The organism is Phaeobacter sp. JH204B (assembly GCF_048055755.1).
Taxonomy (GTDB): domain Bacteria; phylum Pseudomonadota; class Alphaproteobacteria; order Rhodobacterales; family Rhodobacteraceae; genus Phaeobacter; species Phaeobacter bryozoorum.
Map to the genome: position 1 here is coordinate 111,471 of NZ_JAYMXF010000026.1, position 54,989 is coordinate 166,459.

The window sequence follows — 54,989 nt, forward strand, 5'->3', positions numbered from 1 at the left end:
CCTCCTAAACGCATCCAACCAGTTTTCGGGCGCAGCCAATGGCCGCGCCCCTTGTAATTTGGTGCTCGATTCGAACAATGATCGACGGGCGCCCCAGATACGAAGGATGAACCTATGTCGCGCCGTTGCGAACTGACCGGAAAAGGCCCGATGACTGGCAACAATGTCAGCCACGCCAACAACAAAACCAAACGTCGCTTTCTGCCGAACCTGAACGACGTGACCCTCCAGTCCGAGACTCTGGGTCGTGGTATCAAGCTGCGCATCTCCGCGGCTGCTCTGCGCACCGTTGATCACCGTGGTGGTCTGGACGCATTCCTGGCCAAAGCCAAGGACGAAGAGCTGTCCACCGCAGCGCTGAAGGTCAAGAAAGAGATCGCCAAGGCACAAGCCGCCGAGGCCTGATCGCCAGACCCGGCCCGCAGCGGGCAGGGACAAGATTTCGAAACGCCGTGCATGACCCCCATGCGCGGCGTTTTCATGTGTGCCACTGGCGTGCCTGCTGGCCTGTCTCGCCGGTCTCGCCTGCTTTGCCTGCGTCCCTTTTTCGCCTTGCAGCGGCGCGGTCGCGGGCGCATATCTCGCGGCACAATGACCTTGCTGCGTTCATATCTGGCTCTGGCCCTGATCGCTTTGATGGCCGTCACCGGCGTCAGCGCGCAGGCGGGTATGCGCGATGCTACGGGGCAGATGGTGATCTGTACCGGCACCGGGCCGGTGATGGTCTATATCGACAGCGACGGCCAGCCGGTCTCGCCACCGATGGACTGCCCCGAATGCCTGACCTTCACCGCCGATCTTGCGCTGTCGCTGCCGCTTCCGGCGCGGAGTACCCTGCCGCGACAGCTGACGCGCGATCTGGGCGAATCCGTCGCGATCCTGCCTATGGTGCGGCTGGCGGCCTGGGCCCGTGGGCCACCGGAACTGGTGCCTCTGCGCGTGGTCTGAGCGCGCTCCACCAGACCCGAATTCCAAAGCCTACGTATCAAGGATCACGACCAATGACCTTCAAGACCACTTTTGCCGCCAGCGTCGCTGCCATCTGTTTTGCCGGTGCCGCCTTTGCCGCCGACATCACCGTGACAGACAGCTACGCCCGCGTCTCCTCCAAAGCCGCCAAGAGCGGCGCTGCCTTTATGATGATCGAAAACGCCTCCGACAGCGACGACCGCCTGATCGCAGCCCATAGCGACGCCGCAAAGCTGGTGCAGCTGCACACCCATAAGGAAGGCGAAAACGGCGTCATGCAGATGCTGCACGTCGAGGAGGGCTTTGCCGTTGCTGCCGGTGCCACCCATATGCTGCAACGTGGCGGCGATCATGTGATGCTGATGGGGCTGACCAGACCGCTGGAGCATGGCGATACGGTCGATCTTACCCTCGTGTTCGAAAAGGCCGGTGAGGTCACCGTGACCGTGCCCGTCGATCTGGAGCGCAAGGCAGATCACGGTGCGATGAAACACTCGCATTGATCGCCCGTCTGATCTGAAACCACAGCCCTTTTTGGCCAGCCCGCGCAGACCGCCGCTTGGGCTGGCCATTTTCTTTTTCTGCGGGCGCGTTACCATGGGCCTCTCCCCTCGCGCCAAATCGCGGCGCATCCAGCAAAGGCCGCATCCGTGACGCAGAACATTCTCTTTGTCTGTCTTGGCAATATCTGCCGCTCCCCCGCCGCCGAAGGCGTGTTTCGACTGCTCTGCCCGCAGGTCGGGACCGACAGCGCCGGCACCGCAGGCTACCATGTGGGCGCGCCGCCCTATGGCGCCATGCAGGCCGCAGCCGGGGCGCGGGGGATTGATCTGTCGGATCTGCGCGCGCGTCAGTTCACACCACAGGATTTCGCCCGCTTTGATCTGATCATCGCAATGGATGGCGACAATCTCGCCGATATCGAAGCGCTGCGCCCCGAGGGAGCCACGACGCCGGTCAGGCTGTTCACCGATTACGCCCCGGATCATGGCGCCGATCACGTGCCGGATCCCTATTACACCCGCGACTTTGACGGATGCCTCGATCTGATCGAAGCCGCCGCAGCCGGGCTGGCCAGAACATTGCGCTAAGGCGGGTTCAGTCCTCCAGCACCTTCAGCTCACCGGCCAGCCAGGGCAGGCGGTGTACCGCAGGGTCAATCATATGGCCCTGCACCAGCCGCCGCATCGTCTGCGCCACGTCGCGCGGCACCCGGTCGGCCCAATCGGCACTGGAAAACAGCGAAATTCGCCGCGAAAACGCCCCAAAGGGCAGCGGAAAGGCCTCGATCTCATCATGGAACCGGCCAGCCCGCATATAGCCCAGCGGCGTGGTGATCGCCCAGCCGATCCGCCGCGCCACCAGCGCCATCAGCGACAGATGCGAGCCGATTTCGAACCGTTCCTCAAACAGCAGCTTCTGGCGCGCCAGATGGGCCTCGATCTGCTGCGAAATCAGCTGGCTGCTCTCATAGCGCAGAAACGGCAGGGCGCTGAGGATATCCATCTCCGCCTCCGGTTTGCGCAGCATCCCGCGCGGCGCCACCAGCATGAAGGGATCGCGCACCAGCGGGTATTCGGTGATCCCCTCGCGCAGCGCGCCTGAGGTAGCCGCCACGGCAATATGCAGCTCGCGCGCATCCAGTGCGTCCAGAATGTCGTGGCTGCCTGCGGTGATCATCTTGAAACGGCAGTTGACCAGGCTCTCGGCCAGCGTGGTGGCCAGACGCGGGGTCAGATCATTGTCGAAATCATCAATCAGACCGATGGACAGCGTCGACAGGTGGTTGAGGTCAACCACGCTCAATTCGCTCTGCGCCAGACGCAGCTCGGTCAGCACCGCCTCCGTCCGCGCCAGGAAATTGCGCCCCGCCGGGGTCAGCACCATCGGACGGCGGCCGTGATTGACCAGCTCCGCCCCAAGCGCGCTTTCCAGATTGCGCAGCTGCTGGCTGACCGCAGGCTGGCTCAGCCCGGTGAGCGCGGCCGTCTGTGCCACCGACCCGGTCTTGGCCAGCGCTTCGAACACCTCAAGCCCGCGCAGCGTCACCCCTTTCATCAACATATCTGCGGTCCTGCCTGATAGTGCGGGCGCCGTTCTGCGTCCCGTCGATGGGAAAGGGGAGGGGCGATGCGCATCGTCTGCTCAGCTGCGGTCCGTGATAGCCTCTGCCTGCGGGGCGTCTTATCCGATGTCACCCGGTGTCATCCGGGCGCAGGGTTGGACGTGATGAACTCACCCCGCCGCAGCGGATCAGCTACAGACCCGGGCTGCGTTTTCACCGAAGGATTTGTACCGTTTCCACAGCCGCTCGTCCGAGCTGCGGCTCGACTGGCGCACGACCTGGGCCTGATGCGGATCGCTGAACCATTTCGACACGGTCTTGCGTTCGCTGCGGTTGAGGCTGGCATTGGCCACCGACTGAATGCAGCGGCAGAGTGACGGCGAGGCTGCGGCGCGGTTGGACTGGCGGCAGGCCTTCTCGATGGCGCCGGCGTCGACGGGGGCAGGCATCGCACCGGTGATCATCACAGCGCATAGCGTGGCAGTCAGCAGTAGCTTCATCTTCATCGTCCCTAGAAATCTGCAAGTGCTCTGATCTGAACGGGTCTGATGCCCGCGTGTGCCGGGACTATGACGCAAGCGGCGGAGGCTTTCAATCTAGGTAAACAGCTGGTTAGCCCTCGGCGGAAACCCGCCAACGGGCAAGAGGGCCTCTGCGGCGGTCCGGGCACAGCCCAGCCGCCGCGCCCATCGGGCGTCGGCCCCTCTGGTGATCTGCTATGGCGACGCGGCCCTGTCCGACAGTCCGGCCCCCCGTTCGGGCAGCTGTTCGACCGAGCGGCCAGCGGGCGCAGGTCAGGACTGATTTGGTCCGCGCAGGGACAGGATCATCTGGCGGACCGACTTCCAGTCCTCGGCCTCGGCGGTTTTGCCAGCCTCCTGACAACGCCGCATTTTCTGCGCCACTTCGGCCTCGGCCTTGTCCCCATGCGCTGAATAGAGCGCTCGGGCATATTCGGCAGTTCTGATGGCATCCATTTCGGTGTCCTCCTGAGCAGTGGGATCCCCCGCAGCGGGGGCGCGCGTCCCGCGGAATGGCCACAGTATAGCGTATTTTCGACGCGCCCGCAGGAGGCCAGACGAATTTGCGGCGTTTTGGCGGTGTGGGGAGGGCAGGCGCGGTTTGGCCTTGGGACTGGGGTGGCCTGTTCAGAGAACACCGAGCAGGCGCAGGCCAATTTTTACGAGTTCAAGCAACTTGGGGCCAAAATTGACCCCTGCCGCAATTGCACCACCACCTACCAAGAAAGCGAGTTGCTCCGCTCATCAACGATGCGCTTGGTGCTCAAATTGGTAGATTTGGTAGTGTCTCTGACTTCTCTAGAAAAAATTTGGTCAGCCAAATGCAACAATTCTGACGTCTCGTTGGTAAACGTGCTGTGATGCCCTTCAGATTGCCGGAGGTGAAGTGACGATCCGCCTCCAAAGAAGCGGACCGAAGCCACTGTATGGGCCTTCCGTTTTGTTAGGGAAATTTCCTCTGGCCTATCATTGGGCGTATGCGGAGCAGAGAACAGTTCAGTTGTTTCCGAAGATGGGAGCTGGGACCCCTGAAGAACTCGCAGAATACGCAGCAGACCGGTGTCAAGTTCAGGAGAGCCCTCGGAGAATTCCGCCATCCATAAGCCCAGATTTCGCAGCACATGGCGGCCCAAAAGGATCTTTCTGCTTCTGGAAGAGACCTAGCCCAACTTGCGGATCACTTTAGGGAACTCTACGCGATAAAAATGATCGTCCAAATCTACCCTCCAATCCACCTTGACCAAACCCTAAAACCAAATCATATCCCCTTGCATGACAGACCTCGCTCACATCCGCAATTTCTCCATCGTCGCCCATATCGACCATGGCAAATCCACCCTCGCTGACCGGCTCATTCAGGAGACCGGAACGGTTGAGGACCGCGATATGAAGGAGCAGCTGCTCGACTCCATGGATATCGAGCGCGAGCGCGGCATCACCATCAAGGCCAACACCGTCCGCATCGACTACAAGGCCGATGACGGCGAGACCTATGTCCTGAACCTGATCGACACCCCCGGTCACGTCGATTTCGCCTATGAGGTCTCCCGCTCCATGCGCGCGGTCGAAGGCTCGCTTCTGGTGGTCGACAGCTCGCAAGGGGTCGAGGCGCAGACGCTGGCCAATGTCTATCACGCGCTGGACGCCGACCATGAAATCGTGCCGGTCCTGAACAAGATCGACCTGCCGGCCTCTGACTGTGACCGCGTCGCCGAACAGATCGAGGATGTGATCGGCATCGACGCCTCCGAGGCGATCCGGGTTTCGGCCAAAACCGGGCAGGGCATCCGCGAGACGCTCGAAGCCATCGTGAAGAAACTCCCCGCGCCAACCGGAACCCGCGACGCGCCGCTGAAGGCGATGCTGGTGGACAGCTGGTATGACGCCTATCTCGGTGTGATCGTTCTGGTCCGCATCATGGACGGCGTCCTGAAAAAGGGCATGCGGGTCAAATTCATGTCGAACGGCACTCTGCATCACGTCGACCGCATCGGCGTGTTCCGCCCGGCCATGCAGGTGGTGGACCAGCTGGAACCAGGCGAGATCGGCTTCCTCACCGCGTCCATCAAACAGGTGCGCGACACCCGCGTCGGGGACACCATCACCAATGACCGCAACGGCACCGAGGTCGCCCTGCCGGGCTTTAAACCGGCACAGCCCGTGGTGTTCTGCGGTCTCTTCCCGGTGGATTCCTCCGAGTTCGAAGACCTGCGCGACGCCATCGACAAGCTGGCGCTGAATGACGCGTCCTTCTCCTTTGAGATGGAAACCTCCGCGGCCCTCGGCTTTGGCTTCCGCTGCGGCTTCCTTGGTCTGTTGCACCTTGAGGTGATCCGCGACCGGATCGAACGCGAATATAATATCGAACTCATCACCACCGCGCCCTCCGTGGTCTACCATGTCTATATGAAGGGCAAGGAAGGCGTTGAGGGCGAGATGATCGAGCTGCACAACCCCGCCGACATGCCCGATATGTCCAAGGTCGACCACCTTGAGGAGCCGCGCATCAAGGCGACCATTCTGGTGCCCGATGAATACCTCGGCGATGTGCTGAAGCTCTGCCAGGACCGTCGCGGCATTCAGGAAGACCTGACCTACGCCGGCTCCCGCGCCATGGTGGTCTATGACCTGCCGCTCAACGAAGTGGTGTTCGACTTCTACGACCGGTTGAAATCGGTGACCAAGGGCTATGCCTCCTTCGACTACCAGATGACCGGCTACCGCGAGGACAATCTGGTCAAGATGTCGGTGCTGGTCAACGACGAGCCGGTGGATGCGCTGTCGATGATGGTGCACCGCGACCGCGCCGAATTGCGGGGCCGCGCCATGTGTGAAAAGCTCAAGGACCTGATCCCGCGCCACATGTTCAAGATCCCGATTCAGGCCGCCATCGGCGGCAAGGTGATCGCGCGCGAGACCCTCTCGGCGCTGCGCAAGGACGTGACCGCCAAATGCTACGGCGGCGACGCCACCCGGAAGCGCAAGCTCCTGGACAAGCAGAAAGCGGGCAAGAAGAAGATGCGCCAGTTCGGCAAGGTGGATATTCCCCAGGAAGCTTTCATCTCGGCGTTGAAGATGGATAGTTGACCTTTTGGCCGCCTCAAGGCGGCCTTATTTTTTGTTGATTTCAATATTGGAACTTTGTTTTGGGGAAGTATGTTATTTCGGTGCCGTATGGACGAATTGAGGCAAAGTCCTTTCGCTCTCTTATCGCTCGTTGTAGGGAGGAGCGCGACCATTGGGTAGCCTTTGATTTCGTCCAGCCAATCGACTTTTCCAGAGAGGCGGGAACGCAAACATTCGCAGGGGCGCAAGCAAACTTTTGCAAGAGGATGTCATCTGTCTGGGAGAATGTCTTCGAAAACCTAAGCCTATATGATGCTCAGTCATTTGCACAGAGCAGTGGTGAGATTATCAGTGAAATTGAGGCGATCCCAGAGCTGCCACCGTATTCACAGTCGCATTTAGGTCGAACGATCAAATCTTGGTTTGATGGGGGGAACAAAGAGGGGGCAATGGCTTTGCTCTACGCCTTTGCCACCAAAAGAAGTAACAACGCGAATTTTACCTCTGGTGGCCATCGAAACCACGAGTTCTACAACGCGTTTTCGCTTTCATTGTTTCACTCAATTATTGCCCAAGGTGATGTGCTTGTGGTGCCGACTGAGGCTGCACTTAGAGATGAAAAAATTGCTGAAGAAGTTTCGGAAGAGCTAGGGGTGCTCTCGGACAAAGTTAAATACGAGATTAGTAGACGCGAGCGTGAAACTGCTGCCTTCGAAAAGAAAGTTGCGGCAAAGGTTAAGCAGCTTCACTCAAAGTACCTGCAAGATTGCAAACGTGCCAAAGACTTAGAGAGAAGTGCATTCCATGCGCGTGAGAAAAAGGAAGAAAAGGCACTTGAAAGCCGAAAAGAAAGCTTTGAGAACTTGCGACAACTCTACGAAGCGCAACTTCGATTAAAGCACCCTGCCACAATGTGGGAGGAGCGGCGTAGAGAACATCAGAGAAATTCAGCTAACGCGTGGAAGTTGTTCATTGGGGGGGCTCTCACTTTCTTTGCGCTTGATGTATTGTTTGTCTACTATGCGGGTGATTGGGTTGCGGCGAGTTTTGTCAGGAGCGGATGTATTCTAGGTAGTGAAGCGGTGTGCAGTGGGATCTCGGCTAAAGGACCATTGGTCATAGCTGTCGTTCTAACTGTTCTGACACTAGCACTCTGGTTTCTTAGATTGCAGATGAAACTCTTTCTGAGCGAACGGCACTTAGCCCTGGATGCCCGCGAAAGAAGTGCATTTGCGGAAACGTATCTTTCGTTGGTCCAGCAAGAGGCAATTTCCGGAGAGCGAGAAGTCGTTGTCCTGCAGTCATTGTTTCGCCCTACGCAGGATGGCATCATACAAGATGATAATGGCCCTGATTTCGCTGTTGCCGGAATTTTGGCGAGGGCACTGGAGCGAGGCAAGTAGACTGGATTTCTTGGTATATGAGCGCTGTTAGCATGAATCGAGCTCAACAGAAGAAAATTATTGCTGATTTTGACTTCCAGGCGTGGCAAATGAAACGTGCCCATCCAATCTCCCGCCCGGTCGCCAGACCGGGCAGCGCCCGTCCCGCCCCCCGTCATGCCGGAGGCGTGCTTCCAGCACGACGCGGGCGCTTCGCTTCCCACCCCGCCGGGCCGGGCGCTGCCCTCCGCGTTTTGATCCGACGCCGTAGGGTGGACAATCCTGCCCACCACCGCCATCGCCCCATGCGCCACTCTCCGCCCATCCGCGGCGTCTGCGCACCAACCCGCTGAAACCGCACCCGTTCCGTGCTATCCTCACCCTCGTTCATCTGGGGAGGAGAACACCATGAAACAGCTGACTTTGGCCGCCGCGATCACCCTCTTGGCCGCGCCGCTTCTGGCCGGGCAGTGCCCTGCCGATATTGCCGCCATCGACGCCGCTCTGGCGGCTGGCACCGAACTGTCGGAGGCGGATCTGGCAACCGTTCAGGAGCTGCGCGACGAGGGGCAGAGCCTGCATGACGCGGGCGATCATGATGCCTCGGTTCAGACCCTGGCTGAGGCCAAGGCGATGCTCGGCATCTGAGGCCCCGCAGGCCAAACAAAAACGCCCGGCGGCAAACCGGGCGTTTCCACATCTTTTGAATCCCGTCGTCAGAAGCTGTTCTGCACGTCCTGTGCGGCGCCGCTAATCGCCTGGCCGGCTTTGGAAATGTCGCGGCCGGCGCCTTTGGTGGTTTCGCAGGCGGTCAGGCCAAACAGCGCGCCCGTCAGGGCGAGGGCGGTCAGGGCGGTTCGGATCATCGCATGTCTCCCGTGGTCGATCTTGCCCAACAGATAGCAAGCGCGCGGCGCGCGTTCCAGTGGTTTGCGGGGCGATATATCGGCGGCATTTTCACGACCGCCGCCGCCCCGGCTGCCCGTCGCCCGCGCCGACCCCATCCCCCATATCCGGTGAGTACCACTTTCGGTCAAAACCGCATAGGTTGAGTCGGGTCGATCAATTTTCGTCAGCACAACCTGTCACCGATCCGGGGAGGATTTCTCAATGAACCACGCCGCTCAGAAAGACATACTGACACATCTTCGCAATGGCCTGCCTGCCGTTGGCGCCGCTTTCGGGGATGCCGCGGGCAACGTCGTACCGATGACGCCGCGCCGCGCCAGCCCGGCAGTCGCGCAGCCGTCGGAGGCGCTGCTCAGCCGCAAATGGCTGGAACTGCGCCGGGATATCGACTGCGCTCTGGCCCGGCTTGACGAAGGCTCCTATGGCTACTGCCAGATCTGTGGTGATCGCATCACCGACAGCCACCTGCGCGAGCATCCGACCACGCCGTTCTGCGCCTCCTGCGCAGGCTAGCCGCCAGCGTCGGCGATACAGGCCGGCGATACAGGCCGGAGATGCAGGCCGGAAATGCAGGCCGGGTCCCTCCAACCGAGCCCGCATTCCCCCGCCTCCGCAAGTTTGCGTTTACGAGTACCCCCGTTCCCCTGTGGACCCGCAGCAGGTCTCCGTGCTGCATCCCAACTCGCCCGCGCCTCCACGCGGGCGCTTTTCTTTCGCGGTTTTCATTGTCGGTCCGCTCGCCTAAAGCAGGGGCAACCCTGTCCTGAAGGAGCTTTGCCGATGTCCTGCGCCCTATGTGCCGCCGAAACGCCGCTTGTCACCCATGAGGTCGCTGGCGCCCCCGAGGGCCAGCTGGACGAGGTTGCCATCTGCCAGACCTGCGCTGCGCAGGTGACGGGCGATCCGGATCCCGCACATATGCGCTGCCTGTCCTCGGCGATGTGGTCAGAAACGCCTGCGGTTCAGGTGCTGGCGGCCCGTCTGCTGGCGCGGTTGTCGGATCAGGACTGGGCGCGGGATCTCTCCGATCAGCTCTGGCTTGACGAGGATACGCGCGCCTGGGTCGATGCGGCACCTCAGCCCGGCGCCCACCGCGACAGCAATGGCGCGCCGCTGGCCCATGGCGACAGCGTGGTGCTGATCAAGGATCTGCCGGTGAAGGGCGCAGGCTTTACCGCCAAACGTGGCACCGCCGTACGCAATATCTCCCTTGTTGCCGACAACCCCGAACATATCGAAGGCCGGGTCGAGGGGCAGCGCATCGTCATCCTGACCAAATTCGTGAAAAAGAAATAGGCGTCTCACCCGCCACAACGCAGCAGAAATGCGCGCCCGCCCGTTGCCGCCCTGTCCCGGATGTGGCACAACCACAGCAACTGACTGAACAGATGAGTTTAGCATATGACTGACTTTGCCGAACGTCGCCGCATGATGGTCGACACGCAGATCCGCCCGTCGGATGTCACCAAGTTCCCGATCATCGAAGCCATGCTGGCCGTGCCGCGCGAAGCCTTTGTTGCCGATGCGCAGCGCGAGGCGGCTTATGCCGATGGCAATCTGGATATCGGACCCGGTCGGGTGCTGCTGGAGCCGCGCACCCTGGGTAAGATCCTGGATGCGGTTGACGTGCAGCCGGATGAGCTGGTGCTCGATGTGGCCTGCGGTCTGGGCTATTCCACCGCGGTGATCGCGCGGGTGGCGCAGATGGTGATCGGCGTCGAGGAAGACGAGACCCTGGCGAGCGAAGCGCAGGGCCAGCTGTCGGCCGTTGGCGCCGACAATGCGATCGTGCACACCGGTGCGCTGGTCGAGGGCGCCGCAGAACACGGCCCCTATGATGTCATGATCGTCGAGGGGGGGGTGGAAACCCTGCCGGAGGCGCTGCTGGATCAGCTGAAGGATGGCGGCCGGATGGCAGCAATCTTCATGTCCGGTCCGCTGGGAGAGGTCAAAGTCGGCTATAAGACCGGCGGCCAGATCTCCTGGCGTCTGGCCTTTAATGCGGGCGCCCCGGTGCTGCCCGGTTTTGCGGCTGTTGAAGAATTCGCTCTCTGATCCGTCAGAGAGTTCACAGGTGATCCGCGCTGACCTTGGTCCGGGCGGATCGTGATAGATCGGCGCCTGAGACCCCTGTGCGCCAGAGAGAGCAGAACGGCACTGCCGCGTCGGTAGGCCGGATCACAAGAGGCTTAAGATGCGCAATAAACTGACGGCAAACCTGGTCAAGGCCTTCGTCTTCGCAGGAAGCGCGGCACTGCTGCTGGGTGCTCCGAAACAGGCTGCTGCCGACAATCTCTCGGATGCGATGATCGGCGCCTACAAGACCAGCGGCCTGCTGGAACAGAACCGCGCTCTGCTGCGCGCGCAGGACGAAAACGTTGCCGCCGCTGTGGCGCGCCTGCGTCCGGTGGTCGACTGGGTTGCCCGGGCAGAGCGTCAGTATGTGCGCAATGGCAACGGCACCATTGCCAACTCCAACCATGATTCGACCCTGTCTACCGGCATCGATGTCAGCTGGCTGCTGTTTGACAACGGGGTCTCCCGGCTCAGCCAGCTCGCCGCGCAGGAGACTGTTCTGGCGACGCGGCAGGCCTTGCTCGACGTTGAACAGCAGGTGCTTTTTGCCGCCGTCCAGGCCTATGTGAACGTGCTGCTGCAACAGGAGACCGTGGCGCTGCGCAGCAACAACCTGCGGCTGCTGCGCGAGGAACTGCGCGCCGCCAATGACCGCTTTGAAGTGGGCGAAGTCACCCGGACCGATGTGGCTCTGGCCGAAAGCCGCGTGGCCGGCGCGCAGGCCAGCCTGATCGAAAGCCAGGGCGACCTGCGCAATGCCCGTGCGACCTATGTTCAGGCTGTTGGCAATGCGCCGGGGACGATTGCCGGCCAGCCGCCGCTGCCGCAGCGCGTGGCCTCGCTGCAATCGGCAGAAGCCATCGCGATGCGCAATCACCCCAGCCTGCTGTCGCAGCAACACGCGGTAAAGGCTGCGGATTACGCCTCGCAGAGCAACACCCGCAACCTCGGGCCATCGGTCACATTGCGAGCCAATGCCACCCATGCCTCTGATGCCAGCGGGCCGGGGACGCGCGACACCTCCGGCGCCAGCGTGACGCTGTCACAGCGGCTCTATTCCGGCGGCTCTCTGGCCTCGGCGCGCCGTGCCAGCATTGCCCGTCTTCAGGCCGAACGCGGTGCCCTGATCACCACCCAGCGCGGCGTGACACAGGATGTATCGGCGGCCTTTGTGGCGCTGGAAACCGCGCGCGCCAGCCTGGTGTCCTCGAATGAGCGCGTCCGCGCCGCGCGGGTCGCCTTTGACGGTGTCCGCGAGGAGGCAACGCTGGGCGCGCGAACCACGCTCGACGTGCTCGAAGCCGAGCAGGAGCTGCTGAACGCCCAGACCGACCGCGTGCAGTCCCGCGCCAATCAGGTGCTGGCGGCCTATGCGCTGTTGCAGGCGCAGGGGCTTCTGACCGCAGAACACCTTGGTCTGGCTGTCGAAATCTACGATCCGACGCTCTATTACAATCTGGTCAAGGATGCGCCGGCCCATGTCAGCCAGCGCAGCAAGGATCTGGACCGCGTGATGCGCGCTCTGGGCAAGAACTGAGACCTCGCTGAGCGCTCGACCGGGGGTCCGCAGCGGCGGGCCTCCTTAAAAACCGCTTAATTCACACGGTTGTCTGAACCGGGACAGATCGCTACACTCAGCCTCAAGAGGCGAGAGTGATAAGCAAAAATGTCCGAACCGGTTACCCAAGCTGAAATTGAAGACGTCCTGTCATCGATCCGCCGTCTGGTGAGCGAGGACAGTCGCACGGCTGATCCCCGGCTTGGCAAGGGGGGCGAGGTGGCATTGGCCGCCCAGATCGCCCAGCCGCAGCGGATCCACCGCAACACGGGCGTGCAGCCGAAAACGGACACCGCCAACAGCAGTCAGCCGGTAACACGGCTGGTTCTGACACCGGCCCTGCGCGTCCCCGAGAACAAGCTTGCGCCCATCGCCGATACGCCGACTGCCGATACATTCGTGGCTGACAGGCCGATCACCCAGGATGCCAAGGACGCGGACACCGCACCGGTTTCGCAGCAGGCCTCTGATGCCGCGACATCCGGCAAGGCGCGTTTCGAGGCGCTGATGGCCGTTGATGCGATTGAGTTCTGGGATGAGCCGCAGGACCGTATCGCGCAGGGGCTGGCGCTGCATGACAATGATCCCGGCCATGAGGATCTGGCGTTTTTCAACGGTATCGCCGCCGCAACCGCCGCTGATGCCGCCAAGGCTGCCGCTGATGCGGCCAAGCCCGCGCCGCAACCGGCTGCTGCTGCGCGCAGCGCCGACGCGCCCTGGACCGACCCCTCTGCCACGCTCTATCAGGCGGCCGCCACCACCGGCCACGCACCTGAGCACGGGCCCGAACACGCACCCGAACGCCGGCCCGAGACAGAGGCGCCAGCGGTTGTGGTGAAACCTCATGCCCAGCTGAACCCGAAGGTGGGCGCCGTGGTGCAGAAATTGGCCGAGATGGAGGCTGCAAACTCAGCCCGCCCCGTGCTCTGGGAGCCGGATGGCTCCCGCGATACGCCCTATGCCGGCAGCGATCTGGAGACCCTCGCCTGGGAGGATCAGGACAGTGACGCGGAGGCCGCTGAGGAGGTTCAGCTGGCCGCTTCGGCACCGCAGGCCGAGACCCCGGAGGAGAATCAGATCGCAGAACCGGAGACGGGGATAGAGGCTGATAGCTCGCACCGCGAGGCGCAGGAGACGCCCGTCAGCGAAGACCCGGAAGAGATCACGGAGGAGGTCGCGGAGGGCGCAGTTGCGGCGCAGGCCCCTGACAGTCCCCCCGACGGTCACCGCGATCTGGCCGAAACCGCTGTCACCGACACCGCGCTGGAGGCGCTGGCGGGGTTCAGCGCCGACGAGGGCATTCTGGATGAACAGGCCCTGCGCGAGTTGGTCTCTGAAATCGTCCGCGAGGAGTTGCAGGGCGCCCTGGGTGAGCGGATCACCCGCAACGTCCGCAAACTGGTGCGCCGCGAGATCCACCGCGCCCTGTCGGCCCAGAACCTGCTCTGATCAGATCCCAACCGATCCAATGGCGCGCGTCTCTGGCGGCACCATAGCTGCGCTCATCGCGCTCATCGCGCCTATGCGCCCCGAACCGGTTCGGCCAGCGCCAGCAGCGCGTCCAGATCCATGCAGTCCTCCAGATGGGCCGCCAGCGCATCCAGCGTGGCCTCGACCCCGTCGTCATAGCCTGCAACGCTCTCATGCCCCAGACCAGATAGGACCGACGCCCGGAACGCATCCGAGCTGAACAGACCATGCAGATAAGAGCCGCGCACGCGCCCATCCGGCGATACGGCCCCTTCCAGACGGCCCTCAATGCTGAGCCAGGCGCGGGCGCAATCCGCGCCATCGGTGCGGCCCATGTGGATCTCGTAACCGCTAACCGGCAGATTGCCGTCGCGGGTCACCGCTTCGGTCAGCGTCACCCGCTTTTCGCCCGCCATCACGGTATGCACATCCAACAGGCCCAGCCCGGCCACCTTGCCCGGTCGGCCATCGACACCATCAGGATCATCAATTGTCTGCCCCAGCATCTGGTAGCCGCCGCAGAGCCCCATCACATGGCCGCCGCGCCGGTAATGCGCCAGGATATCAATGTCCCAGCCCTGCGCCCGCAGATAGGTGAGATCGCCAATGGTGGATTTGCTGCCGGGGATCAGAACCAGATCCGCGTCGCCGGGCAGGGCGCGCCCGGCGGGCACGATCTCAACCGTGACATTGGGTTCTGCCGCCAGCGGGTCGAGGTCGTCGAAATTCGCCATCCGCTCCAGCTGCGGCACCACGATCTTGCAGGCGCCCCCCCGGTGCGAGGCGATGTCCATCATGTCCTCGGCCGGCAGTTTCCAGGCCTCCCAGAACCAGGGGATCACCCCCAGCGACGGCCAGCCGGTGCGTGCGGCGATATCATCGCGACCGGCATCAAACAGGCTGCGGTCGCCGCGGAACCGGTTGACGGCAAAGCCCTTGATCCGCGCCAGATCCTGCGGCTCCAGCACCGTATGGGTGCCGACGATCTGTGCAATCACACCACCCCGGTGAATGTCGCCCACCAGCACCACCGGCACATCCGCCGCGCAGGCAAATCCCATATTGGCGATATCACCCCGGCGCAGGTTGGTCTCCGCCGGGGATCCGGCGCCCTCGATCAGGACCAGATCGACATCCGCCGCCAACCTGCGAAAGCTCTCCAAGGCGGCCTCCAGCAGGCCGGTCTTGTCGCGCATGAAGGAGCCTGCCGCCTGGGTGCCGCGCCGCTTGCCCTGTACGATCACCTGCGCGCCGGTTTCCGTCTCCGGTTTCAGCAGCACGGGGTTCATATCGGTATGAGGCGGGCGCATCGCGGCCCGTGCCTGCAACGCCTGCGCGCGGCCGATCTCACCGCCCTCGGGGGTGACCGCGGCATTGTTGGACATGTTCTGCGGTTTGAATGGCGCCACTGACAGGCCCCGGCGCACAAAGGCACGCGCCAGCCCCGCGACAATCATTGATTTGCCGACATTGCTGCCGGTGCCTTGGATCATGATGGCCCGTGCTGTCATGGCCGCCTCTTTCCCGCTGTTGCTGGTGTGATCTGTCACCTGTCAGCCATGGCGGATTTTTCGGGCCATGAAAAGCCCGCCGAGCGGCCGATTTCGCCATGAAACCGCCATCGCCAAAAGAAAAAACGCGCCCCCCAGGACGCGCTTTTCTTTGACGGTTAACTGTCCGTCAGACTGGCAGGTCTGATCAGGCCGCTTCGGCCTGTGCCGCGTTGCGGCGTTCGCTCTCTTCGCGCGACAGTGCAACAGAGGTACGGACACCCCGGCCCACAAATTCCATCAGGCCGCCGACCACACGTTCGTTCGGGTCGATGCCTGCACAGCTCAGCACTTCGCGCCCGTCGCGCGACCGTGCCCACCGAGCGATCTGCTCGGGGCCGTTACCGTATTTCTTGTCATCAGCAATCGCATCGTCCAGCGCAGCCAATACCACCGCCGCAAACAGCTTGCGTGCCCGGTTGCCTTGCTCGTTGTTATATGCGGTGCCGTCAACGAAATCTCGCATCGTGCTTCCTTTTTGTTCTTGCTATTGCAATTTCGGCGTAGCGCTCCTTATGGCGGAATTGTGACGATTCGGATAGCCTTCATACGCATATCTTTTATGCGCAATTTGCATGGCTCCCCGGTCCCTCACACGACATATCGTTGTCTTGCCAGCCGACTCCCTGCCAGATATAGGGGCGGTTAACAGTTCATCAACCACCCGAGAGGGATTTTTGTCATGCCCAAAATCAACGGTAACGAGATCCGCCCCGGCAATGTTCTCGAACACAACGGCGGTCTGTGGGCCGCTGTCAAAGTCGATCACGTGAAGCCCGGCAAGGGCGGCGCCTTTGCCCAGGTCGAGATGCGCAACCTGCGCAACGGCTCCAAACTGAACGAGCGGTTCCGCTCCGCCGACAAGGTCGAAAAGGTCCGTCTGGAACAGAAGGACCAGCAGTTCCTCTATGAGAGCGACGGCATGCTGGTGTTCATGGATGCCGAAACCTATGAGCAGATCGAGCTGCCCGCCGACCTGCTGGGCGATCGCCGCCCGTTCCTTCAGGACGGCATGACCATCGTTGTGGAATTCCATGAATCCGAGGCGCTGAACGCAACGCTGCCGCAGAAAGTCACCTGCAAGATTGTCGAGACCGAGCCGGTGGTCAAAGGTCAGACCGCTGCCAACTCCTTCAAGCCTGCGATCCTGGACAATGGCGTCAAGGTCATGGTGCCGCCCTTTGTCGGTCAGGATGAGATGATCGTCGTCAATACCGAGACCATGGAATATTCTGAGCGCGCCTAAACGGTTAGCGCCAACAGTTCCAGCAAATGAATAACCCCCGCAGGCTGTCCTGCGGGGGTTTTTCATGGTGTCACAACAGGTGGCAGAGCCGATCAGTTGTAGTCGATTTCAATCTTGCGCAGTTCCAGGCTGTGGCCGCATTCGTCCATCATCTTGCCATAGGCAGCGGTGAACCCGGCCAGAGAGGCATCCAGAACCATCTCGCCCGCGCCATAGGGCACCACGGTCCGCACCTCCATCCGATCGCCGTCCTGCATCCAGAGAATGGTGTTCAGCGCATCCATCCAGCGGACCATGGCGCGCGCTTCGGCAATGCCTTCCTCGTTGATCTCGGCATCGGCGATACCGTAGAACACCGCCTTCTGGTCGATGATAAAGCCGATGGCCTGACCGTTCTGAACCTGCGTCGGATAATGGCGCGCGGCGCTCTCAAACAGCTCAAGCTGGGGGTAGGTTTCGGGTGGGCCGACATCGCCTTCGGTCACCGTGAGGCGCAGCAGCGGCAGCCCGTCGCCGCCGGTCCAGGCGGTGCAATCGCGCCAGTCGTGCTCTTCGGTGACGCGCATATCGGCGGCGACGGACCAGTCCTGATATTCCCAGTAATCACTGGAAAACGCGGGCAGGGGCAGCAGCGTCAGGGCAAGGCAGGGGAGCAATCGCATGAAATTATCCTCGTGAAATGATGTCTGAGACATAGCCGCCCGAGGCCGCGCTCCCGATGTGACGTCGCGTCACGATCTCGGGTGGCGGCCACGGAATCGCCTCAGGTCTTAACCTGCCAGTGAACCCGTGCGTCCTGCGCACACATATCGTCGCCCGCACGGTCGAATCGCAGATAGGCAATCGCGTGTTCGCCCGACTGGGTGAACAGCGTCCCGACGGCTTTGTCGGCGCGGCGGATCTCGGTGCCGATGGGCGCGCTGCCCTCGATGGCGACGGTGGAAAGACCCTTGCGCAGGGTGGTCTTGTGTTTCATCCGGGCGGTGACCTCCTGGCCGACATAGCAGCCCTTGCGGAAATCGACGCCGTTCAGCCGCTCAAACCCGGCTTCCAGAATGTAGCTCTCCGGCCCCAGCTCGATGCCGGTTTCGGGGATGCAATGGGCGACCCGGATGGCGTCCCAGTTGCTGCCGTCCTCGCCGCTTTCGGTGCCATAGGCGCGCCAGCCCAGATCCGGGTGGCGCGGATCCGCCAGCGCGCCCTCAGGCGCCGGCCCGGTGCCCCGGCGCACGGCCAGATCGGTTTCCTCGATGGTGACCTTGGCGCGCAGCCGGTACATTGTCAGCCGTTTCGCCAGCCCCGCGGCGAGGCTTTCGTCCACGTCCACCAGCAGGTCATCGCCATCAGCGGCGACAAAGAAATCCGCCAGATATTTGCCCTGCGGGGTCAGCAGGGCGGCATAGACCAGCCCCTGATCCACCTTGGCGACATCATTGGTGATCAGCCCCTGAAGGAAGTCGCGGGTGTCAGCGCCGGAAAGACGCAGGATGCGGCGGTTGGTCATGGGTCAGGCTCCTGAAAGATCACGAAGGCAATGTAGGTCGCGAAGTGGGCAAGGCCTAGCCGAACATGCGCCGGGCCAGTTTCTGGAACCAGCGCGGCTGGTCGCCGCCTTCGCTGAACTGTCTGGGCGCCTGCGCGGCGACGCCTGCGCGGTCTACCAGCGTTTTGCCGTCCTGAAACTGCAACCGGTAGAGATCGGCATAGATGCCTCCACGCTCCAGCAGTTCCTCGTGGGTGCCCTGATCCATCACACGGCCACGTTCCATCACCACGATCTTGTCGGCATTGCGGATGGTCGACAGCCGGTGTGCGATCACCAGCGTGGTGCGCCCGCCCGAGAGTTTCTCCAGCGCCTGCTGCACCACCTTTTCAGATTGCGCATCCAGCGCCGAGGTCGCCTCATCCAGCAGCAGGATCGGCGTGTCACGCAGCAGCGCGCGGGCAATCACCACCCGCTGACGCTGGCCACCGGACAGGGCCGAGCCACGCGGACCCACCAGCGTGTCCAGCCCATTGGCCAGTTTCGGCAGGAAATCGGCCACATGCGAGGCTTCCAGAACTTCCTGTAGCCGCTCATCACTCACATCAGTGCGCCCCAGCAGGATGTTTTCGCGCAGGGTCTCGTCAAACAGCAGCGCCTCTTGGGTCACCACCGAGAACAGCCCGCGCAGATCATCCAGATCCATGTCCCGCACGGCGACGCCGCCCACGGTCACTGATCCCTCCTGCGGGTCCACCAGCCGGGTGAGCAGGTTGAAGATAGTGGATTTCCCGGCCCCGGAGGCGCCAACCAGCGCGGTGGTCTTGCCGGCCTCTGCCACCAGCGACAGTTCGCGCAACACATCCGAGTCGCCATAGCGCAGGGTGACATCGCTCAGCGCCACCTCGGGCAGGCCATTGGGGGCGGGCACCGGCGTCTCCGGCGACACCAGTTTGATCGGCGAGTCCATCAGTTCCTTGATGCGTTCCATGGCGGCGGCCGCGGCCTGCCAGGTGCCGCTGATCGAGGCCAACCGGCGCATCGGGTCAAAGGCCAGACCGATGGCGGTGAAAAAGCTCATGAACTCGCCCACGGTCTTCTTGCCCTCGATGATCTCGGCGCCGCCATAAAGCACCACGCCCATCACGCCCAAGCCGGCCATGATGTCGATCATCCCGGTGGTTGAGGCCACACCAAAAGAGGCGCGCACTTCGGAGCGGACAAACTGGTCCATATGGCCGCCGAAACGATCGGTCTGATAGTCTTCGAGATTGTTCAGCTTGATCGGCACGATCCCGTGAAAGATCTCGTCGAGCCGGGTCGACAGCGAGGCCCCCAGATCGCGCGCCTGCGAGGCTTTGCGCCGCACATAGCGCTGTACGGCGGCCAGCGGCAACAGCAGCATCGGCAGGCCGACCAGCATGATCGCGGTCCAGCGCCAGTCAACGCTGATCGCCACAGCCAGAACGGCCACCATCTGCGTGACATCGCGGCCGGCACCGGTGATCAGCGCCTGCCAGACCGAATTGATCGCCATCACATCGCTCTGCACCCGCTGGATCAGGAAACCGGGCGGGTTCACCTGATGAAAGGACGGATCCTGCCGGATCAGCCGCGCCAGCATGTCCTTGCGCATATGGGCAGCGGAGGTCTGGGAAATCTTGCTGAGAATGACCTTCTGACAGACGCTGGAAATCCCGCGCATGGAGAAGATGATCAGAAACGCCAGGCTGACCCAGAACAGCGCCGTGGTATTGCCCGCCACAAACACCAGATCGAACATCGGCTGCATCATGTAGCTGAGGCCGCCGACGGTGCCGCCTTCGATCAGCATGAAGACGATCGCCAGTCCCAGAAGGCCCATGTAGTGGCGCAGATAGCCGCGCCACAGCCAGCCCAGCAGCTCGCGCGAGGACATGTGCTCGGGCTTTGACTTGATGGCCGGGGCCTCTGCCGTGGCGGGTGCCACCGCCCGCCTGGGCGAGGGGGCGGCATCCACCGCAGGGGCGTCCGGCGTGTCCGGCGTTGCGGATGGGGGCGTCGTCTTGGGGTCAGTCTGGGGCAAGGATCACAACCGATGTGGTTTTTTCTGGCGCTGACATCCACGTCAGGCCTGAGCCATTTAAGCAGCTGGGGGAAAAGGTGCAAGCATGGCGCGGGTTTCGCAGCCGATGGGCCAGCTCTGGGCGGCGGTAAAAACCGCTGCGTCAAATGCGCGTGCGGCGCCGTTGCAAGGGGTTGCAGCCACCGCAGACGCGCGTCACAGTTTGCCCAGATAAACATAGGAGTGCAGCATGACAGCGGGTGTTTCCCTTGCCGCGGGACGCGGATATCTGGCCATTCCCGGCCCCTCGGTCATGCCGGATGCGGTGTTGCAGGCGATGCACCGCCCGTCGCCGAATATCTACGCCGGTGAACTGGTGGAGATGACGGCAACCCTGATCCCGGACCTGCGCCGGGTGGCGCGCACCGATCATGATGTGGCGATCTATATCTCCAACGGTCACGGCGCCTGGGAGGCGGCGTTGCTGAACACCCTTCAGCCGGGTGACACCGTGCTGGTCGCCGCCTCGGGCCGTTTTGGCATTGGCTGGTCGGAAATGGCGGAGGCGCTCGGCATCAAGGTGGAGCTTTTGTATTTCGGCACCGGCTCGGCCTGGGACATGGACCAGATCTCCAGCCATCTCGCCGCCGATACCGCCCATCGGATCAAGGCGGTTCTGACGGTGCATGTCGATACCTCCAGCGCGATCCGCAATGATGTGACGGCAATGCGCGCGGCACTGGATGCCTGCGGCCACCCGGCGCTGTTGATGGTCGACTGCATTGCCTCGCTTGGCTGTGACCGGTTCGAGATGGACGACTGGGGCGTGGATGTGATGGTCTCGGCCTGCCAGAAGGGGCTGATGGTGCCTGCGGGCATGGGGTTTGTCTTCTTCGGGCCAAAGGCGGCGGAGGCCCGCGCCCGCCTGCCACGGGTCAGCCGCTATTGGGACTGGCAGCCGCGCGCCAACCCGGAGGAATTCTACCAGTATTTCGGCGGCACCGCGCCCACGCATCACCTCTATGGTCTGCGGGCCGCACTGGATCTGATCCACGGTGAGGGGATGGAGGCCGTCTGGGCGCGCCATCACCTGTTGGCGCAGGCGATCTGGGCGGCCTGTGACCGCTGGGGCGAAGGTGGCCCGCTGCGGATGAATGTGCAGGAGGTCGCTTTGCGGTCAAACGCGGTCACATCGCTGCACATCGGCGGCGATCGCGGCACGCGCCTGCGCAATTGGGTGGAACAGACCCTTGGGCTGACGCTGGGCATCGGCCTTGGCATGGCGCCGCCGAACAGCCCGGAGTGGCACGGGTTCCTGCGGCTGGGCCATATGGGCCATGTGAACGGTCAAATGATCATGGGGCTGCTGGGCGGGGTTGATGCCGGTCTGAAGGCGCTGGAGATCCCGCATGGATCCGGCGCGCTGGAGGCGGCCTCACAGGTGATCGCCGGGGGTGGCGCGGCATCTGTTGCAGAAACATCGGAGAGAGGCAGCTGCTGCGGGTGATCCGCAGCAGGCCCTGACGCAGCCTCAGCCGTTGCGCGCCCGCTCCAGCGCGAGGGGCAGCGCGCGGGCAAAGGCGTCCAGCTGATCCTCCGGCCCGCAGCTGACCCGGATGCAGCGGTTTTGCGGCGCCGCAAAGGGCATCCGCACAAACACGCCCTGATCCACCAGACCCTCCAGCACCGATTTGGCAAAGGCACCGTCACTGCCACAGTCGATGGCCACGAAATTGGTGGCCGAGGGCAGGGGTGTTAGCCCATTGTCGCGCGCAATCTGCGCAATCCGGTCGCGTGCGGTGGCAATGCGGCCCAGCACCTCGGCCAGCCACGCCTGATCCTGCAGGGCCGCCAATGCGCCGATCTGAGCGGTGCGGTTCATACCGAAATGGTTGCGCACCTTGTTGAAGGCGCTGACCAGCCCGGCCTCTGCCAGCACGTAGCCCACCCGCGCACCGGCCATGCCATAGGCCTTGGAAAACGTCCGGGTGCGGATCACGCGGGGATCGTCGATATCTATCGGCAGGGCAGTGCCCTCGGGGGCGCAGTCGATATAGGCCTCATCCAGCAGCAGCAGGCAGCCCTCTGGCAGGGCGTCCATCGCCGCCAGCAGATCAGCGCCGCTGTGCCAGCTGCCCATCGGATTGTCGGGATTGGCGAGGTAGACCAGCTTGGCATCCGCCTCGGCGGCCTTTGCAAAGAGCGCGGCGGGGTCTTCGTGGTCGTCCTTGTAAGGGACGGTATGCAAGACGCCGCCAAAGCCCGCGACATGGTAGTTGAAGGTCGGATAGGCGCCAAGCGAGGTCACCACCGCATCGCCTTCGCCAATCAGCAGCCGCACCAGATAGCCCAGCAGCCCGTCGATACCTTCGCCGATCATGATGTTCTGGGGCGCAACACCGTGATGCGCGGCCAGCGCCTCGCGCAGGTCATGGCTCTCGGCGTCGCCATATTTCCAGATTTCGCCCAGCGAGGCCTGCATGGCCGCAATCGCCTTGGGCGAGGGGCCAAAGATGTTTTCATTGGCGCCCAGCCGCGCCGTGAAGGGCGCGCCGCGCTGGCGCTCCTGGGTTTCCGGCCCGACAAAGGGGACAGAGGCGGGGAGGGAGTGGGCAAGCGGGGTGTAGCGTGGCTGTGTCATGGGCTGAGATAACGTGATCCGGTGCGTCCGGGCAAGCGCGTCGCTTTGCCCCGGCGTTACGCTGGATCACTGCCGGGATCCGGGGCAGTCTGCCGCCAACGGAAATTCCAAGAAGGAGGGCGCCGAGATGGCACGGGTATCGGTAGAGATCGAAGACCATATTGCACGGGTGACATTGACCCGCGGTGACAAGATGAACGCGCTGGACAGCCAGATGATCGAAGAGATCATTGCCGCTGGCGAAAGCCTGATGGACAGCAAGGCGCGGGTGGTTGTGCTCTCGGGCGAGGGCAAGGCGTTCTGCGCCGGCCTTGATCTGATGAGCTTTGCCCAGATGGGGATGAAAGACCCGACAGAGTGGCTGATGAGCCGCTCTCATGGCGATGCCAATCAGGTGCAGCAGGTGGCAATGGTCTGGCGTCGCCTGCCGATGCCGGTGATTGCGGCGATCAACGGCGCGGCCTTTGGCGGCGGTCTGCAACTGGCGCTGGGGGCCGATATCCGCATTGCTGCACCCGATGCGCGGTTTTCAGTGATGGAGATGAAATGGGGGATCGTGCCGGATATGGGCGGCATGGTGCTCTTGCCGCGGCTGCTGCGCTCCGATGTGCTGCGGCGGCTGACCTATACGGCGGAGAAAGTGTCGGCGCCGCAGGCGCTGGACTGGGGGCTGGTCACCGAGCTGGCCGAGGATCCCATCGCCCGCGCCCATGAACTGGCGTCATTGATCGCCGGGCAAAGCCCCGCCGCCATCCGCGCGGCAAAAACGCTGATCGAGACGGCCGAGGCCAGCGCGGATCGCGCCGAGGTGCTGCTGGAGGAATCCCGTGTTCAGGTCGGTCTGATCGGCAAGCCTGAGCAGATGGAAGTGGTCGCCGCCCAGATGCAGAACCGCGCGCCTAAATTCGACTGAGGCCGACGTCAGCCAGTCAGTGCAATGAAAGAGAGCCGCGCCGGGATCTGACCGGCGCGGCTCTTTACCTTGGTGTCTGTCCCCGTCAGGGGCGGCGTGATCGTCAGATCGAGGCGCGGTAGATCTTGTCGATGTTGGAGCCAAGCGCTGCGTTGTAGTCGCTGTCGCTCATCGCGACATTCAGACCTTCGGTCAGGGCGCGGCTGAAGGAGGCGATCATCGTGCTGTTCTTCGCCAGCTTTTCGCAGGCGTCATCGGTGGTGTAGCCGCCGGACAGGGCAACAACGCGCACCACATTGGCATGGGCGGCGAGATCGTCATAGAGACCGGCCTCGGTCGGGATGGTCAGTTTCAGCGCCACTTTGGTGTCGGCGGGCAGGGCGTTCAGCTCGTCCAGAATCGCAGCCTTCAGCAGGGTTTCCGCCTCGGCTTTGGTGGCGGAGTTGATGTCCACTTCGGGTTCGATGATCGGCAGCAGACCGGCAGCGGCAATCTGGCGGCCGACGATGAACTGCTGGCCGACGACGTTCTTGATGCCGGTGGCATTGGCGCCCTTGATCACCGAGCGCATCTTGGTGCCGAAAATCGCGGCCTGTACCGCGCGCGACAGCAGCTGATCAAGATCGGGCATCGGTTTCATGGTCTGGGCGTCGTCCGCCTCATCCGCGAGGCCCTTGTCGACCTTGAGGAAAGGCACTACGCCGCAGTTGTCCCACAGGTAGGCAGGCACCGGGATGCCGTCGATTTCGGCATCCATGGTTTTTTCAAACAGGATCGCGCCGAGGATCTTTTCGCTGTTGAAATCCGGTGCGGTGATGATGCGGGCACGCATTTTCTGGATTTCGCCGAACATCTCGTCGTCATTGCTGTAGGCGTCTTCGGTCACGCCATAAAGCGCCAGCGCCTTCGGGGTGGACCCGCCGGACTGATCGAGCGCCGCAATGAAGCCCTTGCCGTTTGCGATGCGATCGAGCTGAGCAGTCTGGGTCGAGGTTTCTTGCGCCATAGGTCGGGTCTCCACGAAAAGGGATTGTCTGTCTGGCATCGTCTATACCGCGCCTGCGGCAGGAAACAACTATCTGTATCAAGTGGTTGCGCTAACGCCTCCGCTAACAGTGACGCGACCGGGCGGCGGTTCGGCGAAACATCGCAGGCAGGCATATCCGTCAGGCGTTCGCACGCAAAAAAGGCAGACCGGGGTGGTCTGCCTTTTGGTGTGTTTCAGTCAGGCCCGATGCGCCGGGCGCTGTGCCGGTCAGACCAGCCGCGAGGCTTCCTTGGCGGCGCGGACGAAATCGTCAAACAGCGGGTGCGGCTCAAACGGTTTCGACTTCAGCTCGGGGTGGAACTGTACGCCGATGAACCACGGGTGATCCGTCCATTCGACGATTTCCGGCAGGCGACCATCCGGCGACATGCCGGAGAATTTCAGGCCACAGGCTTCCAGCTGCTCGCGGTATTTGGTGTCCACCTCATAGCGGTGACGGTGGCGTTCCTCGATCCGGGTGGTGCCATAGACCTCAGCCACTTTGGAGCCTTCGGCCAGCGTGGCGTTGTAGGAGCCCAGACGCATGGTGCCGCCTTTGTCGTCATCGACCTTGCGCGCCACGGTGTGGTTGCCCTGCACCCATTCCTTCAGGTGATAGACCACCGGTTCAAAGCGTTTCTTGCCTGCCTCATGGTCGAATTCCTCGGAGCCTGCCTCCGCGATGCCCGCGACATTGCGCGCAGCCTCGATGACGGCCATCTGCATACCCAGACAGATGCCGAGATAGGGCAGCTTGTGCTCGCGGGCATATTGCGCGGCCTTGATCTTGCCCTCGGTGCCGCGCTCGCCAAAGCCGCCGGGCACCAGAATGGCGTTATAGCCTTGCAGGTAGGGGGCGGCGTCTTCCTTGTCGAACAGCTCGGCATCGACCCATTCGATCTTTACCTTCACGCGGTTGGACATGCCGCCATGGGTCAGCGCCTCGGCGATGGATTTATAGGCGTCTTCCAGCTGGGTGTATTTGCCGACGATGGCGATTTTGACCTCGCCTTCGGGGTTGTAGATGCGATCGGCCACATCTTCCCAGCGGGTCAGATTGGGTTTCGGGGCCGGCGCAATGCCAAAGGCATCCAGAACCGCCTGATCGAGACCTTCGCGGTGATAGGCCAGCGGGGCCTCGTAGATGGATTTCAGATCCTGCGCGGCAATCACGCTGTCGGCGCGCACATTGCAGAACAGCGCCAGTTTTTCGCGTTCCTTGTGCGGGATCGGCCCTTCGGAGCGGCAAACCAGGATATCCGGTGCCAGACCGATGGAGCGCAGCTCCTTCACCGAGTGCTGGGTCGGCTTGGTTTTCAGCTCGCCGGAGGCCTTGATATAGGGCAGGAGGGTCAGGTGCATGAAGATACACTGGCCACGCGCCTTGTCATTGGCGAACTGGCGGATCGCTTCAAAGAAGGGCAGCCCCTCAATGTCGCCGACGGTGCCGCCGATTTCGCAGAGCATGAAATCAACCTCATCTTCACCGATGGAGATGAAGTCTTTGATTTCATTGGTCACATGCGGAATGACCTGAATGGTCTTGCCGAGGTAGTCGCCGCGACGTTCCTTTTCCAGCACGTTGGAATAGATCCGGCCCGAGGAGACCGAGTCGGTCTTGCGGGCGGCCACGCCGGTGAAACGTTCGTAGTGACCGAGGTCGAGATCGGTTTCGGCACCGTCATCGGTGACGAAGACCTCGCCATGTTCGAAGGGGCTCATCGTGCCCGGATCGACGTTCAGATAGGGATCCAGTTTGCGCAGGCGGACGGAATAGCCGCGCGCCTGCAAAAGTGCCCCAAGAGCGGCGGATGCCAGCCCTTTGCCCAGAGATGATACAACACCGCCAGTAATGAAAATGAAACGCGCCATGTCTGTTCGGCTGCCCCCGTGAGAAGTCAGAATTCAGCTGCCCGGCGGTTGCAGAAACCGCAGCATCACGGGGCTTTACATATAAAGGATTCGCGCAAAATGCGCAAGCAAGCCGCAAGATGCTGTTACGGCTGCTTTTGTTCATTCTAAGTGTAGTGGATCCTCGCGAATCCCGCGTCAGACGCTCTGGTCTTGCCGGATCTGCCCGAAGCGCAATTGGCTGTCGGGCCGATCCGAGGGTCCTCCTGGCCGGGTGGCCGGATTAGTCTGCGCTGGGAACCAGCGGTGCATTGTCACCCTGCACCGGCGGCAGCAGGTCGCTGCCCAGCGGGGTGTCGGGTGTGTCGGCAGCGCCTTCTGCGGCAGGCGCCGAGAGGCGATCTGCAACCGAAGAGCCTGCGGATTTCTGTGCTGCCAGAATGGTCAGCGTGATGGATGTGGCGATGAAGGCCACGGCCAGGATCCAAGTCACCTTGCTCATCGCGGTGGCTGCTGCACGGCCGGACATGGCCCCGCCACCGCCGCCGCCCATGCCAAGGCCGCCGCCTTCGGAGCGCTGCAAGAGGACAACGGCAATCAGCCCCAGGGCCAGAAGAAGATGGATGATGAGTACGACGTTTTCCATAGGATCCTACGGCGGTTGGCTGAGTATCGGGCGGTAAATAGGGAAGATTGCTCTGAGGGGCAAGGGCTCAGTTTGCCGAAGGGCGGAGAAGGCGGACCTGCGGCGTTTCGGGCGCATCAAATCCGCAGAAAACGGCGCATGAGAGGTCCGGCTGCCGTGGCTGCGCGCGGGCATCACGGCTGGTGATCGGGATCATGACGGATTGTGACTGGACAGCTTTGCGCCGCTGCGGGCAGTCTCGCCCTATGCCTCATGATCACGCAGACGCCCCGCATAGCCTGTTGCCCCCGGACCCCGCCCTGCGCGTCAAGGCGCTGGAGACGGTGCTGACCCGAAAGGGGCTGATTGATCCGGCGGCGCTGGATGAAATTATCGATACCTATCAGAACCGTATCGGCCCGGCCAATGGCGCCCGCGTGGTGGCGCGGGCCTGGGCTGATCCTGAGTTTCGGGCGCGTCTGCTGGCTGATGCCGATCCGGTGCTGGCGGAGCTTGGGTATTATGGTCGTCAGGGTGAACATATGGTGGTGGTCGAGAACACCGCGCAGCAGCATAACATCGTCGTCTGCACCTTATGCAGCTGTTACCCCTGGCCTTTGCTGGGGATCCCGCCGGGCTGGTACAAATCCGACGCCTACCGCGCCCGAGCGGTACGCGAGCCGCGCAAGGTGCTGGCGGAATTCGGCGTGAGCCTGCCCGACGGCACCGCGGTGCGGGTCTGGGATTCCACCGCTGAGGTCCGTTATCTGGTGCTGCCGATGCGGCCTGCGGGCAGTGAGGGGCTGAGCGAGGACGCGCTGGCGGCGCTGGTCAGCCGCGACAGCATGATCGGCACCGGTCTGGCGCAGCTGCCCGAGGGGGCAGCGACATGAGCAGGCTGCATGACATGGGCGGGCGATTCGGGGACGGTTCGGTAGTGCCCGAGGTGGAGGGCGCGCCGGTTTTTGCCGAAGACTGGCACGCCCGTGCCCTGGCGGTGACGCTGGCCTGCGGCGCGCTGGGGCAGTGGAATATCGACACCTCGCGCCACGCCCGCGAGCGGCTGGCACCGAAGGATTACACGCGGTTTTCCTACTACGAGAAATGGCTGGCCGGTCTGGCGACGCTGTTGGTGGAAAAGGGTGTGCTGAGCCGCGCGGATCTGGCGACAGCCGAGGCAGGGGGGCGTCAGAAAGACGGCACGGGCGCAGAGGCCGTGGCCCCGCATCCGCTCGCTGCCCGTGCGCTGAAGGCATCGGATGTGGCCGCAACCCTCGCCAAGGGCGGACCGGCGGACCGGCCCTCTGATGTGCCGGTGGTCTTTGCCCCCGGCGATGCGGTGCGCTGTCGCCGCCCCGGTGGCAACCGGCTGGTGGCGGGCGGTCACACCCGATTGCCCGGCTATGCAGTGGGCGCCAGCGGTCGCGTGCTGCGCCTGCACGGGACGCATGTTCTGCCGGACAGTGCCGCACATGGTCTGGGGGAGGCGCCGGAGCCGCTTTATGCGGTGGTGTTCCCGGCGGCCGAGCTGTGGAGCGCGCCGGAGCATCCGCGCGACGAGGTGGTTCTGGACCTGTGGCAAAGCTATCTGGAGCCGGCATGAGCACAATTGACACGCCGGTGGCAGAGCGCCCGGAACCGGCCTTTGAACAGCCGTGGCATGCGCAGGTCTTTGCGCTGACGGTGCATCTGAATGAAAGCGGGGCGTTGTCCTGGGGCGACTGGGTGACGCGGTTTTCTGCCAGCCTGCGCCGCCATGGGCTGGAGCGCGATCTGAACGGGGGCGAGGATTACTTTGCCGTCTGGCTGGAGACGCTGGAGATGTTTCTGGCAGAGACAGGCCGGGTGGCCCCTGCCGATGCCGAGGGGATGCGCGCCCGCTGGGAGGCGGCCTATCTGTCGACGCCACATGGCATGCCGGTTGAGCTGCCTGCGGATTAGTCGGGCGAGTGGCCGGAAATATCGTCTGCGGAGGGCCGGGCGCAGCTGCACCGGTTCGGGGCGCCACCGCCACGGCTGATGGCGCGGCGCGGCGCGGGGAGATCCGCACCGGGTCTGGGTCGTTCGGGCCTGGGTGTCTCTTCTGTCGCTCTCTCGTGTCCTTCCTGTCTCTGTTTCGCCGTCCAAGTCTATCGGTCTGTTCGTCGGTCTCGTCTCGGTTGCGGTCTCGCGCTGTGCCAAAAACAGGGATGGCGGCGCCGCCGGTGGAGGTGGACAGGCCCGGATGGGGCCTGCGCAGGCAGGATATCCTGACACGCCCCCGATGGGATCGGGGCCGGTCTCCTGTGCGTGTGGGTGCGCCGGGCTTAAGTGACCCTGACGCGGGGGATCGATCCGCGTCCAGACTGACATATCCTGATCCCGAAGGGGTGAAGAGGGCGCGCGCTGCGGACGCAACGGCCCTGCGACGGGCGTTCCACGCGCAATAGCGCTGCGCGGCGGCCTGATCGTCCATTTTCGCCACGCAGCAGGGGGCTTTGCCGTGGATTCCCGCGCCTGCGACGAAAAACCGGTTCCCCTGTCTGCGCGGTCTCGTTATACGGAGCGTCGGTTTCAACCAGCATACATGAGGACCTGAGATGGCCAATGTCGTGGTAGTCGGCGCCCAATGGGGTGACGAAGGTAAAGGCAAGATTGTCGATTGGCTCAGCGAACGCGCTGATGTCATTGCGCGTTTTCAAGGCGGCCATAACGCCGGTCATACGCTGGTGATCGACAGCAAGGTCTACAAGCTGCACGCGCTGCCCTCGGGCGTGGTGCGCGGCGGCAAGCTCTCGGTCATTGGCAATGGCGTGGTGCTGGATCCCTGGCATCTGATGAAGGAGATCGAGACCGTGCGCGCCCAGGGCGTGGATATCTCTCCCGAGACGCTGATGATTGCGGAGAACACGCCGCTGATCCTGCCGCTGCATGGCGAGCTGGACCGGGCGCGCGAAGAGGCGGCCTCCAAGGGCACCAAGATCGGCACCACCGGTCGTGGCATCGGCCCTGCCTATGAGGACAAGGTGGGCCGTCGTGCGATCCGTGTCGCGGATCTGGCGGATGAGGCGACCCTGGTCGCGCGTGTTGATCGTGCGTTGCAGCACCATGATCCGCTGCGCAAGGGTCTGGGCATCGAGGCCGTGGATCGCGACGATCTGATCGCGCAGCTGAAAGAGATCGCCAAGGATATCCTGCCCTTTGCCGCACCGGTGTGGAAAGTGCTGAATGAAAAGCGCAAGGCGGGCAAGCGGATCCTGTTCGAAGGCGCCCAGGGTGCGCTTCTGGATATTGATTTCGGGACCTACCCGTTTGTGACCTCCTCCAACGTGATTGCCGGTCAGGCGGCAACCGGTGTGGGCATTGGTCCGGGCTCCATCGACTATGTGCTGGGCATCGTGAAGGCCTATACCACCCGTGTGGGCGAAGGCCCGTTCCCGACCGAGCTGCTGAATGCGGATGGCACCCCGGATGCGGATGGCGAGCGTCTGGGCACCCGTGGTCATGAATTCGGCACCACCACCGGCCGTCAGCGCCGCTGTGGCTGGTTTGATGCCTGCCTTGTGCGTCAGACCTGTGCCACCTCCGGCATCACCGGCATTTCGCTGACCAAACTGGACGTATTGGACGGGTTCGAGACGCTGAAGATCTGTGTCGGCTATGAGCTGGACGGCGCGCGTCTGGACTATCTGCCGACCGCAGCCGACCAGCAGGCGCGCTGCACCCCCATCTATGAAGAGATGCCGGGCTGGAGCGAGAGCACCGAAGGGGCGCGCAGCTGGAACGACCTGCCTGCCAATGCCATCAAATACGTCAAGCGCGTGGAAGAGCTGATCGACTGCCCGGTTGCGCTTTTGTCCACCAGCCCGGAGCGGGACGACACCATTCTGGTGACCGATCCCTTTGCCGACTGATGTCGGGCGAGGGTGGTCTGAGCTATAAGGCGCGGCGGCGCTGGGCGCTGGTGATCCTGTTGATTGGCATGCCGGTCTATATCGTGCTGGCGGTCAATGTGATCAGCTGGCTGGACCGGCCGTCGCTGCTGGTTGAGCTGATTGTCTATGTGCTGCTGGGTGTCCTGTGGATCCTGCCGTTTAAATTCGTCTTTCGCGGTGTCGGCAAGGCGGATCCGGATGATGCGGATCAGGATCAGGGCTGAGGCGCCGGGATGAGAGCCGTGGAGGGGCGCTGCCCCTCTTGACCTGACGGTCAATTCACCCCGGAGTATTTCGGGAAAGATGACAGGTCGGCAGTGTCACGCCGGGCTGGTCTCAATCTAAAAAGGCGGCCTTTGGGGGCCGCCTTTTTTTGTGTCATCTGGGTCGGGGATCAGCCTGCGGCGCGGTTGCCAGGCTGGAAGCCGATCTGGCCGGAGGCGGTGAAGCGGCCATTGTCGGCGCGTTCGATCTTGCCCTCGCGCAGGAGCTGGCCAAAGCTGCGCAGCCCGTCCTCGCGGTTGAAGTCGGTGCCATCGACATCGCGGACCTTGTTCATCAGCTGCGGACGCGAGAAGTGATCGCGGCCTTCGACAAAGCTCATGTAGGCGGCGGCGGCTTCGAGAAGTTCGGCCAGTTCCACGGCGCCGGATTTCGCAGCATAGGCCGCAAAGCCGCCTTCGCTGCCGCTGTTGCGCGGGGCCTCTTCGGCCAGCACGGCGGCGGAGACCCGGCGCGGGCGCACGGGGGCGGCGGCGCTGTCGTCGATGCGCTGTTCTTGCACCAGTTGCAGCGGTGCGGGGCGGCTCGCCGGTTTGGCGGGCCGCTGGTCGGCGGTCTCGCGGGATTCGGGGCGGCGCGGGCGCACCACGCTGGCCAGATCGTCACGGTAGACCTGAGCGTCGTCCTCGGCCTCCAGCGCGCCACCGGCGGAGCGCTCGGTCGAGGCCGCAGCCATGACCGCGCGCAGCTGGCTGTAGGTTTCGCGCGAGGTGGTGTTTTCGGGGTCTTCCAGGCGTTCGTCAGCGGCGGCCATCAGACGGGCGATATCGCTGTCGGCGGTGCTGGTGGCGCCCCGTCGGGAGCCGGGCGCCACGGCGGCGGCGGCCTCTGCGGCGCTGTTGAGCGGTGCGTCAGTGCGAGGCGAGGCGCGCACAGCTGCGGCCGGTGCGGCGCTGTCCTCGTCCTCGTCATCCTCGTCGTCAAAGAAGGCCTCATCATCATCGCTGCCCAGCAGATCGGCCTCGACGGCGGCGAGTTCGGCCAGCAGTTCGGCCTCGTCATCGGGTGAGAGGCTGCTGTGGGCTTCTGGGTCGGCTTTGGGCGCTGCACCCGTGCGGGTCTCTAGCCGGGTCTCTGGTCGGGCCTCGGATGTTTCGGCGGCCTCGGGCGCCGGGGCGGCGGGTGTCGCCGGAGGGGTATCGGGCACAGTCGCGGCGGCGGTGTCGTCGAGTTTTTCCAGCGTGCCATCGGCCATGGCGCCTTCGATATCGCGGCGTTTGATCCGCAGCACGCGGCCACGTTTGCGGGGCGCGGCGGTTTCGGGCGCGGCTGGGGTCTCGGCAGCGGTCTGGCTCTTTGAGGTTTCTTCCGGGGCGCGCTCGGCCTTCTGGACCTCTGCCTTCGCAGGCTGTGGCTGGGCAGTTTCCGACAGGGGCGCGACCCTCTCGTCGAGATCGTCCTCAAGGCTGTCGGCCTCGGTATCATCCGTGGCGCTGCTGCTGTCGGCGAAGAATTCTTCGGCGCCTTCGGGGACGTTGGGCACGCTGGGTGTGGCAGGAACTGACGGGGTGTTGCCGAGGTCGAGCCGGTTCAGCGCAGCGGCGATGGCGGCGTCATCCTCGTCGTTTTCGTCGAGCTCCTGCGCTGCGATCTGGCCATCTGCGGCGCGCGGAGCGTCGACGGCATCGTGATCGGCGGAGAGCGCGTTGGTGATTTCCTTGACCGCCTCTTCGCGGGCCTGTTCGGCGTGCTGGTCTTCGGTGAACTCATCAACCGGGGTCTTGGCCACAACAGCGCGGATGCGGCGCAGCTTGGCGGCGATGCTTTCGGCGTTGGTCTCGGCATCGGCCGTGGCGGCCGTACCGCTATCGTCTGGGGCATCCTGGGCAGCGAGGGCCGAGGCGGCAGCGGCTGCCGGGGCTGCGGCGATTTTGGCGGCGGCAGAGGTGGGTACGGTCTGCTGGACCGGCTGCAACTTCACCTCAGCCACAGGCGTCGCCGAGGGCTCCGACAGCGGCGCGCGGACTTTGGGCGCGCTGGCCGGGGCGGTGCGGGCGGTGGGGTCTGTCGGTTCGGCAGCGCTGACAGGGGCCGGGGCAGCAGGGGCGGCGAGGGCGCCGGTGGCGCGATGCTGCGAGGTTTCTGCGCTGGGCTGCTGGGCAGCGGGGCGGGGCGGTGTTGCGCTCTGCGGCGGTGCGGTCTGTTGCGGCGGCGGCGGCAGGGTGGCGGCGCGCAGGTGGATGCCCTCGGCGCTGGTGCGCGCCTCGACCTGGCGGGCGACCTCACGCTGGGCGATGCGCGCCAGCATTTCGGCGTCCGGCTGCGGCGGTTCGGCCCCGAAGTAGCGGTCATCGGAGGCCAGATCGCGGAAATACTCCGCAATGGCCTTCATCGTGCCGAAAGAATCGTCGAACCCCTCCAATGTGCAGGAAAAAGTCCCGTAGGAGACTGTCAAAACCTTATTGTTCTGTACCATCGGATAGGTGTCCTCGCCAAAGTCAGTGCCGTCTACGTTGACCGCCCAGGGGGTCAAATTGCGCCCGAATCCGTGCAATTGATCGTATCATTTTGTGTCCACATTGTGGTCTGTTTCCTTTTCTGCGAGTAATCCCAGCATGAAAGAGCTGATTGTTGAACGGTTTGAGCCGGTAACCCTGGTCGGGGCGGGCGCGGTGGATCCCGGGGATCTGGAGGCGGCGCTGGCGCTGGCACCGGTGCTGGTGGCGGCGGATGGCGGCGCAGGCCATGTGCTGGCGGCGGGGCATCGGCCGGTCGCCGTCATTGGCGATCTGGATTCGCTGTCGGCGGATGTGCAGGCGCAGCTCGCCCCCGGCACGCTGCACCATGTGGCCGAGCAGACCACGACGGATTTCGACAAGGCGCTGCGCGCGATCTCTGCGCCGGTGGTGCTGGGGGTCGGGTTTCTGGGCGGGCGGATTGACCATCAGCTGGCCGGGTTCAATACACTGATGCAGCCACATCCCAGCCCCTGCGTGCTGCTGGGGCCGCAGGAGGTGGTGTTTCATCTGCGCGGCGAGATCGCCCTGCCGCTGGTGGCGGGGGAGGTGGTCTCGCTGTTTCCGATGCAGCGGGTGAGCGGCTGGTCGGAGGGGCTGGAATGGCCCATCGAGGGCTTACAGCTGGATCCGATGGCGCGGGTCGGGACCTCCAACCGGGCGACGGGGCCGGTTCGGATCCGGGCCGATGGGCCGGGGCTGCTGGTGATCCTGCCACGGGCGCGGCTGGGCGTGGTGGTGGGTGCGCTGGCTGCTGGCTGAGGCTGGCGGGTCAGACGGCCGGCTGTTCCGGCGCGATGGGCGGGTCGCGGGTGAGCAGCGCAGCCCGCTCGGCGGCACTCTTGCGGGATTGGATCTGACGCTCGCGCAGGATCACGAAGAGACCGGCCGCAACGGTGATCACAATCCCTAGGGCGGCAATGCCATTGGGCAGGTCGGCAAAGATCCACCAGCCAAACAGCGCGGCCACCGGAATCTCCAGATATTGCATCGAGGCGAGAGTCGCGGCAGGCGCGTAACGCAGGCTCCAGGTCATCAGCAGATGGGCGGCGGTGCCGAGGCTGCCGATGGCGGCCAGCAGCCCCCATTGTTCGGCGCTTGGCGTCACCAGCGACAGGGCGGGGATGTCCGTGACCTGTCCCAGCAGCAGCACCGGCAGCAGCATGACACAGGCCATGGTGCCGGAGACCGCCTGAAGGCCAACCGGATCGGTGTCCTTGGCGATCTGGCGGGTGACCAGCATGAACAGGGCAAAGACCACGGCAACCATCAGGGGCCAGAGCGCATGCAGGCCAACGGCGGCAAAGCTGGGCTGAATGACCAGAAGCGTGCCGCCAAAACCGACGATGCAGGCCAAGAGGCGCATCATGCCGACCTCTTCGCCAAGCACGTATTTGCCCAGAAGCAGCATGATGAAGGGCATCACAAAGGCGATGGCCACCGCATCCGCAAGCGGCAGGTATTTGAGGCCGGTGAACATCGCGCCGATGCCCGCGATATGCAGCAGCGTGCGCAGGAAGGTAAGCCAGAGCACGCGGCCCCGCATCCGCCACAGGCGCCCGGTGGCCCAGATCAGCGGCACCAGCAGCAGGACCTGCGCGGCAAAGCGGACAAACAGCAGCTGCCCCAGGGGGATATGAGCGCCCAGCAGTTTGGCCACCGCGTCACCCAAGGGGGCGACGATACAGAAGCCGAGCATGAGCAGGATGCCTAGTGAGGGGCGGTCATGAGTCATAACGCCACGCTAGGCGTGGTGGCGGGGGGATGCAAGTAGGGGTTGAACCCGGCTGCGAAACCCCTGCGTGGACCGGGCCGCTATGGGCCCGATCCTGTGGGGTTATGGTTCAGCAGTTCGGCACGTTCACGGCGAGGCCGCCGAGGGAGGTTTCCTTGTATTTGTCGTGCATGTCGGCGCCGGTCTGGCGCATGGTCTCGATACAGGCGTCCAGCGGCACGAAGTGCTGGCCGTCGCCGCGCAGGGCCAGCGACGCGGCGGAGACCGCCTTGATCGCCGCCAGACCGTTGCGCTCGATGCAGGGGACCTGGACCAGGCCTTTGACCGGATCGCAGGTCATCCCGAGGTGATGCTCCAGCGCGATCTCGGCAGCGTTTTCCACCTGCTCAGGCGTGCCGCCCATCACCGCACAGAGACCTGCGGCCGACATCGCGGCGGCGGAGCCGACCTCTGCCTGGCAGCCGGCCTCGGCGCCGGAAATGGACGCGTTGTATTTGACCAGCCCGGCAATGGCGGCGGCGGTCAGCAGGAAATCCTCAACATGGGATTCGGACGCGCCCGGCACGTGGTCGAGATAGTAGCGGATCACCGCCGGCAGGGTGCCTGCGGCGCCATTGGTGGGGGCGGTCACGACCTGACCGCCGGCGGCGTTTTCCTCGTTCACCGCCATCGCATAGACGCTCATCCAGTCATTGATGGTGTGCGGCGCGTTGATGTTCATGCCACGTTCAGCCAGCAGCGCATCGTGAATGCCCTTGGCGCGGCGGCGCACCTTGAGGCCGCCGGGCAGGATGCCGTCGCGCTCCAGTCCGCGGTTGATACAGTCGTTCATCACCTGCCAGATGCGGGCGGTGCCTTTGGTAAGGCTCTCTTCGCAGCCGCGCGCGATTTCGTTGGCGCGTTTCATCTGGGCGATGGATTTGCCGCTGGCCTTGGCCATCTCCAGCATTTCGGCTGCGGATTTGAACGGGTAGGGGACCGGATCGCCTTCGTCGGTGGCCTTGCCTGCGGCCAGCTCTTCCTCGGTGAGGACAAAGCCGCCGCCAATGGAGTAGTAGACCTGTTTCAGGATCACGTCGCCCTGGGCATCGGTGGCCATCAGGATCATGCCGTTGGCGTGGCCCGGCAGGGCGTGATCATAATCGAAGATCATGTCGGCCTTGGGGTCGAAATGCAGCGCGCCCAGACCCTCGGGGTGCATTTTATGGGTCTTGTCCAGCTCCGCCAGAAAGGCCTCGGCCTTGGCGTCGTCATAGTCATGAGCGACAAAGCCGCCAAGCCCGAGGATGGTGGCGCGGTCGGTGGCATGGCCGACGCCAGTGAAGGCAAGCGAGCCATGCAGCGAGGCGCGCAGCCCGTGAAAGTCGAAGGGCGAGGCGCGCATCAGGTCCAGAAACTTCGCGGCGGCCACCATCGGCCCCATCGTGTGAGAGGAGGACGGGCCAATGCCCACTTTGAACATGTCGAAGACGGAGAGAAACATTAGGTCGCTGATCCTTCTGGCGGCTGCGCGAGATGTGGCTGTGTAAACGGGGTCGGGCCAAGGCCTTCGGCCCTGGCGGCAGAAACTGTGCTGGCGCGGGTCTCAAGCCGGGAGAGCAGCCGGGCGAGGTCCGGGGTGTCGCTCAGCCGGAACCAGCTGCGGTCGCTGTTGCGCGGATAGAGCGCCATCCAGCGCATCATGCAGGCCAGATAGAGCGCAAGTGCGCTGGGACCGGCGCGATCATCGCTGGCGGAGGGGCCGATGAACAAGGTCGGCGCGGTTGCGCAGGCGGCGTCCAGATTGCGCAGATGCGTCGCGATGCGGACCTTTAGCATGGCCTGAAGCCGGCGCTGGTCGTCCGGCGCCGCACCGATGTATTTTTCAGGATAGAATAACATGCGCAGATCGGCATGAAGCGTGTTGGAGGCATGAAACAGCCACTTCAGGAAGGCGGCGCGCTGCGGGCTGTCGGGGGCGGGCACCAGCGCCGTCTCGGGGTGTGTGTCGCCCAGCCACAGCAGGATGGCGGCGGTTTCAAAGATTGCACCGTCGGGGGTCTCCAGTACCGGGATCAGCCCGGTGGGGTTGAGCGCACGATAGGCAGCGCCATTCTGCGCACCGGCGCGGCGGTCGACCAGCGCGGTGTCATAGCTGAGGCCCATCTCTTCCAGCGCCAGCCGGATCACCAGCGAGGCATTGTCGGGGGCGTAATGCAGGCGATACTTGTCCATCGTGGAACCATTCTAAGATCTCCGCCGCCATGGGTAACGCCCGTTTCCGACGTTTCCAATAGGAAACACGCAGTTTGCGCAGAAGCTGGCACAGGTGGCGGCGCGAATGATGCGCCGGACGGTTGAATTCCCGATATCCGTGATCCTACTGTGCGGCGCAATATGCGGAATTGGCTGCAAGGATAAACAGGTGAGAGCGGATGTCGCGCCCTTCTTTTGATGACCTGACAGAGGCCCAGAAACTGCGGTTCGGCAATGGGGTTGGCCCCTATTGGCTGCCGGATCGCCTGCGGGCGCTGATTACCGACACGGCAAGCTGGTTTTTCTGCGATGCCAGCTGGCGGCACCATGATTTCGGCTATGCGGTGGGCGGTGATCGCTGGGACCGGGCGCGCTGCGACTGGAAGTTCTTTGTCGCGATGCTGCATGACGCGGTGACACAGCGCTGGCCCCTGGCGCTGGTGACGGTGCCGACGGCCCTGCTGTTGAGTGTGCTGTTCTATCTGGCGGTAAGGATCGGCGGGCAGTTCGGATCCTTCGACTACCGGGAGGATTACGCGACGCTTGCCGAGATCCTGAGCACATCGCGCTGACCTGCCACGATCGTCTGGCCAGATATCCTGCCGGGTATCATGCCCGTTTTTCTGCCCGTATTCTGGAACTGCATTTTATGCCCGTGTTGCGAAATCGTGCGCGCGGGCGCTGGCCTCTCGCGCCGGGGGCGGATTAGGCTTATACCACCAGAAGATAGCTTCAGGGAGATGCTGCCATGACAGGAGAACTATCGCCTATCGACAAGGCCAAGTTCGTTGCCGCCAAACGGGCAGCGGAGATGGTCGAGGACGGGATGCGGGTTGGGCTCGGGACCGGGTCGACGGCGGCCTGGCTGGTGCGTTGTCTGGGTGAGATGGTGCAGACCGACGGGCTGCGGATCAAGGGCGTGCCGACCTCGCGCCGTACGGCGGAGCTGGCGCTGGAAGTGGGCATCGAGGTCGTCTCGCTGGATGAGGCGAAATGGCTGGATCTGACCATTGACGGCGCTGATGAGTTCGACCGCGATCTGAACTTGATCAAGGGGGGCGGCGGTGCGCTGTTGCAGGAAAAGATCGTCGCCACCGCTTCGGACCGGATGGTGGTGATCGCCGACAAGGCCAAGGAAGTCGAGACGCTCGGCGCCTTTCCCTTGCCGGTGGAGGTGATCCCCTTTGGCTGGCAGACCACGCAGGCGCTGCTGGAGGAGACACTGGTGGCGATGGACGTGATGGGCCGCAAGACAACGCTGCGGATGAACGGCGATGCGGCGCTGGTGACCGATGAGGGCAACCATATTCTGGATCTGCATCTCAACCGGATCGGCAACGTGCGGCAGATGGCGCTGGTGCTGAACCAGATCCCCGGCGTGGTCGAGAACGGGCTGTTCGTCGATATCTGTGACACCGTGGTGGTCGGCTATGGCGATGGCAGGGTCGAGGTGCGCGACATCAATGAGGGTACGGTGGAAATCGACCGGCTGGATTTTGTCGAGACCGAGAATCTGTTCACGGATCTGATGGATTGAGGTGCAACGGATAGGGCCAGACGGCTGGGCTTTTGTCGGCCACCGCGATATCTGGAACCATATGACGACCACCGACATGCAAACCACATCTAACATATCGGCTGCCGATCCTGAGACGTGGGACCGGCCGGTTTCCCTGTCGGTGAGGCTGCGTGTCCCGGCAACACCGTTCCTTGTGTTCTCGCTTGCACTGCTCATCGCTTCGGTGTCGCAGAAAAACAATTGGTGGGTGCTGGATCAGCCCGATTTCGAGGTCCCTTACCTAGCGCCGTTGACCTATCTGTATTTGCTGACGCTTTTGTGCTTTCTGTGGGATGGGATCCCTCTCAGCTGGGCAGAGGTCTCTGCAAAGGGAATTACGACACGCACAGGCCTCTGCTCATCCTCTGCTAGGATCCCTTGGTCGAGAGTTGTCGCTGTTCAGGAAAAGCCATCGGATCTGCGTCTCGTGCCCTTTCGGCGATACCGGTATGCGTCGATTCTCGTGCGCGCTGAAGACGGCTCATTGACCAAACTTCGATGCCCATTGGAAAACGCTGATACAATTGAAACACGGCGGTTTCAGGCTGCGTTCGCCTCGTATTGGCCGGATTGGTCCTCGTCTTACGGCAAGGCGGTTGTAGATTAGACTGCTTTGTCACAAGCGTCTCGGTCTCTTCACGCGCTTTTCACGGTTTCGCGACTAAACCGCACCTGGGCATAACAATCAGGGCGCAGTGTCCCCACCTGCGAGACTGGCAATTACCTCTGCGCTATGGGATACCTCGCGCAAGATATGAGAAGGGCGACTTATATGAGCTTTGATTACGATCTCTTTGTTATCGGCGGCGGCTCCGGTGGGGTGCGTGCGGCGCGGGTGGCTGCGCAGCAGGGCGTGAAGGTGGCGCTGGCCGAGGAAGACCGTTACGGCGGCACCTGTGTGATCCGGGGCTGTGTGCCGAAGAAGCTGATGGTGTTTGCCAGCGAATACGCAGGGATGGTCGAGGACGCGCAGGCCTATGGCTGGGATCTGTCGCCCGGCAGCTTTGACTGGGATCGGTTCAAGACCAAACTGCACGCCGAGCTGGACCGGCTGGAAGGGATCTATCGGAACATCCTGAAGAACAACGAGGTCGAGACCTTTGATCAGCGTGCCAAACTGGCGGATGCCCATACGGTCGAACTGGCCGATGGCACCCGCAAGACGGCAAAACACATCCTGATTGCCACCGGTGGCTGGCCGATCACGCCGGAGTTCCCCGGCTCGGAGCTGGCGATCACCTCGAATGAGATCTTCCATCTGGAGAAACTGCCCGAAACCATGCTGATTGTCGGCGGTGGCTATATCGCCTGCGAATTTGCCGGCATCATGAACGGGCTGGGGGTCAAGACCACGCAGTATTATCGCGGTGCGCAGATCCTGCGCGGCTTTGATGATGAGGCACGCGGGCTGATCTCCGAAGAGATGTGCCAGTCCGGTATTGATCTGCATCTGGGCACCAATGTGCTGGAGATGCGCAAAGAGGGCGACAAGATCTGGGTGAAAGCGACCAATGGCGATGAGAACCTGTTCGATCAAGTGATGTTCGCCACCGGACGCAGCCCCAATGCCGACAACCTCGGCCTGGAGGATCTGGGCGTTGCCCGTGATCGCGCGGGCGCCATCGTGGTTGACCAGTACAGCCAGACTGGCGTGCCCTCGATCTATGCGGTGGGGGATGTGACCAACCGGGTGAACCTGACACCGGTCGCCATCCGCGAGGGCATGGCCTTTGTCGAGACGGTGTTCAACGGCAATCCGACCAGCCCGGACCATGACCTTATTCCGACGGCGATCTTCACCCAGCCGGAAATGGGCACCGTTGGGCTGAGCGAGGAAGCGGCGGCAGAGCAGGAGGAGATCGAGGTCTATGCGACCTCCTTCAAACCGATGCAGCAGGCCTTTGCCGGGCGGGCGCAGCGGGTGCTGATGAAGCTGATCGTCTCCAAGGCCACGCGCAAGGTGCTGGGATGTCATATTGTCGCCCCCGGTGCGGGTGAAATGATCCAGCTGGCTGGCATCGCCGTAAAAATGGGCGCAACAAAAGAAGACTTTGATCGCACCGTGGCGGTGCATCCGACGATGTCGGAAGAGCTGGTCACGATGAAGACACCGGTGCGGACGGCTTGATTTCTCAGGCAGAACACACAGGTAGAACACCAAGCCGCGATGGGCGGCAAGATAGGGATTGGACACATATGGCGGGCAATAATGGTGGCCCCTGGGGGGGCGGCGGCTCTTCTGGCGGCTCAGGCAACAGAGGCAACAACCAGGGCGGTGACGACAACCGGGGCGGCGGACGTCGTCCTGATGAAGGTCAGATCCCCGAGATCGACGAGCTGGTCAAGAAAGGCCAGGAGCAGCTGCGCGTTCTGATGGGCGGTCGCGGTGGTGGCACCGGCGGCGGCGGTCGCGGTGGTGCTGGCGGCGGCGGTGGCCCGCAGTTGACCAAGGGCACCCTTGCGCTGGGCGCGCTGGCTGCGGTTGGCTTCTGGGCTTTTGCCAGCTTTTACACGGTGAAGCCGGAAGAACAGTCGGTTGAGCTGTTCCTTGGGGAGTATTCCGCAACCGGGCAGCCGGGCCTGAACTTCGCGCCCTGGCCGCTGGTGACCAAGGAAATCCTGCCGGTGACCCGTGAACAGACCGAAGACATCGGCGTCGGTGGCGGTATCAGCTCCGATGCAGGGCTGATGCTGACCGGCGACGAGAACATCGTCGATATCGACTTTCAGGTGGTCTGGAACATCAATGATCCGGCGAAATACCTGTTCAACCTGCGCGATGCCCGCACCACGATCCGCGCGGTTTCTGAATCGGCAATGCGCGAGATTATCGCCCAGTCCGAGCTGGCGCCGATCCTGAACCGGGACCGGGGCGCGATTGCCTCGCGTTTGCAGGACCTGATCCAGTTCACGCTGGATGACTATGACAGTGGGATCAACATCATCCGGGTGAACTTTGACAAGGCCGACCCGCCCGCATCGGTGATCGCGGCGTTCCGGGATGTTCAGGCGGCTGAACAGGAACGTGACCGGCGCCAGAACGAAGCGGATGCCTATGCCAACAACGCGCTGGCCGAGGCCCGTGGTCAGGCGGCGGAACTGCTGGAGAAAGCCGAAGGGTATCGTGCACGTGTCGTGAACGAAGCCCAGGGTGAAGCCAGCCGTTTCTCTGCGGTTCTGACCGAATATGAAAAGGCCCCGGATGTGACCCGCAAACGTCTTTATATCGAGACCATGGAGAAGGTGCTGAGCCGCGTCGACAAGATCATCCTGGATGAGCAAACCGGCGAAGGACAGGGCGTGGTGCCATATCTGCCGCTTAATGAACTGCGCCGTGGAGGAAGCAACTGATGCGTAAATCAACTCTCTTGCTGCCCGCGCTGGTGATCGTGGCGATCACGGCACTGTCCTCGGTGTTCATCGTCGACGAGCGCGAAAAGGCGCTAGTTCTGCAGTTTGGCCGGGTTGTCTCGGTCAAGGAAGAGCCGGGGCTGGCGTTCAAGATCCCGCTGATCCAGGAAGTGGTGCGTTATGACGACCGCATTCTGAGCCGGGATATCGACCCGCTGGAAATCACCCCGTCGGATGACCGCCGTCTGGTGGTCGATGCCTTTGCCCGCTATCGGATCACCGATGTGAACCGGTTCCGTCAGGCGGTGGGTGCCGGTGGTATCGCAACGGCTGAAAACAGGCTGGACTCGATCCTGCGGGCGCAAACCCGTGAGATCCTCGGCTCTGTCAGCTCAAACGATATCCTGTCCTCGGACCGGGCGGCGCTGATGCTGCGGATCCGCAACGGGGCTATCAGCGATGCCCGTTCATTGGGGATCACCATCATCGACGTGCGGCTGAAGCGGACCGACCTGCCTACCGAAAACCTCGACGCGACCTTTGAGCGGATGCGGGCGGAGCGTGTGCGCGAAGCGACCGATGAGCGTGCCCGTGGTAACGAGGCCGCCCAGCGGATCCGGGCGCAGGCTGACCGGACCGTGGTTGAGCTGGTCTCAGATGCGCAGCGCGAAGCGGAGATCATCCGCGGTGAAGCGGACGCCGAACGCAACGCGATCTTTGCGCAGGCTTATGGCGCGGACCCGGAGTTCTTTGAATTCTACCGTTCGCTCAATGCCTATGCGACCTCGTTGCAGGCCGGGAACTCCACCATGGTGCTGTCGCCGAACAATGAGTTTTTCAACTATCTGAAATCCTCAAGCGGCAAACCGGCAGCGGCTGCGCAGCAATGATCGGCCCGCAGAAGCTTTGCGTGGATTGACGAGACATCAGACAGGGGCTGGCCGTGAGGCTGGCCCCTTTTCTGTAAAAGCTTCCCCGGCGGCAGCTCACCGGGTTTCACTTCGAATTGAATACGTGCAACATTCGTTGTGACGGTTCTTGGAAAGACTACATTAACGCCCATGACCCGCAGCGGATCCAGAGGCGCCCGCCCGCCCAGGCCCGCCGCAGGATTTGGAATATGGCGACAACTAAGGAGTAGTTTCGTGCAGCCACAGGCAAAGAACAACACAATCAGCGGCGCCCGCGCCCTTGCCCGCGCCCCCGCGCGGCAGGCGACGCAGTGGCGCCTGCTCTGGCTGGCCATGATCAGCACCCTGATGGTGCTGGCGCAGGTGGCCATCGCCCAGGCCCGGCCTGAAAGCCTGGCCCCGCTGGCCGACAAGGTGAGCCGGGCGGTGGTGAATATCACCACGACAACTGTTGTTGAGGGACGCACCGGTCCGCAGGGCATCGTGCCCGAGGGCTCACCTTTTGAGGATTTCTTTCGGGAGTTCCAGGACCGCAACGGCGATCAGGGCGACCGTCCGCGCCGCTCTTCGGCGCTGGGATCGGGGTTTGTGATTTCTGAAGATGGCTATATCGTCACCAACAACCACGTGATCGAAGAAGCCGATGAGATCGAGATCGAATTCTTCCCCGGTGAAGGCCAGCCGTCGCAGCCGCTGCCCGCAAAGGTGGTCGGCACTGACCCCAACACCGATATCGCGCTGTTGAAGGTCGATGCGCCGATGCCGCTGACCTTTGTCAAATTTGGCGACAGTGATCTGGCCCGCGTTGGCGACTGGGTTGTCGCGATGGGCAACCCGCTGGGGCAGGGCTTCTCGCTGTCTGCCGGGATCGTGTCAGCGCGCAACCGCGAGCTGTCGGGGTCTTATGACGACTACATCCAGACCGATGCGGCGATCAACCGGGGCAACTCCGGCGGACCGCTGTTCAACATGGATGGTCAGGTCGTCGGTGTGAACACGGCGATCCTGTCGCCCAACGGCGGCTCGATTGGGATCGGTTTCTCGATGGCTTCCAATGTGGTCAGCAAGGTGGTGAACCAGCTGAAAGAGTTCGGCGAAACCCGCCGCGGCTGGCTGGGCGTCCGCATTCAGGATGTGACCACCGATGTGGCCGAGGCAATGGGTCTGGACAGTGCCAAGGGCGCGCTGGTGACCGATGTGCCGGAAGGCCCGGCGAAAGAGGCCGGCCTGTTGGCGGGTGATGTCATCCTGTCCTTTGACGGGGTCGATGTGAAGGACACCCGCGGTCTGGTGCGTCAGGTCGGCAATACCGAAGTCGGCAAAGCCGTGCGGGTGCGGGTGTTCCGCGAAGGCAAGACCGAAACCCTGCGCGTGACCCTCGGCCGTCGCGAAGATGCGCAGCGCCAGAGCACGCCTGCCGCTGGTGATGACAGCGCGCCGGATACGGCGGAGAAACAGCTGCTGGGTCTGACCGTCAGCCGTCTGAGCGATGAGCAGCGCAGCGAGCTGAACGTGCCCGATGGCATGGATGGTCTGGTGATCACCTCGGTAGATGAAAGTTCGGAAGCCTGGGAAAAAGGCATGCGTGCCGGCGATCTGATCACCGAGGCGGGCCAGCAGAAACTGACCTCGATCAGCGAGCTGGAAGCGCGTATCGACGAAGCCAAGGAAGCCGGTCGCAAGTCGCTGCTCTTGCTGGTGCGCCGTGCCGGTGAGCCGCGGTTCGTGGCGCTGAACCTGTCGGAGTGATCCGTCAAGGGCCGCCCGTCGGTGGGCGGCCCGATCTGTCCGGTCACCTGCCACAGACAGGCCGCAGACAGGCGCCTGACGTGCGCGTAAGGCAGATACCATAACAAGCAGATACAATAACAAAAGGGCCGGGCAGGGATGCTCGGCCCTTTTGCGTGGATCATCACAGGGTGGCGAAATTGCCCCCGGCCCACAGGTCCGGCGTGTCACGGACTCACGCCGACGGGAGGCGTCTGCACATGGGTCCAATGACCCCAGGCACCCCCCAGGCACCTTCTGTTCGATCCAACAAGCTGTTCGTAGATATCCGCCGCCCCAGATGGCGCATTGGTCCCCGGTTGCGCCCGGCGGATGTCCCTGGGTCCCGTCGAGCCATGTGCCGTGACACATGGCTCTTGATGGGACAGGATGCCGTTGGGATGGAACGGATAACGGCAACCTGTCATGACCATGCCCTGCCCGGAACGGTCTGGTCTGTAACCCAGTTCACAATGGATTAAGATTTGTCCGATTGCCGGTCCCGCGCGCGGCGCGCTTCCCGGCTGGCGAGGGCAGTCTTTGGGAAAAGGTGCGGCGGGAGGATCCGGGGCCTGCGGAGATCCGAGCCTGCGGCTTTGTCAGCCGATGTCGGGGTCCGACAGCAGCCGCAGCGCAGCCCGGTCGCGGATGGTAAGACCGCCACGGCTGATGTCGATCACATCGCTGCGTTTCCACTGCGACAGGGTTTTGGAGACCGCCTCGCGGGTGGCGCCGACAAATTCAGCCAGCTCGCTCTGTGACAGCGACAGCCGCCCGTCGCCGCCTTCGGTGGTGAGATACAGCAGTTTGCGCGCCAGCCGCACCGGCATCGGCAGAAACACCTGTTCGCTGTATTGCGTGTTCATCCAGCGCATCCGCTGACCGGCGAGGCGCAGCAGATCTCCGGCGAGCGAGGGATGGTGTTGCAGCTTGGCGAGCACGTCGCCGCTGCGCAGTCGGCGCAGGCGGCTGGGCTCCAGCGCGGTTGCGGTCGCGGTGCGGGGGCCGGGGTCAAACAGGGCGATCTCGCCGAAGACGGCACCGGGGCGCATGATGTCCAGCGACAGTTTGCGCCCGGCAGAGGACAGGGTGGAGAATTCAATCGCGCCACTGACGATGGCATAGAGCGCGTCGCCCTCATCCCCCTGTTCAAACAGTTCTTCGCCAGCCTGCAGGAGGACCTCACTGGCCTGGCTGTCAAGCATTTCCAGCAACCGGTCGGAGGCACCAGAGAGGAACCCGCGGTCGGGCAACAGCCATTTGCGGCGGGCCGAGGAGGCCGCGCGACCGGTGCTGTTGCCGGAGGAGCTGCCCGAACTGTGCAGGGCACCGGTGGCTGGCGATGGGCTCATATCAGACCTTCGGTGCTAGGGGACGGGGCGGGGCGGGGATCAGTTCTCAACGGCTACCAACCCCAGTCTGCGGGCGCTGACCAGTGACAGCTGGTCATTGTCAAACCCGTCGCGTTCCTGAAATTTGCGCACGGCGGCGCGGGTGTCGCGATCCAGGATGCCGGTGATCTGGCCTTGGTAGAGGCCACGCACCGCCAGGGCACGCTGGACCGAGCCGACGAATTGCGGTGTCATATCCACCGGGCAGGGGGTTTCAAACCAGCTTTCGCGGCGCGGGCGCACGATGTCCTGTCGGGTCTCGCGGCGAAACCGCGCCGGTTCCAGCACCTGCCCGTCGGCGGCGGTTCTGGCCGGTCGGGTCATCACCTGAACGGTGACGGTTTCGATCACGGCGGGTGTGGTATGGGTGCCCCAGCAGCTGCCGGGGGCAGCGCCGGGCGGGGCGGCGGGAGCATTGCGCGACACCTGCAGGCTGCTGCCACCGGTCTGTGGCGCGGTACAGGCCGCAAGCAACACCACCAGCCCCGCCGTGGCCGACAGGATTGTGCCTCGGCAGATATGCCGCAAAAAGGCCTGCCCCAGCCAGGGCCCGTGCGGGCGCAAGAGGTCAGACATGAACAAAGTCCCCGTGTCGAAACACCTGTGTCGAAATACCGGCAGCCGTGATGCCGGGATGGCCCCGCGTCGGAGCGCATCCGGGGCTAGGCTACCGCAGTTCGCGCCCCAGCGCAAAGCCCCGTTATCGCCGGGCCTGTTGGTGTTCCATCCTCTGACGGCTCAGCTAAGGCGCGTGACCGGCAACCAACCCAAAGGGGGAGGACGCAGGGAGGGCGGGGGCCTGGTGCAACGCGGCGCAGGAGTTTTGCCCCGCGGGTGGTTTCTGACTGGCGCGGTGGCCAGCGGTTGGCTACAACCTCGGACGCAACGCGAAAAAGGATGCAGCTGACGATGGCAAAGATCACTTATGTCGAACACAATGGTGCCGAACATGTTGTGGATGTGGCCAATGGCCTGACCGTGATGGAAGGGGCGCGCGACAACAATATTCCCGGGATCGAAGCGGATTGCGGCGGCGCCTGCGCCTGTTCGACCTGCCATGTCTATGTCGATGCTGCCTGGGTTGAGAAGCTCCCCGCCAAGGACGACATGGAAGAGGATATGCTGGATTTCGCCTATGAGCCGGATCCCGCGCGCTCGCGTCTGACCTGCCAGATCAAGGTGACGGATGATCTGAACGGTCTCGTGGTGCATATGCCCGAAAAACAGATCTGATGCGGCTGGGGCCGCAGGCGCGGCGTCATCTGTGGCGCGCCTGGCCCCTGTCTCGACGCCGCGCAGGTCAGGCGCTGCGCCCGTGGCGGGCGGGGTCCGGGGCGGGCCCTGCCATTCCTGGTGCATTGGCGCGGGCGATCTGTGCAGGCGGGCTGCTGTCCGCAATGGTTTCGGCTGCGGCGGCGCAGGATCCGCTCCGGCTGACGGGCGCTGAATTCGCCGCACCCACCGCGCATTATCCGCATGGGGTGCTGGGCGATCACATCGAGTATTCGGCCCTGGTGGTGCAGGACAGCCGGGGCACCCGCCATCGTGTGGCCCTGCCTGTCGCTGGCGCGGTCTTCGAGGACCTGGCGCCACGGCTCTGGGATGTGACGGGCGATGCGCTGCCGGAGGTGGTGGTGGTCGAAAGCGATCCGGGCAGGGGCGCGCAGCTGGCGATCTATGGTCTGCATGACGGGGCGCTGCGCAAGATGGCAGCGACGCCGCATATCGGCACGAGATTTCGCTGGCTGGCCCCGATCGCGGCGGCTGATCTGGATGGCGACGGCCATATCGAGATCGCCTATATCGACCGTCCTCATCTGGCGAAAACCCTACGGATCTGGCGCTATCGCGACGGTGCGCTGCATCAGGTCGCACAGCGGTCCGGGCTGACGAACCATCGCATCGGGGAGGGTTTCATCACCTCGGGGCTGCGGGACTGCGGTGATGGCCCGCAGCTGCTGACTGTGGACGCCGGGTGGAGCCGGATCATGGTCAGCACCCTTGTGGCAGGTCGCGTGATCAGCCGGGAAATTGGTGCATATTCGCCTGCGACGGGTCTGGCGGCGGCGCTGCGGTGCGAGGGGCCGGTTCAGGCCGACTGAGCGGGCAGGCGGCAGATGCTCGGCGCCGCTTCGGTAAAGTTGGGTTTATTTTCTTGCCGGCTGTTGCCGCAGTGCGCCCCTGCGTTGCAGATTTGTTCACCACTTTGCGCGTATTCTCTTGATCAAGACACCCCCCGGATTGCGCTGTCGCAGCCGGTGGCGGAACCCGTTTGCAAGCAGGAGACAGGCGCGTGACCTTTTCACCCTATGTGCTGGGAACCGGTATCGCCGGATGGAATTTTCTGGACCGAACCCGCGCCCAGCAGCAGGAGATTTTTGAAAAATCGCCGATCATTGATCGCGCGGTGCAGGACTTCACGCGGAAAATCGACAATATCCAGACCGCTGATCAGCTGCTCGGCGACTATAATGTGCTGAAGGTTGCCCTGGGCGCCTTTGGTCTGGAAGAGGACATCAACAACCGCGCCTTCATCAAGAAGGTGCTGGAATCAGATCTGTCTGAGCCCACCTCTTTTGCCAACCGGCTGAACGACAGCCGCTATCTTGGTCTTGCGCAGACCTTTGGCTTTGGCAGTGAGAGCGGCCCGCAGCTGCCGAGCACAAGCATAGAAAAACCCTATGTGACTGTCGCCAGCCCGGAGGATCTGCTGTCGAACCAGACCCTGCTCAATCAGGCTCTGGATGACTTTGGCCTGAAGAAATACGCCGGTAACGAGTTCTTTCTGATGCGGGTCCTGGAATCCGATACCACCGATCCGAACTCTTTTGTGAACCGGCTGAGCGATACGAAACTGGCGGATTTTGCCAAGGCGTTCGAATTCAACCGGCCGCCGGATTACAGCACCAGCATGGAGGCGCTGGTGGGCGAATTCCTCGCCGTGAACGATGGCAATGGTCCGGCCAATGCGGATGAGCTGCTGGCCAATGAGGATCTGCTGAAGGCAGTCGTGGACAGTTTCGATCTGGAATATACCAACTCGATCTTCCTCAAGCGGATGCTGGAATCAAACCCCTATGATCCGGAATCGCCCGTCAACCAGCAGGAGGATCCGCGCTATCTGGCGATGTCGCGCGCCTTTGGTTTCGGGATCCCCGATATTAACAGTTTCACCAGCCCCGACGAGCTGCTGTCTCAGCCTGAACTGCTCGCGGATGCGCTGGAGCAGTTCTACCTGAGCAACCCAGGCGAGGATTATCTGCGTGATGTGCTGGAGTCCGATCTCTCGGACCCAAGCTCTTTTGTGAATCAGCCCGGAAATCTTGCGTTCCATAATTTTGCCGAGGCGTTTCAGAACGAATGGCCCACCGCGCCAAGCCGGATGAAGGTGCTGGCCGATGAGGTCGACGGCAAATTGGAGAACTATGAGCTGCCACGGCGGTTCGTATTTGATTTCGATGCCTTTGAGGCGGGGCTGGATGTGTTCAACATCAGTGAGCGGGAACTTGATTTTGACGTGATGATCAGGGCTTTTGAATCGGATCTGTCCTCCGAAATTTCTTATGCAAACCTGCACCGGGATCCGAATCTGAAGGCCATGGCGCATGCCTTTGCTTTTAACCCCGGTACCAATGACCGCACCTATCCCGCTGGTTTCGCTGAGGAGATCGCGGGTCTATACAATGATCGGAATTTTGAGGCCGCCATCGGGGAGAGTGACCCGAACATGCGCCTTGCCCTTGCCTTGGAGCGCGAGCTGCAAGCGATCGCGGATGCCGGTGGCAGTGAAGATGCCCATTGGTTCGGCATCATCGGCTCACCGCCGCTGAAAGCGGTGTTTGAGACGGCATTGGGCCTGCCATCCAGCTTTGGCCAGCTGAACGTGGATCGCCAGGTCGATGAAATGAAAGAACGTGCGCAGTCGTCTTTTGGCACCAGCCATCCGGCGGATCTTCTGAAGCCTGACAAGCTGGACGAGTTCAGAAACCGCTTCCTGCTGCTGAGCGGGCTGAACAGTGATCTGGCGTCGAGCGGCTTCAGCGATCCCGTCTTCACGCTGTTCCGATAGCGCGCGGGTAGTGCGACAAAGGTGCCGGGCCAGTGTCGGCCCCTGCGGTCACCCTTCGTGACATTGGCGCCTTACCCGGTACGATCAGGGACGCGGGCTGATCTGATCGGCCCCGCCTGCGGAATTTGTGCCGACGCTCGGCCCCGTGATCGACTTCGGCGGCATGAGGCGCGATCTTTGCCGGAACCGGAACCGGAACCGGAACCGGGGAGGGCTATGGTGGAGCAACCCGCGCCCAGCCCGTGACAGCGGTTGGATCTTGCGGGCCCCGGTGCGATTGCGAGCGCATTTCACGCCGTCACGGGCTGGGCGTGCCCACAACATGGGCGCCGTCGATGTCACCCAGAGAGGAGAAAAGCGCGGCGGTATTGCTGACGCCGACCTTCTTCAACAGCCGGGCGCGATGAACCTCGACCGTACGGTAGCTCAGCTCCAGACTTCGGGCGATTTCCTTGCTGGTCTTGCCTTCGCACAGCAGCGAATAGACCTCGCGTTCGCGCCGGGTCAGGGGTTGATAGGGCCGGGATCGGGACAGATCGGCAAAGCTCCAGACCGCGCGTGCCAGCGGCTCCTGCGGTGTGAAGCTATGGCCACGGACCCGGACCCAGAACAGGCTGCCGTCCTTGCGCCGCATCACCCGTTCGTCCCAATAGGGCGCGCCGGCTCCCAATGTCTCATTTCCCCGGTTGCGCAGGTTGAGAAATTCTTCCTGCGATGGGTAGAGAAAGGCAAAGAGCTGATCGAGCAGGTCCAGCCGGGTGTAGCCGAACATCTCGCAGAACCGCCGGTTGCAGTCGCGCAGGACCCGGTTTTCGGTGACAACGATCCCCACCGGCAGGAAATCATAGGCGAGCTGCATCAGGTCACGGGTGGCAAAGAGCTGGTCGAGCGTCTCGGCGCCGGGATCGCCCATGGGCGCTGTGCCGACGTCGAGGCCGGGGCGGGGCTGCTGGCTATTGGCCGTCATCTGGTCCTGCTGTTCCTGCATATGTCCTGCCTGTCGCGGCGACCGCAGCTCCGCGGCAGGGCTGAGCCTTCGGGAGTGGGTGCGGTCGCTGTTACAAGGATCTTAGCGGAGTGAAGGCAGCGTGAAAACAGGTGCTTGCCAGCCGGCATGCTGATCCTGTCGGGGTGTCAGGAGAGGTAATAGTCGATCGGTTGCAGCGGTGGCGGTACCTCCTCGCCCAGCTTTGGGGCCAGGCTGCGTTCAACGGTCCGGCAGATGGCATCCAGCGGCAGGCCGTTCACCGTTTCGCCAAAGGGGTGAGACAGCTCCTCGGTCACCTCTGCAAGGCCGAAGAAGACATAGGCGACAATGCCGACGAAAATCGGCGTCAGCCAGCCCGCGCTGTCGATCAGCGCAAAGGGCAGCAGCAGGCAATAGAGGTAGGTCGTGCGAAACACCAGCAGTGAATAAACATAGGGCAGCGGCGTGGTGGCAATGCGTTCGCAGCCCGCCTGAGCCAGCGCCATGCTGGCGGTGCGTTCGGCCAGCGCCTTGCGGGCAAACCCATCGTCGGCGGCTGTGGCCAGCGTCGCGGCAAGGGCGTCGAGCGCTGCGCAGGGCGGATGTGGCGCGGTGGTGAAATCGTCGCCTGCCCAGCGGGTTGCGGCGCTGGTGTCGCGTTCTTTGCGCAGGTTGATGCGGTGCAGATGCAAAAACGCAAGGGCCAGCCGCAGGATCCGGCGTCGGCTCTGCGGGTCGGCAACAAACAGGTCCACCTCACGGCTGAGGCTGCGCAGGTCCGCGACCAGCTGTCCCCAGAGCTTGCGACCTTCCCACCAGCGGTCATAGGCGGCATTGTTGCGAAACCCCAGAAACAGCGAGAGCGCGATGCCAAAGACCGCAAAAGGCGCGGCATTGGTATGGGGCAGGCGGGTGATATCGGCGTCAATCCACAGCACCAGCGCCGACAGGGCGGAGAGGCCGAGGATACGGGGCAGTATGCGGGGCAGGACAGAGCCGCGCAGCGCAAACAGCAGCTGCATCAGGCCGGGTTTGTCGCGTAGGATCATCGAAAGTGGACTCCGCTTCGCTCAAAGGCGGGACTAGGGCAATTGCGCAACTGGCTGACGGGGGATCCGAGACCTGGAACTGAGAGTGCCGGTCCCGAAAGGGGAGGCTCGCCTTGGCGCGCCTGCAACCTAGGGCCCGCCCCACCGCTGCACGTGGCCGAAAACGTCAGACTGGGGGGAGTTTGCGCGGTGTCCTGTCGGATTCGACCGGGCGGGTCTGGACAGCCCGGCGTGCGGTATCCTCACTGGGCGTCGGGGCTTGCCGCTTGCGCCGCCGGGCGCAGCAGCGCCCGGCCATGCCCAACTGTGTTGAGCCATCTGTGATGGTTCTGAAACAGACGGGAGTGCCTGCTCGGCCGGTCTTACTTCAGCGCGCGCCAGCCGATGTCGCGGCGGAAGAAGCCCTGCGGCCAGCTGACACCCTCAACCATCGCATAGGCGCGGTCGCGGGCTTCTTGCAGTGAAGCGCCCCGGGCGGTCACGTTCAGCACCCGGCCGCCAACGGCGAGCACCTTGCCGTCCTGTTCCTTGGTGCCCGCATGGAACACCATATTGCTGCTGTCTTCGGGCAGCGCGTCCAGGCCCTTGATCTCGGTGAATTTTTCGTAAGACCCGGGATAGCCCTCTGCCGCCATCACTACGGTGATCGCATGGTCATCGGCCCAGTTTACCTGCGCGTCACCCAGGCGGCCCTCGGCGGCGGCCTGCATCAGGTCCAGCGCCTGGGCGCCGAGGCGCATCATCAGCACCTGGCATTCCGGGTCGCCGAAGCGGACGTTGTATTCCACCAGCCGGGGCTGTCCGTCCTTGATCATCAGACCCGCATAGAGCACGCCCTGATAGGGCATCCCGCGTTCCGCCATCACCCGCATGGTGGGCTTCACGATCTCTTCCATCGCCTTTGTCTCGACCTCAGCCGACAGCACCGGCGCGGGGGAGTAGGCGCCCATGCCGCCGGTATTGAGGCCGGTGTCGCCTTCGCCGACGCGCTTGTGGTCTTGGGCGGAGCCGATTGCCAGCACGTCCTCGCCATCCACCAGCACGAAGAGGGAGGCCTCTTCGCCTTCCATGAATTCCTCGATCACCACCTCGGCGCCGGCACCGCCGAAGACGCCGCCGAACATGTCGTCGATGGCGGCCATGGCCTCCTCCTCGGTCATCGCGATGATGACGCCTTTGCCTGCGGCCAGACCGTCGGCCTTGACCACTGTGGGCACTCCGTGCTCGCGCACATGCGCCTTGGCGGCGTCCGCGTCGGTGAAATGGCCGTAGCCTGCGGTCGGGGCGTTTGCCGCGTCGCAGATTTCCTTGGTGAAGCTTTTGGAGGCTTCCAGTTTTGCGGCGGCCTCGGAGGGGCCGAACACCAGAAGGCCCGCCTCGCGCAGCCGGTCGGCAACACCTGCGGCCAGCGGTGCCTCGGGCCCGACGATGACGAAGTCGATGGCGTTTTCCTCGGCAAAGGTCACCACGGTGCCGCCGTCCTCGATGTCGAAGGTGGCGCAATCGGCGATCTGGGCGATGCCCGCGTTGCCCGGTGCCACGATCAGCTTGTCACATTTGGGGTTCTGCATCACCGCCCAGGCGAGCGCATGTTCCCGCCCGCCACTGCCGAGGATAAGGATGTTCATGTCCGTGTTCTCCGATCTGCCTGCACCAATGGCGCCGTCGGCGGTTGCCGGGGCTTGCCTTGCTTGCGGCGGGTTCTATGCTGCGCGCGACTTCAAAACAAGAACCACCTGTGACGCAGGAGAGCAGCCCGCCGATGTCCGACCTGTTTGACGATCCCACCCCGGCTGACCGGCCCGGGCAGAATGCCCCCGAATTCACCGTTTCGGAAATCTCCGGCGAGGTGAAACGCACGCTGGAGGGCACTTTCGGGCGGATCCGGGTGCGCGGCGAGGTGGGCCG

General features: G+C 63.3%; 54 protein-coding genes (1 of these 54 only partly in view). 32 read left to right on the plus strand and 22 right to left on the minus strand.

Translation table 11 applies throughout. The features are described from left to right. Window positions 1–114: 114 nt before the first annotated feature. The 4 genes from rpmB to VXL81_RS14615 all read left to right on the plus strand — a co-directional run bounded on the left by rpmB (window position 115) and on the right by VXL81_RS14615 (window position 2,060). The gene (gene rpmB, locus VXL81_RS14600) at window positions 115–405 is read left to right on the plus strand and encodes a 50S ribosomal protein L28 (protein WP_260088093.1); all 291 of its coding nucleotides are present in this window, start codon (window positions 115–117) and stop codon (window positions 403–405) included. A gap of 186 nt (window positions 406–591) precedes the next feature. Continuing rightward, window positions 592–948: a DUF2946 family protein gene (locus VXL81_RS14605; protein ID WP_416541919.1), complete on the plus strand. Its 357-nt coding sequence runs from the start codon at window positions 592–594 to the stop codon at window positions 946–948. A gap of 53 nt (window positions 949–1,001) precedes the next feature. After that, window positions 1,002–1,472, plus strand: a complete 471-nt coding sequence (locus VXL81_RS14610) for a copper chaperone PCu(A)C (protein WP_416541274.1) — start codon at window positions 1,002–1,004, stop codon at window positions 1,470–1,472. 147 nt (window positions 1,473–1,619) lie between these two features. Continuing rightward, window positions 1,620–2,060: a low molecular weight protein-tyrosine-phosphatase gene (locus VXL81_RS14615; RefSeq protein ID WP_416535034.1), complete on the plus strand. Its 441-nt coding sequence runs from the start codon at window positions 1,620–1,622 to the stop codon at window positions 2,058–2,060. 7 nt (window positions 2,061–2,067) lie between these two features. Here VXL81_RS14615 and VXL81_RS14620 read toward each other — a convergent pair whose 3' ends face one another. The 3 genes from VXL81_RS14620 to VXL81_RS14630 form a co-directional block, all read right to left on the minus strand. After that, on the minus strand, window positions 2,068–3,033 hold the full coding sequence (locus VXL81_RS14620; RefSeq protein WP_416535035.1) for a LysR family transcriptional regulator: 966 nt from the start codon (window positions 3,031–3,033) through the stop codon (window positions 2,068–2,070). A 189-nt stretch (window positions 3,034–3,222) separates the two neighbouring features. Then, window positions 3,223–3,534: a hypothetical protein gene (locus tag VXL81_RS14625; protein ID WP_340546163.1), complete on the minus strand. Its 312-nt coding sequence runs from the start codon at window positions 3,532–3,534 to the stop codon at window positions 3,223–3,225. A 294-nt stretch (window positions 3,535–3,828) separates the two neighbouring features. Next, complete coding sequence (locus tag VXL81_RS14630) at window positions 3,829–4,011, minus strand: hypothetical protein (protein ID WP_027246833.1); 183 nt, start codon at window positions 4,009–4,011, stop codon at window positions 3,829–3,831. Between the two features lie 816 nt (window positions 4,012–4,827). On the opposite strand from VXL81_RS14630, the gene lepA reads away from it, so the two are divergent. From lepA to VXL81_RS14645, 3 genes are all read left to right on the plus strand, one after another. Beyond that, the gene (gene lepA / locus VXL81_RS14635; RefSeq protein WP_340546161.1) at window positions 4,828–6,642 is read left to right on the plus strand and encodes a translation elongation factor 4; all 1,815 of its coding nucleotides are present in this window, start codon (window positions 4,828–4,830) and stop codon (window positions 6,640–6,642) included. Window positions 6,643–7,070: 428 nt separating this feature from the next. Beyond that, complete coding sequence (locus tag VXL81_RS14640) at window positions 7,071–8,024, plus strand: DUF6161 domain-containing protein (RefSeq protein WP_416535037.1); 954 nt, start codon at window positions 7,071–7,073, stop codon at window positions 8,022–8,024. 387 nt (window positions 8,025–8,411) lie between these two features. Continuing rightward, window positions 8,412–8,651: a hypothetical protein gene (locus VXL81_RS14645; protein ID WP_416541923.1), complete on the plus strand. Its 240-nt coding sequence runs from the start codon at window positions 8,412–8,414 to the stop codon at window positions 8,649–8,651. A gap of 68 nt (window positions 8,652–8,719) precedes the next feature. On the opposite strand, the gene VXL81_RS14650 is transcribed toward VXL81_RS14645, so the two are convergent. Beyond that, entirely contained in the window at window positions 8,720–8,869 is a 150-nt protein-coding gene (locus VXL81_RS14650) for an entericidin A/B family lipoprotein (protein WP_340546158.1), read from the minus strand. 244 nt (window positions 8,870–9,113) lie between these two features. Here VXL81_RS14650 and VXL81_RS14655 point away from each other — a divergent pair, with 244 nt between their 5' ends. From VXL81_RS14655 to VXL81_RS14675, 5 genes are all read left to right on the plus strand, one after another. Then, entirely contained in the window at window positions 9,114–9,425 is a 312-nt protein-coding gene (locus VXL81_RS14655; RefSeq protein ID WP_340546157.1) for a TraR/DksA family transcriptional regulator, read from the plus strand. Between the two features lie 267 nt (window positions 9,426–9,692). After that, window positions 9,693–10,208 carry a PhnA domain-containing protein gene (locus VXL81_RS14660; protein ID WP_416539103.1) on the plus strand — a complete coding sequence of 172 codons (516 nt, stop codon included), beginning with the start codon at window positions 9,693–9,695 and terminating at the stop codon, window positions 10,206–10,208. Between the two features lie 105 nt (window positions 10,209–10,313). After that, complete coding sequence (locus tag VXL81_RS14665; protein WP_340546155.1) at window positions 10,314–10,967, plus strand: protein-L-isoaspartate O-methyltransferase family protein; 654 nt, start codon at window positions 10,314–10,316, stop codon at window positions 10,965–10,967. A 139-nt stretch (window positions 10,968–11,106) separates the two neighbouring features. Next, on the plus strand, window positions 11,107–12,525 hold the full coding sequence (locus VXL81_RS14670; protein WP_416554863.1) for a TolC family outer membrane protein: 1,419 nt from the start codon (window positions 11,107–11,109) through the stop codon (window positions 12,523–12,525). A gap of 129 nt (window positions 12,526–12,654) precedes the next feature. Then, window positions 12,655–13,995 carry a hypothetical protein gene (locus VXL81_RS14675; protein ID WP_416554864.1) on the plus strand — a complete coding sequence of 447 codons (1,341 nt, stop codon included), beginning with the start codon at window positions 12,655–12,657 and terminating at the stop codon, window positions 13,993–13,995. A 71-nt stretch (window positions 13,996–14,066) separates the two neighbouring features. On the opposite strand, the gene VXL81_RS14680 is transcribed toward VXL81_RS14675, so the two are convergent. Next, on the minus strand, window positions 14,067–15,527 hold the full coding sequence (locus VXL81_RS14680; protein WP_340546152.1) for a cobyric acid synthase: 1,461 nt from the start codon (window positions 15,525–15,527) through the stop codon (window positions 14,067–14,069). Window positions 15,528–15,714: 187 nt separating this feature from the next. Beyond that, window positions 15,715–16,032 carry a DUF6280 family protein gene (locus VXL81_RS14685; protein WP_008207990.1) on the minus strand — a complete coding sequence of 106 codons (318 nt, stop codon included), beginning with the start codon at window positions 16,030–16,032 and terminating at the stop codon, window positions 15,715–15,717. Window positions 16,033–16,248: 216 nt separating this feature from the next. Between VXL81_RS14685 and efp the strand changes: the two genes are divergently transcribed. Then, window positions 16,249–16,812, plus strand: coding sequence for an elongation factor P (efp, locus tag VXL81_RS14690; RefSeq protein WP_340546151.1), 564 nt, complete (start codon window positions 16,249–16,251; stop codon window positions 16,810–16,812). A 92-nt stretch (window positions 16,813–16,904) separates the two neighbouring features. Here the strand turns inward: efp and VXL81_RS14695 are convergent, their stop codons facing one another. The 3 genes from VXL81_RS14695 to VXL81_RS14705 form a co-directional block, all read right to left on the minus strand. Further along, a complete protein-coding gene (locus tag VXL81_RS14695) occupies window positions 16,905–17,474 on the minus strand; it encodes a hypothetical protein (protein ID WP_340546150.1) in 570 nt (189 codons plus the stop codon). 101 nt (window positions 17,475–17,575) lie between these two features. Next, entirely contained in the window at window positions 17,576–18,316 is a 741-nt protein-coding gene (locus VXL81_RS14700) for a folate-binding protein (RefSeq protein ID WP_340546149.1), read from the minus strand. Window positions 18,317–18,371: 55 nt separating this feature from the next. Further along, window positions 18,372–20,213, minus strand: a complete 1,842-nt coding sequence (locus VXL81_RS14705; protein WP_416555044.1) for an ABC transporter ATP-binding protein — start codon at window positions 20,211–20,213, stop codon at window positions 18,372–18,374. A 376-nt stretch (window positions 20,214–20,589) separates the two neighbouring features. On the opposite strand from VXL81_RS14705, the gene VXL81_RS14710 reads away from it, so the two are divergent. Next, window positions 20,590–21,846, plus strand: coding sequence for a pyridoxal-phosphate-dependent aminotransferase family protein (locus VXL81_RS14710; protein WP_416554866.1), 1,257 nt, complete (start codon window positions 20,590–20,592; stop codon window positions 21,844–21,846). A gap of 24 nt (window positions 21,847–21,870) precedes the next feature. Here VXL81_RS14710 and VXL81_RS14715 read toward each other — a convergent pair whose 3' ends face one another. Next, window positions 21,871–22,980: a pyridoxal phosphate-dependent aminotransferase gene (locus VXL81_RS14715; RefSeq protein ID WP_416554868.1), complete on the minus strand. Its 1,110-nt coding sequence runs from the start codon at window positions 22,978–22,980 to the stop codon at window positions 21,871–21,873. 127 nt (window positions 22,981–23,107) lie between these two features. Between VXL81_RS14715 and VXL81_RS14720 the strand changes: the two genes are divergently transcribed. Continuing rightward, window positions 23,108–23,893, plus strand: coding sequence for a crotonase/enoyl-CoA hydratase family protein (locus VXL81_RS14720; RefSeq protein WP_416554870.1), 786 nt, complete (start codon window positions 23,108–23,110; stop codon window positions 23,891–23,893). 103 nt (window positions 23,894–23,996) lie between these two features. Here VXL81_RS14720 and VXL81_RS14725 read toward each other — a convergent pair whose 3' ends face one another. From VXL81_RS14725 to secG, 3 genes are all read right to left on the minus strand, one after another. Beyond that, entirely contained in the window at window positions 23,997–24,899 is a 903-nt protein-coding gene (locus tag VXL81_RS14725; protein ID WP_416554872.1) for a fructose bisphosphate aldolase, read from the minus strand. 249 nt (window positions 24,900–25,148) lie between these two features. Further along, window positions 25,149–26,792, minus strand: a complete 1,644-nt coding sequence (locus tag VXL81_RS14730; RefSeq protein WP_340546144.1) for a CTP synthase — start codon at window positions 26,790–26,792, stop codon at window positions 25,149–25,151. Between the two features lie 262 nt (window positions 26,793–27,054). After that, entirely contained in the window at window positions 27,055–27,417 is a 363-nt protein-coding gene (gene secG, locus VXL81_RS14735) for a preprotein translocase subunit SecG (RefSeq protein ID WP_340546143.1), read from the minus strand. 245 nt (window positions 27,418–27,662) lie between these two features. Between secG and nthA the strand changes: the two genes are divergently transcribed. The 5 genes from nthA (at window position 27,663) to VXL81_RS14760 (ending at window position 31,534) form a co-directional block, all read left to right on the plus strand. After that, window positions 27,663–28,289, plus strand: a complete 627-nt coding sequence (nthA, locus tag VXL81_RS14740) for a nitrile hydratase subunit alpha (RefSeq protein WP_416554874.1) — start codon at window positions 27,663–27,665, stop codon at window positions 28,287–28,289. Next, the gene (gene nthB, locus VXL81_RS14745) at window positions 28,286–28,999 is read left to right on the plus strand and encodes a nitrile hydratase subunit beta (protein WP_416554876.1); all 714 of its coding nucleotides are present in this window, start codon (window positions 28,286–28,288) and stop codon (window positions 28,997–28,999) included. Before nthA ends, nthB begins: the two co-directional genes overlap by 4 nt. Beyond that, window positions 28,996–29,337 carry a nitrile hydratase accessory protein gene (locus tag VXL81_RS14750; RefSeq protein WP_416535049.1) on the plus strand — a complete coding sequence of 114 codons (342 nt, stop codon included), beginning with the start codon at window positions 28,996–28,998 and terminating at the stop codon, window positions 29,335–29,337. The genes nthB and VXL81_RS14750 overlap by 4 nt, the downstream gene beginning before the upstream one ends. Before the next feature lie 638 nt (window positions 29,338–29,975). Then, window positions 29,976–31,289 (plus strand): adenylosuccinate synthase, encoded by a 1,314-nt coding sequence (locus VXL81_RS14755; protein ID WP_340546139.1) that lies wholly within the window; start codon window positions 29,976–29,978, stop codon window positions 31,287–31,289. Then, window positions 31,289–31,534, plus strand: a complete 246-nt coding sequence (locus tag VXL81_RS14760; protein WP_340546138.1) for a DUF2842 domain-containing protein — start codon at window positions 31,289–31,291, stop codon at window positions 31,532–31,534. Before VXL81_RS14755 ends, VXL81_RS14760 begins: the two co-directional genes overlap by 1 nt. Before the next feature lie 170 nt (window positions 31,535–31,704). Here VXL81_RS14760 and VXL81_RS14765 read toward each other — a convergent pair whose 3' ends face one another. Continuing rightward, window positions 31,705–34,008, minus strand: a complete 2,304-nt coding sequence (locus VXL81_RS14765) for a chemotaxis protein CheA (RefSeq protein ID WP_416554878.1) — start codon at window positions 34,006–34,008, stop codon at window positions 31,705–31,707. A gap of 139 nt (window positions 34,009–34,147) precedes the next feature. On the opposite strand from VXL81_RS14765, the gene VXL81_RS14770 reads away from it, so the two are divergent. Then, window positions 34,148–34,810 carry a thiamine diphosphokinase gene (locus VXL81_RS14770; RefSeq protein WP_416541987.1) on the plus strand — a complete coding sequence of 221 codons (663 nt, stop codon included), beginning with the start codon at window positions 34,148–34,150 and terminating at the stop codon, window positions 34,808–34,810. 10 nt (window positions 34,811–34,820) lie between these two features. Here the strand turns inward: VXL81_RS14770 and VXL81_RS14775 are convergent, their stop codons facing one another. The 3 genes from VXL81_RS14775 to VXL81_RS14785 form a co-directional block, all read right to left on the minus strand. Beyond that, complete coding sequence (locus tag VXL81_RS14775) at window positions 34,821–35,783, minus strand: DMT family transporter (protein WP_340546135.1); 963 nt, start codon at window positions 35,781–35,783, stop codon at window positions 34,821–34,823. 109 nt (window positions 35,784–35,892) lie between these two features. After that, window positions 35,893–37,266 carry an L-serine ammonia-lyase gene (locus VXL81_RS14780; RefSeq protein ID WP_416535053.1) on the minus strand — a complete coding sequence of 458 codons (1,374 nt, stop codon included), beginning with the start codon at window positions 37,264–37,266 and terminating at the stop codon, window positions 35,893–35,895. After that, entirely contained in the window at window positions 37,266–37,997 is a 732-nt protein-coding gene (locus tag VXL81_RS14785; protein WP_416541989.1) for a glutathione S-transferase family protein, read from the minus strand. The genes VXL81_RS14780 and VXL81_RS14785 overlap by 1 nt, the downstream gene beginning before the upstream one ends. A gap of 200 nt (window positions 37,998–38,197) precedes the next feature. Here VXL81_RS14785 and VXL81_RS14790 point away from each other — a divergent pair, with 200 nt between their 5' ends. The 7 genes from VXL81_RS14790 to VXL81_RS14820 all read left to right on the plus strand — a co-directional run bounded on the left by VXL81_RS14790 (window position 38,198) and on the right by VXL81_RS14820 (window position 45,587). After that, window positions 38,198–38,590, plus strand: a complete 393-nt coding sequence (locus VXL81_RS14790) for a hypothetical protein (protein WP_416539089.1) — start codon at window positions 38,198–38,200, stop codon at window positions 38,588–38,590. A gap of 176 nt (window positions 38,591–38,766) precedes the next feature. Further along, window positions 38,767–39,555: a ribose-5-phosphate isomerase RpiA gene (rpiA, locus tag VXL81_RS14795; RefSeq protein WP_340546131.1), complete on the plus strand. Its 789-nt coding sequence runs from the start codon at window positions 38,767–38,769 to the stop codon at window positions 39,553–39,555. 61 nt (window positions 39,556–39,616) lie between these two features. After that, the gene (locus tag VXL81_RS14800; protein WP_416554880.1) at window positions 39,617–40,183 is read left to right on the plus strand and encodes a hypothetical protein; all 567 of its coding nucleotides are present in this window, start codon (window positions 39,617–39,619) and stop codon (window positions 40,181–40,183) included. Window positions 40,184–40,348: 165 nt separating this feature from the next. Then, complete coding sequence (gene gor, locus VXL81_RS14805; RefSeq protein ID WP_340546130.1) at window positions 40,349–41,704, plus strand: glutathione-disulfide reductase; 1,356 nt, start codon at window positions 40,349–40,351, stop codon at window positions 41,702–41,704. Window positions 41,705–41,772: 68 nt separating this feature from the next. Then, entirely contained in the window at window positions 41,773–42,927 is a 1,155-nt protein-coding gene (gene hflK, locus VXL81_RS14810; protein WP_061049028.1) for an FtsH protease activity modulator HflK, read from the plus strand. After that, on the plus strand, window positions 42,927–43,817 hold the full coding sequence (hflC, locus tag VXL81_RS14815) for a protease modulator HflC (RefSeq protein ID WP_340546129.1): 891 nt from the start codon (window positions 42,927–42,929) through the stop codon (window positions 43,815–43,817). The genes hflK and hflC overlap by 1 nt, the downstream gene beginning before the upstream one ends. A 255-nt stretch (window positions 43,818–44,072) precedes the next feature. After that, window positions 44,073–45,587: a Do family serine endopeptidase gene (locus tag VXL81_RS14820; protein ID WP_416539086.1), complete on the plus strand. Its 1,515-nt coding sequence runs from the start codon at window positions 44,073–44,075 to the stop codon at window positions 45,585–45,587. A gap of 617 nt (window positions 45,588–46,204) precedes the next feature. Here the strand turns inward: VXL81_RS14820 and VXL81_RS14825 are convergent. Together VXL81_RS14825 and VXL81_RS14830 are read right to left on the minus strand one after the other, a co-directional pair. Continuing rightward, entirely contained in the window at window positions 46,205–46,957 is a 753-nt protein-coding gene (locus VXL81_RS14825) for a Crp/Fnr family transcriptional regulator (RefSeq protein WP_340546127.1), read from the minus strand. Window positions 46,958–46,996: 39 nt separating this feature from the next. Next, entirely contained in the window at window positions 46,997–47,572 is a 576-nt protein-coding gene (locus VXL81_RS14830; protein ID WP_416554882.1) for a peptidoglycan-binding domain-containing protein, read from the minus strand. Window positions 47,573–47,905: 333 nt separating this feature from the next. Here VXL81_RS14830 and VXL81_RS14835 point away from each other — a divergent pair, with 333 nt between their 5' ends. The 3 genes from VXL81_RS14835 (at window position 47,906) to VXL81_RS14845 (ending at window position 51,065) form a co-directional block, all read left to right on the plus strand. Beyond that, window positions 47,906–48,229 (plus strand): 2Fe-2S iron-sulfur cluster-binding protein, encoded by a 324-nt coding sequence (locus tag VXL81_RS14835; protein ID WP_340546125.1) that lies wholly within the window; start codon window positions 47,906–47,908, stop codon window positions 48,227–48,229. Next, the gene (locus tag VXL81_RS14840; protein WP_416554884.1) at window positions 48,229–49,098 is read left to right on the plus strand and encodes an FG-GAP repeat domain-containing protein; all 870 of its coding nucleotides are present in this window, start codon (window positions 48,229–48,231) and stop codon (window positions 49,096–49,098) included. Before VXL81_RS14835 ends, VXL81_RS14840 begins: the two co-directional genes overlap by 1 nt. 191 nt (window positions 49,099–49,289) lie before the next feature. Then, entirely contained in the window at window positions 49,290–51,065 is a 1,776-nt protein-coding gene (locus tag VXL81_RS14845) for a DUF1217 domain-containing protein (RefSeq protein ID WP_416554886.1), read from the plus strand. 298 nt (window positions 51,066–51,363) lie between these two features. Here VXL81_RS14845 and VXL81_RS14850 read toward each other — a convergent pair whose 3' ends face one another. The 3 genes from VXL81_RS14850 to purD all read right to left on the minus strand — a co-directional run bounded on the left by VXL81_RS14850 (window position 51,364) and on the right by purD (window position 54,709). Beyond that, window positions 51,364–51,978: a LuxR C-terminal-related transcriptional regulator gene (locus VXL81_RS14850; protein ID WP_416555046.1), complete on the minus strand. Its 615-nt coding sequence runs from the start codon at window positions 51,976–51,978 to the stop codon at window positions 51,364–51,366. Window positions 51,979–52,199: 221 nt separating this feature from the next. Then, entirely contained in the window at window positions 52,200–53,081 is an 882-nt protein-coding gene (locus tag VXL81_RS14855; RefSeq protein WP_340546122.1) for a bestrophin family protein, read from the minus strand. 362 nt (window positions 53,082–53,443) lie between these two features. Further along, the gene (gene purD, locus VXL81_RS14860) at window positions 53,444–54,709 is read right to left on the minus strand and encodes a phosphoribosylamine--glycine ligase (RefSeq protein WP_416554888.1); all 1,266 of its coding nucleotides are present in this window, start codon (window positions 54,707–54,709) and stop codon (window positions 53,444–53,446) included. Between the two features lie 134 nt (window positions 54,710–54,843). On the opposite strand from purD, the gene xseA reads away from it, so the two are divergent. Next, a protein-coding gene (gene xseA, locus VXL81_RS14865) for an exodeoxyribonuclease VII large subunit (RefSeq protein WP_416554890.1) crosses the window boundary here: on the plus strand, window positions 54,844–54,989 show its start. 1,447 nt of this gene lie beyond the right edge of the window; only the first 146 of its 1,593 coding nucleotides appear in the window; its start codon is at window positions 54,844–54,846; its stop codon lies off the right edge, out of view.

What these genes read in the sequence shown, in the direction of transcription:
- rpmB (WP_260088093.1), top strand. Translation starts at nt 115, where the DNA reads ATGTCGCGCCGTTGCGAACTGACCGGAAAAGGCCCGATGACTGGCAAC.
- VXL81_RS14605 (WP_416541919.1), top strand. Translation starts at nt 592, where the DNA reads ATGACCTTGCTGCGTTCATATCTGGCTCTGGCCCTGATCGCTTTGATG.
- VXL81_RS14610 (WP_416541274.1), top strand. Translation starts at nt 1,002, where the DNA reads ATGACCTTCAAGACCACTTTTGCCGCCAGCGTCGCTGCCATCTGTTTT.
- VXL81_RS14620 (WP_416535035.1), bottom strand. Translation starts at nt 3,033, where the DNA reads ATGTTGATGAAAGGGGTGACGCTGCGCGGGCTTGAGGTGTTCGAAGCG.
- VXL81_RS14625 (WP_340546163.1), bottom strand. Translation starts at nt 3,534, where the DNA reads ATGAAGCTACTGCTGACTGCCACGCTATGCGCTGTGATGATCACCGGT.
- VXL81_RS14630 (WP_027246833.1), bottom strand. Translation starts at nt 4,011, where the DNA reads ATGGATGCCATCAGAACTGCCGAATATGCCCGAGCGCTCTATTCAGCG.
- lepA (WP_340546161.1), top strand. Translation starts at nt 4,828, where the DNA reads ATGACAGACCTCGCTCACATCCGCAATTTCTCCATCGTCGCCCATATC.
- VXL81_RS14640 (WP_416535037.1), top strand. Translation starts at nt 7,071, where the DNA reads ATGGCTTTGCTCTACGCCTTTGCCACCAAAAGAAGTAACAACGCGAAT.
- VXL81_RS14645 (WP_416541923.1), top strand. Translation starts at nt 8,412, where the DNA reads ATGAAACAGCTGACTTTGGCCGCCGCGATCACCCTCTTGGCCGCGCCG.
- VXL81_RS14650 (WP_340546158.1), bottom strand. Translation starts at nt 8,869, where the DNA reads ATGATCCGAACCGCCCTGACCGCCCTCGCCCTGACGGGCGCGCTGTTT.
- VXL81_RS14655 (WP_340546157.1), top strand. Translation starts at nt 9,114, where the DNA reads ATGAACCACGCCGCTCAGAAAGACATACTGACACATCTTCGCAATGGC.
- VXL81_RS14660 (WP_416539103.1), top strand. Translation starts at nt 9,693, where the DNA reads ATGTCCTGCGCCCTATGTGCCGCCGAAACGCCGCTTGTCACCCATGAG.
- VXL81_RS14665 (WP_340546155.1), top strand. Translation starts at nt 10,314, where the DNA reads ATGACTGACTTTGCCGAACGTCGCCGCATGATGGTCGACACGCAGATC.
- VXL81_RS14670 (WP_416554863.1), top strand. Translation starts at nt 11,107, where the DNA reads ATGCGCAATAAACTGACGGCAAACCTGGTCAAGGCCTTCGTCTTCGCA.
- VXL81_RS14675 (WP_416554864.1), top strand. Translation starts at nt 12,655, where the DNA reads ATGTCCGAACCGGTTACCCAAGCTGAAATTGAAGACGTCCTGTCATCG.
- VXL81_RS14680 (WP_340546152.1), bottom strand. Translation starts at nt 15,527, where the DNA reads ATGACAGCACGGGCCATCATGATCCAAGGCACCGGCAGCAATGTCGGC.
- VXL81_RS14685 (WP_008207990.1), bottom strand. Translation starts at nt 16,032, where the DNA reads ATGCGAGATTTCGTTGACGGCACCGCATATAACAACGAGCAAGGCAAC.
- efp (WP_340546151.1), top strand. Translation starts at nt 16,249, where the DNA reads ATGCCCAAAATCAACGGTAACGAGATCCGCCCCGGCAATGTTCTCGAA.
- VXL81_RS14695 (WP_340546150.1), bottom strand. Translation starts at nt 17,474, where the DNA reads ATGCGATTGCTCCCCTGCCTTGCCCTGACGCTGCTGCCCCTGCCCGCG.
- VXL81_RS14700 (WP_340546149.1), bottom strand. Translation starts at nt 18,316, where the DNA reads ATGACCAACCGCCGCATCCTGCGTCTTTCCGGCGCTGACACCCGCGAC.
- VXL81_RS14705 (WP_416555044.1), bottom strand. Translation starts at nt 20,213, where the DNA reads ATGTCCTCGCGCGAGCTGCTGGGCTGGCTGTGGCGCGGCTATCTGCGC.
- VXL81_RS14710 (WP_416554866.1), top strand. Translation starts at nt 20,590, where the DNA reads ATGACAGCGGGTGTTTCCCTTGCCGCGGGACGCGGATATCTGGCCATT.
- VXL81_RS14715 (WP_416554868.1), bottom strand. Translation starts at nt 22,980, where the DNA reads ATGACACAGCCACGCTACACCCCGCTTGCCCACTCCCTCCCCGCCTCT.
- VXL81_RS14720 (WP_416554870.1), top strand. Translation starts at nt 23,108, where the DNA reads ATGGCACGGGTATCGGTAGAGATCGAAGACCATATTGCACGGGTGACA.
- VXL81_RS14725 (WP_416554872.1), bottom strand. Translation starts at nt 24,899, where the DNA reads ATGGCGCAAGAAACCTCGACCCAGACTGCTCAGCTCGATCGCATCGCA.
- VXL81_RS14730 (WP_340546144.1), bottom strand. Translation starts at nt 26,792, where the DNA reads ATGGCGCGTTTCATTTTCATTACTGGCGGTGTTGTATCATCTCTGGGC.
- secG (WP_340546143.1), bottom strand. Translation starts at nt 27,417, where the DNA reads ATGGAAAACGTCGTACTCATCATCCATCTTCTTCTGGCCCTGGGGCTG.
- nthA (WP_416554874.1), top strand. Translation starts at nt 27,663, where the DNA reads ATGCCTCATGATCACGCAGACGCCCCGCATAGCCTGTTGCCCCCGGAC.
- nthB (WP_416554876.1), top strand. Translation starts at nt 28,286, where the DNA reads ATGAGCAGGCTGCATGACATGGGCGGGCGATTCGGGGACGGTTCGGTA.
- VXL81_RS14750 (WP_416535049.1), top strand. Translation starts at nt 28,996, where the DNA reads ATGAGCACAATTGACACGCCGGTGGCAGAGCGCCCGGAACCGGCCTTT.
- VXL81_RS14755 (WP_340546139.1), top strand. Translation starts at nt 29,976, where the DNA reads ATGGCCAATGTCGTGGTAGTCGGCGCCCAATGGGGTGACGAAGGTAAA.
- VXL81_RS14760 (WP_340546138.1), top strand. Translation starts at nt 31,289, where the DNA reads ATGTCGGGCGAGGGTGGTCTGAGCTATAAGGCGCGGCGGCGCTGGGCG.
- VXL81_RS14765 (WP_416554878.1), bottom strand. Translation starts at nt 34,008, where the DNA reads ATGGTACAGAACAATAAGGTTTTGACAGTCTCCTACGGGACTTTTTCC.
- VXL81_RS14770 (WP_416541987.1), top strand. Translation starts at nt 34,148, where the DNA reads ATGAAAGAGCTGATTGTTGAACGGTTTGAGCCGGTAACCCTGGTCGGG.
- VXL81_RS14775 (WP_340546135.1), bottom strand. Translation starts at nt 35,783, where the DNA reads ATGACTCATGACCGCCCCTCACTAGGCATCCTGCTCATGCTCGGCTTC.
- VXL81_RS14780 (WP_416535053.1), bottom strand. Translation starts at nt 37,266, where the DNA reads ATGTTTCTCTCCGTCTTCGACATGTTCAAAGTGGGCATTGGCCCGTCC.
- VXL81_RS14785 (WP_416541989.1), bottom strand. Translation starts at nt 37,997, where the DNA reads ATGGACAAGTATCGCCTGCATTACGCCCCCGACAATGCCTCGCTGGTG.
- VXL81_RS14790 (WP_416539089.1), top strand. Translation starts at nt 38,198, where the DNA reads ATGTCGCGCCCTTCTTTTGATGACCTGACAGAGGCCCAGAAACTGCGG.
- rpiA (WP_340546131.1), top strand. Translation starts at nt 38,767, where the DNA reads ATGACAGGAGAACTATCGCCTATCGACAAGGCCAAGTTCGTTGCCGCC.
- VXL81_RS14800 (WP_416554880.1), top strand. Translation starts at nt 39,617, where the DNA reads ATGACGACCACCGACATGCAAACCACATCTAACATATCGGCTGCCGAT.
- gor (WP_340546130.1), top strand. Translation starts at nt 40,349, where the DNA reads ATGAGCTTTGATTACGATCTCTTTGTTATCGGCGGCGGCTCCGGTGGG.
- hflK (WP_061049028.1), top strand. Translation starts at nt 41,773, where the DNA reads ATGGCGGGCAATAATGGTGGCCCCTGGGGGGGCGGCGGCTCTTCTGGC.
- hflC (WP_340546129.1), top strand. Translation starts at nt 42,927, where the DNA reads ATGCGTAAATCAACTCTCTTGCTGCCCGCGCTGGTGATCGTGGCGATC.
- VXL81_RS14825 (WP_340546127.1), bottom strand. Translation starts at nt 46,957, where the DNA reads ATGAGCCCATCGCCAGCCACCGGTGCCCTGCACAGTTCGGGCAGCTCC.
- VXL81_RS14830 (WP_416554882.1), bottom strand. Translation starts at nt 47,572, where the DNA reads ATGTCTGACCTCTTGCGCCCGCACGGGCCCTGGCTGGGGCAGGCCTTT.
- VXL81_RS14835 (WP_340546125.1), top strand. Translation starts at nt 47,906, where the DNA reads ATGGCAAAGATCACTTATGTCGAACACAATGGTGCCGAACATGTTGTG.
- VXL81_RS14840 (WP_416554884.1), top strand. Translation starts at nt 48,229, where the DNA reads ATGCGGCTGGGGCCGCAGGCGCGGCGTCATCTGTGGCGCGCCTGGCCC.
- VXL81_RS14850 (WP_416555046.1), bottom strand. Translation starts at nt 51,978, where the DNA reads ATGGGCGATCCCGGCGCCGAGACGCTCGACCAGCTCTTTGCCACCCGT.
- VXL81_RS14855 (WP_340546122.1), bottom strand. Translation starts at nt 53,081, where the DNA reads ATGATCCTACGCGACAAACCCGGCCTGATGCAGCTGCTGTTTGCGCTG.
- purD (WP_416554888.1), bottom strand. Translation starts at nt 54,709, where the DNA reads ATGAACATCCTTATCCTCGGCAGTGGCGGGCGGGAACATGCGCTCGCC.